The 55,155-nt window shown below is 63.4% G+C and carries 56 protein-coding genes (2 of these 56 running past the window's edge); 26 read left to right on the top strand and 30 right to left on the bottom strand.

Going from position 1 to position 55,155, the window contains the following annotated elements:
* From KMZ68_RS23895 to KMZ68_RS23865, 7 genes are all read right to left on the bottom strand, one after another.
* On the bottom strand, positions 1-138 hold the 5' end (the start) of the coding sequence (locus tag KMZ68_RS23895) for a universal stress protein (RefSeq protein ID WP_215613570.1). The gene continues 696 nt to the left of window position 1, outside the view; the window shows 138 of its 834 coding nt (coding positions 1-138); its start codon is at positions 136-138; the stop codon falls past the left edge of the window.
* A 54-nt stretch (positions 139-192) separates the two neighbouring features.
* Positions 193-417 (bottom strand): hypothetical protein, encoded by a 225-nt coding sequence (locus tag KMZ68_RS23890; RefSeq protein WP_215613569.1) that lies wholly within the window; start codon positions 415-417, stop codon positions 193-195.
* Positions 418-425: 8 nt separating this feature from the next.
* Positions 426-611: a hypothetical protein gene (locus KMZ68_RS23885; protein ID WP_215613568.1), complete on the bottom strand. Its 186-nt coding sequence runs from the start codon at positions 609-611 to the stop codon at positions 426-428.
* A 45-nt stretch (positions 612-656) separates the two neighbouring features.
* Entirely contained in the window at positions 657-1,340 is a 684-nt protein-coding gene (locus KMZ68_RS23880; protein ID WP_215613567.1) for an acyl-homoserine-lactone synthase, read from the bottom strand.
* A gap of 82 nt (positions 1,341-1,422) precedes the next feature.
* Entirely contained in the window at positions 1,423-2,157 is a 735-nt protein-coding gene (locus KMZ68_RS23875) for a LuxR family transcriptional regulator (protein WP_215613566.1), read from the bottom strand.
* A gap of 180 nt (positions 2,158-2,337) precedes the next feature.
* A complete protein-coding gene (locus tag KMZ68_RS23870; RefSeq protein ID WP_215613565.1) occupies positions 2,338-3,123 on the bottom strand; it encodes an enoyl-CoA hydratase/isomerase family protein in 786 nt (261 codons plus the stop codon).
* 29 nt (positions 3,124-3,152) lie between these two features.
* The gene (locus KMZ68_RS23865) at positions 3,153-4,271 is read right to left on the bottom strand and encodes a cyclic nucleotide-gated ion channel (RefSeq protein WP_215613564.1); all 1,119 of its coding nucleotides are present in this window, start codon (positions 4,269-4,271) and stop codon (positions 3,153-3,155) included.
* Positions 4,272-4,645: 374 nt separating this feature from the next.
* Between KMZ68_RS23865 and KMZ68_RS23860 the strand changes: the two genes are divergently transcribed.
* Both KMZ68_RS23860 and KMZ68_RS23855 read left to right on the top strand, forming a co-directional pair.
* A complete protein-coding gene (locus KMZ68_RS23860; RefSeq protein ID WP_215613563.1) occupies positions 4,646-5,311 on the top strand; it encodes a Crp/Fnr family transcriptional regulator in 666 nt (221 codons plus the stop codon).
* A gap of 9 nt (positions 5,312-5,320) precedes the next feature.
* Positions 5,321-6,202, top strand: coding sequence for a DUF6537 domain-containing protein (locus tag KMZ68_RS23855; RefSeq protein ID WP_215613562.1), 882 nt, complete (start codon positions 5,321-5,323; stop codon positions 6,200-6,202).
* Between the two features lie 62 nt (positions 6,203-6,264).
* Here the strand turns inward: KMZ68_RS23855 and KMZ68_RS23850 are convergent, their stop codons facing one another.
* Entirely contained in the window at positions 6,265-6,441 is a 177-nt protein-coding gene (locus KMZ68_RS23850; RefSeq protein ID WP_215613561.1) for a hypothetical protein, read from the bottom strand.
* A 47-nt stretch (positions 6,442-6,488) separates the two neighbouring features.
* On the opposite strand from KMZ68_RS23850, the gene KMZ68_RS23845 reads away from it, so the two are divergent.
* Positions 6,489-7,238, top strand: coding sequence for an outer membrane protein (locus KMZ68_RS23845; protein ID WP_215613560.1), 750 nt, complete (start codon positions 6,489-6,491; stop codon positions 7,236-7,238).
* Positions 7,239-7,429: 191 nt separating this feature from the next.
* Here the strand turns inward: KMZ68_RS23845 and KMZ68_RS23840 are convergent, their stop codons facing one another.
* The gene (locus tag KMZ68_RS23840; protein WP_215613559.1) at positions 7,430-8,827 is read right to left on the bottom strand and encodes a TAXI family TRAP transporter solute-binding subunit; all 1,398 of its coding nucleotides are present in this window, start codon (positions 8,825-8,827) and stop codon (positions 7,430-7,432) included.
* Between the two features lie 406 nt (positions 8,828-9,233).
* On the opposite strand from KMZ68_RS23840, the gene KMZ68_RS23835 reads away from it, so the two are divergent.
* Both KMZ68_RS23835 and KMZ68_RS23830 read left to right on the top strand, forming a co-directional pair.
* Positions 9,234-9,584 (top strand): DUF3307 domain-containing protein, encoded by a 351-nt coding sequence (locus KMZ68_RS23835; protein WP_215616452.1) that lies wholly within the window; start codon positions 9,234-9,236, stop codon positions 9,582-9,584.
* Between the two features lie 220 nt (positions 9,585-9,804).
* Positions 9,805-10,206, top strand: a complete 402-nt coding sequence (locus KMZ68_RS23830) for a hypothetical protein (protein ID WP_215613558.1) — start codon at positions 9,805-9,807, stop codon at positions 10,204-10,206.
* Between the two features lie 82 nt (positions 10,207-10,288).
* Here the strand turns inward: KMZ68_RS23830 and KMZ68_RS23825 are convergent, their stop codons facing one another.
* From KMZ68_RS23825 to KMZ68_RS23815, 3 genes are all read right to left on the bottom strand, one after another.
* The gene (locus KMZ68_RS23825) at positions 10,289-12,517 is read right to left on the bottom strand and encodes a sensor domain-containing diguanylate cyclase (RefSeq protein ID WP_215613557.1); all 2,229 of its coding nucleotides are present in this window, start codon (positions 12,515-12,517) and stop codon (positions 10,289-10,291) included.
* Between the two features lie 130 nt (positions 12,518-12,647).
* The gene (locus KMZ68_RS23820; RefSeq protein ID WP_215613556.1) at positions 12,648-12,989 is read right to left on the bottom strand and encodes a YkgJ family cysteine cluster protein; all 342 of its coding nucleotides are present in this window, start codon (positions 12,987-12,989) and stop codon (positions 12,648-12,650) included.
* Positions 12,990-13,047: 58 nt separating this feature from the next.
* Positions 13,048-13,746, bottom strand: a complete 699-nt coding sequence (locus KMZ68_RS23815) for a helix-turn-helix transcriptional regulator (RefSeq protein WP_215613555.1) — start codon at positions 13,744-13,746, stop codon at positions 13,048-13,050.
* Positions 13,747-13,789: 43 nt separating this feature from the next.
* On the opposite strand from KMZ68_RS23815, the gene KMZ68_RS23810 reads away from it, so the two are divergent.
* The gene (locus tag KMZ68_RS23810) at positions 13,790-14,095 is read left to right on the top strand and encodes a hypothetical protein (protein WP_215613554.1); all 306 of its coding nucleotides are present in this window, start codon (positions 13,790-13,792) and stop codon (positions 14,093-14,095) included.
* 36 nt (positions 14,096-14,131) lie between these two features.
* Entirely contained in the window at positions 14,132-14,860 is a 729-nt protein-coding gene (locus KMZ68_RS23805; protein WP_215613553.1) for a glutathione S-transferase family protein, read from the top strand.
* Positions 14,861-14,863: 3 nt separating this feature from the next.
* Here the strand turns inward: KMZ68_RS23805 and KMZ68_RS23800 are convergent, their stop codons facing one another.
* Entirely contained in the window at positions 14,864-15,493 is a 630-nt protein-coding gene (locus KMZ68_RS23800; protein WP_215613552.1) for a pyridoxamine 5'-phosphate oxidase family protein, read from the bottom strand.
* Between the two features lie 118 nt (positions 15,494-15,611).
* Here KMZ68_RS23800 and KMZ68_RS23795 point away from each other — a divergent pair, with 118 nt between their 5' ends.
* The gene (locus KMZ68_RS23795) at positions 15,612-16,508 is read left to right on the top strand and encodes a LysR family transcriptional regulator (RefSeq protein ID WP_215613551.1); all 897 of its coding nucleotides are present in this window, start codon (positions 15,612-15,614) and stop codon (positions 16,506-16,508) included.
* Between the two features lie 46 nt (positions 16,509-16,554).
* Here the strand turns inward: KMZ68_RS23795 and KMZ68_RS23790 are convergent, their stop codons facing one another.
* Both KMZ68_RS23790 and pobA read right to left on the bottom strand, forming a co-directional pair.
* The gene (locus tag KMZ68_RS23790) at positions 16,555-16,983 is read right to left on the bottom strand and encodes a PaaI family thioesterase (RefSeq protein WP_215613550.1); all 429 of its coding nucleotides are present in this window, start codon (positions 16,981-16,983) and stop codon (positions 16,555-16,557) included.
* Positions 16,984-17,333: 350 nt separating this feature from the next.
* On the bottom strand, positions 17,334-18,503 hold the full coding sequence (gene pobA / locus KMZ68_RS23785; RefSeq protein ID WP_215616451.1) for a 4-hydroxybenzoate 3-monooxygenase: 1,170 nt from the start codon (positions 18,501-18,503) through the stop codon (positions 17,334-17,336).
* A 135-nt stretch (positions 18,504-18,638) separates the two neighbouring features.
* On the opposite strand from pobA, the gene KMZ68_RS23780 reads away from it, so the two are divergent.
* The 9 genes from KMZ68_RS23780 (at position 18,639) to KMZ68_RS23740 (ending at position 27,398) form a co-directional block, all read left to right on the top strand.
* Entirely contained in the window at positions 18,639-19,655 is a 1,017-nt protein-coding gene (locus tag KMZ68_RS23780) for a TRAP transporter substrate-binding protein (protein ID WP_215613549.1), read from the top strand.
* A gap of 79 nt (positions 19,656-19,734) precedes the next feature.
* Positions 19,735-20,244: a TRAP transporter small permease gene (locus KMZ68_RS23775; protein WP_215613548.1), complete on the top strand. Its 510-nt coding sequence runs from the start codon at positions 19,735-19,737 to the stop codon at positions 20,242-20,244.
* A gap of 5 nt (positions 20,245-20,249) precedes the next feature.
* Positions 20,250-21,566 (top strand): TRAP transporter large permease, encoded by a 1,317-nt coding sequence (locus KMZ68_RS23770; RefSeq protein ID WP_215613547.1) that lies wholly within the window; start codon positions 20,250-20,252, stop codon positions 21,564-21,566.
* Positions 21,567-21,632: 66 nt separating this feature from the next.
* Entirely contained in the window at positions 21,633-22,094 is a 462-nt protein-coding gene (locus tag KMZ68_RS23765; RefSeq protein ID WP_215613546.1) for a DUF3237 domain-containing protein, read from the top strand.
* Positions 22,095-22,216: 122 nt separating this feature from the next.
* The gene (locus KMZ68_RS23760) at positions 22,217-23,020 is read left to right on the top strand and encodes a crotonase/enoyl-CoA hydratase family protein (protein WP_215613545.1); all 804 of its coding nucleotides are present in this window, start codon (positions 22,217-22,219) and stop codon (positions 23,018-23,020) included.
* Position 23,021: 1 nt separating this feature from the next.
* The gene (locus tag KMZ68_RS23755; protein WP_215613544.1) at positions 23,022-24,899 is read left to right on the top strand and encodes a feruloyl-CoA synthase; all 1,878 of its coding nucleotides are present in this window, start codon (positions 23,022-23,024) and stop codon (positions 24,897-24,899) included.
* A gap of 37 nt (positions 24,900-24,936) precedes the next feature.
* A complete protein-coding gene (locus KMZ68_RS23750; RefSeq protein ID WP_215613543.1) occupies positions 24,937-25,698 on the top strand; it encodes an SDR family NAD(P)-dependent oxidoreductase in 762 nt (253 codons plus the stop codon).
* Positions 25,699-25,709: 11 nt separating this feature from the next.
* Positions 25,710-26,129: an acyl-CoA thioesterase gene (locus KMZ68_RS23745; RefSeq protein WP_215603751.1), complete on the top strand. Its 420-nt coding sequence runs from the start codon at positions 25,710-25,712 to the stop codon at positions 26,127-26,129.
* Between the two features lie 117 nt (positions 26,130-26,246).
* Positions 26,247-27,398 carry an ABC transporter substrate-binding protein gene (locus KMZ68_RS23740; RefSeq protein WP_215613542.1) on the top strand — a complete coding sequence of 384 codons (1,152 nt, stop codon included), beginning with the start codon at positions 26,247-26,249 and terminating at the stop codon, positions 27,396-27,398.
* A gap of 115 nt (positions 27,399-27,513) precedes the next feature.
* Here KMZ68_RS23740 and KMZ68_RS23735 read toward each other — a convergent pair whose 3' ends face one another.
* Genes KMZ68_RS23735 through KMZ68_RS23725 form a run of 3 tightly spaced genes read right to left on the bottom strand, consistent with a single transcriptional unit; the run spans position 27,514 to position 31,057 of the window.
* A complete protein-coding gene (locus KMZ68_RS23735; RefSeq protein WP_215613541.1) occupies positions 27,514-28,245 on the bottom strand; it encodes an ABC transporter ATP-binding protein in 732 nt (243 codons plus the stop codon).
* Positions 28,242-30,014: a branched-chain amino acid ABC transporter ATP-binding protein/permease gene (locus KMZ68_RS23730; RefSeq protein WP_215613540.1), complete on the bottom strand. Its 1,773-nt coding sequence runs from the start codon at positions 30,012-30,014 to the stop codon at positions 28,242-28,244. Before KMZ68_RS23730 ends, KMZ68_RS23735 begins: the two co-directional genes overlap by 4 nt.
* 5 nt (positions 30,015-30,019) lie before the next feature.
* A complete protein-coding gene (locus KMZ68_RS23725) occupies positions 30,020-31,057 on the bottom strand; it encodes a branched-chain amino acid ABC transporter permease (protein ID WP_215613539.1) in 1,038 nt (345 codons plus the stop codon).
* 188 nt (positions 31,058-31,245) lie between these two features.
* Between KMZ68_RS23725 and KMZ68_RS23720 the strand changes: the two genes are divergently transcribed.
* Complete coding sequence (locus tag KMZ68_RS23720) at positions 31,246-31,767, top strand: MarR family winged helix-turn-helix transcriptional regulator (protein WP_215613538.1); 522 nt, start codon at positions 31,246-31,248, stop codon at positions 31,765-31,767.
* Positions 31,768-31,988: 221 nt separating this feature from the next.
* On the opposite strand, the gene KMZ68_RS23715 is transcribed toward KMZ68_RS23720, so the two are convergent.
* The 8 genes from KMZ68_RS23715 to KMZ68_RS23680 form a co-directional block, all read right to left on the bottom strand.
* Complete coding sequence (locus KMZ68_RS23715; RefSeq protein ID WP_215613537.1) at positions 31,989-33,269, bottom strand: glycerate kinase type-2 family protein; 1,281 nt, start codon at positions 33,267-33,269, stop codon at positions 31,989-31,991.
* Between the two features lie 122 nt (positions 33,270-33,391).
* Positions 33,392-34,621 (bottom strand): ABC transporter substrate-binding protein, encoded by a 1,230-nt coding sequence (locus tag KMZ68_RS23710; protein WP_215613536.1) that lies wholly within the window; start codon positions 34,619-34,621, stop codon positions 33,392-33,394.
* 153 nt (positions 34,622-34,774) lie between these two features.
* Positions 34,775-36,004, bottom strand: a complete 1,230-nt coding sequence (locus tag KMZ68_RS23705; RefSeq protein WP_215613535.1) for an ABC transporter substrate-binding protein — start codon at positions 36,002-36,004, stop codon at positions 34,775-34,777.
* A 186-nt stretch (positions 36,005-36,190) separates the two neighbouring features.
* Entirely contained in the window at positions 36,191-37,207 is a 1,017-nt protein-coding gene (locus KMZ68_RS23700) for a branched-chain amino acid ABC transporter permease (RefSeq protein WP_215613534.1), read from the bottom strand.
* 2 nt (positions 37,208-37,209) lie between these two features.
* Positions 37,210-38,088, bottom strand: coding sequence for a branched-chain amino acid ABC transporter permease (locus KMZ68_RS23695; protein WP_215613533.1), 879 nt, complete (start codon positions 38,086-38,088; stop codon positions 37,210-37,212).
* An 11-nt stretch (positions 38,089-38,099) separates the two neighbouring features.
* A complete protein-coding gene (locus tag KMZ68_RS23690) occupies positions 38,100-38,813 on the bottom strand; it encodes an ABC transporter ATP-binding protein (RefSeq protein WP_215613532.1) in 714 nt (237 codons plus the stop codon).
* On the bottom strand, positions 38,810-39,607 hold the full coding sequence (locus KMZ68_RS23685) for an ABC transporter ATP-binding protein (RefSeq protein WP_215613531.1): 798 nt from the start codon (positions 39,605-39,607) through the stop codon (positions 38,810-38,812). The genes KMZ68_RS23690 and KMZ68_RS23685 overlap by 4 nt, the downstream gene beginning before the upstream one ends.
* Positions 39,608-39,679: 72 nt before the next feature.
* Positions 39,680-40,540, bottom strand: a complete 861-nt coding sequence (locus KMZ68_RS23680) for an IclR family transcriptional regulator (RefSeq protein ID WP_215613530.1) — start codon at positions 40,538-40,540, stop codon at positions 39,680-39,682.
* A 212-nt stretch (positions 40,541-40,752) separates the two neighbouring features.
* On the opposite strand from KMZ68_RS23680, the gene KMZ68_RS23675 reads away from it, so the two are divergent.
* From KMZ68_RS23675 to glpK, 6 genes are all read left to right on the top strand, one after another.
* The gene (locus KMZ68_RS23675; protein WP_215613529.1) at positions 40,753-42,849 is read left to right on the top strand and encodes a 3-hydroxyacyl-CoA dehydrogenase NAD-binding domain-containing protein; all 2,097 of its coding nucleotides are present in this window, start codon (positions 40,753-40,755) and stop codon (positions 42,847-42,849) included.
* Positions 42,850-43,044: 195 nt separating this feature from the next.
* Positions 43,045-44,724, top strand: coding sequence for a dicarboxylate--CoA ligase PimA (pimA, locus tag KMZ68_RS23670; RefSeq protein ID WP_215613528.1), 1,680 nt, complete (start codon positions 43,045-43,047; stop codon positions 44,722-44,724).
* Positions 44,725-44,778: 54 nt separating this feature from the next.
* Positions 44,779-45,969 carry a pimeloyl-CoA dehydrogenase large subunit gene (gene pimC, locus KMZ68_RS23665; protein WP_215613527.1) on the top strand — a complete coding sequence of 397 codons (1,191 nt, stop codon included), beginning with the start codon at positions 44,779-44,781 and terminating at the stop codon, positions 45,967-45,969.
* A 129-nt stretch (positions 45,970-46,098) separates the two neighbouring features.
* Positions 46,099-47,241, top strand: coding sequence for a pimeloyl-CoA dehydrogenase small subunit (pimD, locus tag KMZ68_RS23660; protein ID WP_215613526.1), 1,143 nt, complete (start codon positions 46,099-46,101; stop codon positions 47,239-47,241).
* Between the two features lie 125 nt (positions 47,242-47,366).
* Positions 47,367-48,140 (top strand): SDR family NAD(P)-dependent oxidoreductase, encoded by a 774-nt coding sequence (locus KMZ68_RS23655; RefSeq protein ID WP_215613525.1) that lies wholly within the window; start codon positions 47,367-47,369, stop codon positions 48,138-48,140.
* 261 nt (positions 48,141-48,401) lie between these two features.
* Positions 48,402-49,913, top strand: coding sequence for a glycerol kinase GlpK (glpK, locus tag KMZ68_RS23650; RefSeq protein ID WP_215613524.1), 1,512 nt, complete (start codon positions 48,402-48,404; stop codon positions 49,911-49,913).
* 18 nt (positions 49,914-49,931) lie between these two features.
* On the opposite strand, the gene KMZ68_RS23645 is transcribed toward glpK, so the two are convergent.
* On the bottom strand, positions 49,932-50,792 hold the full coding sequence (locus tag KMZ68_RS23645; RefSeq protein ID WP_215613523.1) for an SIR2 family NAD-dependent protein deacylase: 861 nt from the start codon (positions 50,790-50,792) through the stop codon (positions 49,932-49,934).
* On the bottom strand, positions 50,789-51,787 hold the full coding sequence (locus KMZ68_RS23640) for a ParA family protein (RefSeq protein WP_215613522.1): 999 nt from the start codon (positions 51,785-51,787) through the stop codon (positions 50,789-50,791). Before KMZ68_RS23640 ends, KMZ68_RS23645 begins: the two co-directional genes overlap by 4 nt.
* A 223-nt stretch (positions 51,788-52,010) precedes the next feature.
* On the opposite strand from KMZ68_RS23640, the gene KMZ68_RS23635 reads away from it, so the two are divergent.
* Together KMZ68_RS23635 and KMZ68_RS23630 are read left to right on the top strand one after the other, a co-directional pair.
* On the top strand, positions 52,011-52,691 hold the full coding sequence (locus tag KMZ68_RS23635) for a transglutaminase-like domain-containing protein (RefSeq protein ID WP_215613521.1): 681 nt from the start codon (positions 52,011-52,013) through the stop codon (positions 52,689-52,691).
* Between the two features lie 181 nt (positions 52,692-52,872).
* Entirely contained in the window at positions 52,873-53,502 is a 630-nt protein-coding gene (locus KMZ68_RS23630; protein ID WP_215613520.1) for a glutathione S-transferase family protein, read from the top strand.
* A 239-nt stretch (positions 53,503-53,741) separates the two neighbouring features.
* On the opposite strand, the gene maiA is transcribed toward KMZ68_RS23630, so the two are convergent.
* A complete protein-coding gene (gene maiA, locus KMZ68_RS23625; RefSeq protein WP_215613519.1) occupies positions 53,742-54,404 on the bottom strand; it encodes a maleylacetoacetate isomerase in 663 nt (220 codons plus the stop codon).
* 172 nt (positions 54,405-54,576) lie between these two features.
* Positions 54,577-55,155 carry the 3' portion of a helix-turn-helix transcriptional regulator gene (locus tag KMZ68_RS23620; protein WP_215613518.1) on the bottom strand. 417 nt of this gene lie beyond the right edge of the window, so the window shows 579 of its 996 coding nt (coding positions 418-996); its start codon lies off the right edge, out of view — the gene reads right to left on this strand; the stop codon is at positions 54,577-54,579.

The raw sequence follows: 55,155 nt of genomic DNA, 5'->3' as shown, positions 1-55,155 counted from the left end.
CTGAACCCGGGTCTCGCAAGAAAGCGCCGCGAGATGCGCGCCGAGCGCCGCGGCGACCGAAACCGCATCCTCGACCGCCGAAACCGGCGTCGGGTCGGGGTAACTGTTGAGCGCGACAAGAATATCTTTGAACGCCATGCCTGTCTCCTATCGAGCCCGCAGTAGAGTGTTTCGGCGGGTGCGAGGGTTGATCTATCTCAATAGATCGATACCGCCTAAGCCCGTCTGTGCGACATAACGGCTCAAGAAAGAAAGATCACGCACTGATTTTTTGGGCGGATTAGGTTTGCGGGACGACACGATGCCCTGCTCGACTTCGTCGCCGCGGATGCGGTCGGTCGGCCGCGCGTCGCGGCTTCGGCATTCGTCCAGGGCGGGCGGCTCGCCGCTATCGGCCGAACGCCTCATCGCCTGCATTCACGTCTTCAACGGCGCGGGCTGATACGGCAGCAATAGCGGCCGTCGTCGTCATCAGATTCGTCTTTATCATCATGGGCTTGGAGCAGCGCTATTGACAAAATCCGCTCCAACATCTTGAGTTGCATATCTCTGGAGTCATCGATGCAGGATTGCAGGCGTTCTATGATCCTGTCGAGCGAAGGTTCAGTCACAGCGTTAAATCCAATATGTCAGCAATGAATAGCATCCCGATGCACTCATCGCGCTGGCGGAGCGGTTGACGGAACGGGAATCGAAATTTCCGGCAGCGCCAGGCGATTGATTCCGGCCAGTCCGCGCCATGTCAGCGTCGGTCGCGTCAAGCCGATCTGGCCGCAAAGCGATTTCCACGTCGCGTCATCGCAATCGACCAGCACGGCCAGCACCGACATGCCGTCGATCATCTGCGGCAGACCGAGCGGATGCGCCCTCCAGCCGCAGCGCTCGAACCGGGGAAGCCACCACGACTCCAGCACAATGGTGAAGCCGGTCAGCCCGACGCTGATGCCGTATTCCATGATCGCGGTCAGCAGCAGCATTTCCACACGTGGTCCGGCATGCTCTCCACGGCGTTCCGGAATGACGAAGATCCGCGATAATTCGTACACGTCGGATCGTCGGACCGGCCCGCGGATGTTGAGGTAGGGGAAGATGTCGCTCATCAGGGTCGGCGCCAGCGTCGGCAGCGCGCGCATGCCGCCGATCAACTGGCCGTTGTCGATGGCGAACAGATAGACCGCATCTTCGGTGTCGAACTGGTCGATCTCGCGGCCGTCCGGACGATCGAGCGCCATCCATTTGCGCTGCTTGACATAGATCTCGTGGCGCCACCGGAAATACGGGTCGAAGTATTCCTGATAGAGATGCCGGTTGTCTTTTCGGACGACGTGAATTTCGGGCATCGGGCTCACCGCTTGATCGGGATTCGATCAGGCGGTCAGCATGCCGATGAACTAAAATTGATCTACTGGAAGAACTCCCAGTTCAGAGCAGGATTTCCCGGTTGACAAGCGCCATCGCTACGGTGGCGGTTTTGTTCTTCGTCATCAATTTTCGCTGCGCTTCCTCGATGTGCCAGCGTACGTTGCGCTCCGAAATGTGAAGGATCTGGCTGGTCTCCCAGGCGGTCTTTCCCCGCGCTGCCCAGCGCAGCACCTCGGCTTCGATGTCGGAGAGCCGCCGGCCGGAGGTGGCCGGGCTCGGCCTGGAAAGCGCCCGAAGCCTGCCATGGGTGAACACGCTCATCAGGTGAAGCGCGCTCTTGGTTTCCGGATCGAGATAAGGACGTTCGCCCGCGATGCTGATGGCGCCGGTGGCGTCGTCGTAATGGATCGGGATGCAGAAGCCTTCGTGAAACCGGAAATCGCGGGCGCGTGTCATCACCCGGTGCGCGGGCCGATCGAACTCCGGATCGTAGGGCGCATCCTTCCACTCGAACGGGTTCAGGGTACTGAAGCAATGCCGCGGAACGGGATCGACCGCGCTCAGGTTTTCGCGGTTGTACAATTCGAACCATTCCGCCGGCCAGCCGTTCGCGATCGTCAATTGCTCGAGCGATTGCCCCGATGTCGGAATCCCCGCCATGATGTAGGCGTGGAAGCCGAGCTTGGCGATCATTCGCTCGAACTGCGAAATCACGCTCGCGGTCGTCTTCGACGCCTCGATCGCGTCGACGAAATCGAGCGCCTGCCGTCCCCAATATGGTTCCACAGCCTGCATTCAAGCCTCCCGCCCCACGGGTGAGGCTAAGCATCGAAAACCCCAAGTCAATCCCAAGTCAATCGCAAAACGTCGCGGCGGGGGATGTCATTCGGCTAACGGCGCCGCGCGGGTAAAATCGCACGGTCCGGTGCCTTGCATCCGCCGGCGCGAGGCTGCATCCCTCGCAAGGACCGTACGCTAGAATTTCGGCGGACGCTTTTCCGAAAACGCCCGGATGCCTTCCTTGATCTCGGCGCTGCGCATGCTCTCGCGGGCGCGTTGGTCGGCGGCGTCTTCATCCAGCCTGCCATGGGCGAACTCGTTGATGGCGCGCTTCATGCCGCGCATCGCGACCGGCGCGTTGCCGGCCAGCACCGTCGCCAGCCTGTCGACTTCCCGATCCAGCGCCTCGACCGGCGCCATCGCGGTGAGGTAGCCGATCCGCAGCATCTCGGCGGCGCCGATCTTCTCGGCGGTCAGGAACAGCTTCCTGGCGTTGTCGGCGCCGAGCCGCGACACGTAGCGCTTGATGCCGCTCTTGTAATAATGCAATCCGAGTCTTGCCGCCGGCATGAACATCTCGCAAGAGTCGACGCCGATGCGGAAATCGCAGGCCAGCGCCAGATCGGTGGCGCCGCCATAGACGCCGCCGTTGAGCCGGCAGATCGTCGGCACGGCAAGGTCCTCCAGCCGGTTGACGACGACCTCGAAGGCCGATCCGGCGCTCCTCTGTTCGACGGCGCTGGTGGCGCGCGCCGCGACCGAGTTGAGATCGTAGCCGGCGCTGAAGGCGCGGCCGGTGCCGGTGAGCACCAGCACCCTGACGGCGGGATCGGCCTCGATCCGGTCGAACAGCTCCATCAGCGCGTCGAGGTCGTCCGGCTGCAGCCGGTTCAGATGCTTCGGGCGGTTGAGGCGGATGGTGGCGCGCGCGCCGTTGATCTCGAACAGCGGCGTGCTCGCCGTTTCGGCGGATCCGGACATCGGCTTCTCCATTATTTTCGGCTTCTCCATTATTTGTATTTGTTTTCCAGCGCCCGCCGCTTCGCTTCGGCGTCGATGGTCTCGGCGAGGTCGGGATGCCGCGCCATCAGCATGCGGAAGTCGACGAGATCGAGCACCAAGAGCTTCGAGACCCGCGTGGTGGTGATATTGGCGGTACGCAGATTGTTGCCGAGCAGCGCCATCTCGCCGAAGAACGAGCCGGCTCCGAGCGTCACCTTCTTGCCCGGCAGATCGACCTCGACCTCGCCGTCGGCGATGAAATACATGCAGTCGCCGGTCTTGCCCTTGCGGATGATCATGGTGCGCGACGGCAGGTCCATGGTGCGCAGCATATGGGTCACGTCGGCGATCGCGGACGGGCCGAGCGCGGCGAAGAATGGCACCTTGCTCACCGTTTCCCAGGTTTTCAGGAAATTGTCGCGGCGGGTCTCCGCGGCAAATCCGGTGGCGAGGATGCCGGTCCAGAGCCCGAACACGCCGAGTCCGCAGATCATGACAAAAGCTGCGACCAGCCGTCCGAGCGGCGTGATCGGCACCACGTCGCCGTATCCCACGGTGGTCAGGGTGACGACCGCCCACCACAAGGTCGCGGGCACGCTGCCGAAGGCGACCGGCTGGGCGTCGCGTTCCAGGAAATGCACCGCCACCGAAGAAAGAAACAGCACCATCAGGAAAATCACCAGCACGCTCAGCAGCGAACCGGATTCCACCACCAGCACCCGGCGCAACTGCCGCAAACCGGGAATCCCGGGCACCAGCTTGAACATCCAGAACACGCCCAGCAGCCACCCCGATTGGGGATCCGCGCCAAGGGACAGGGCCAGCGGCACTGCCGCGGCGGAAACCGCGTCCACCAGCCCGCGGCCGGAGATCGCATAGGCCAGTCCGCGGTGCGCCAGAACGGCGTGGCGAAGCCGCACCACCCATTCGAACACGAAGAAGGACAGGCACGCCCACAGCACCGCGTCGACCCAGTGATGCGCCGCCTGGTAGGCCGGATCGACCGTCAGCAGAAGCATCATGCCGATGCCGGTCGCAACCGCGGCATAGGCCGCCCTGGTCATGTTGCGGCCGGCCGTTGCGGCGACGAATTCCGCCAGCACTGGGGAAACAAGCGGCTTGGACATCGGGAGGCGGCGCCTGTCGGTGCGAAAAGAGCCTGATATGGCCATGCGGGGCGTGGCCGGCCCACAAAGTGCCCGGGCGGGGGGAGGCCGTCAACGAGGCGCGGGAAACAGCGTTATCGGCCCGGTCCGTGGCGTTTCGCGCGGTGCCGGCCCCGGCGCGGCCCGGTCACCGAATGCAAGCCTCGGCCGGAGGAACCGGCATCGGTCCGGATATCCGCCAATGCGGGATTTTTTGCCGTGACGAGTCAGAATCCCGGACCAAACGTCGCCTTTTCTCCGTATATCAAAAGCTCCCTGCCGACATTACGATGACGGGCGCGCTCGAAGACGATCCCTACAAAACATTCACTCCTTAAAAAGCTGGTTGGCTTCCAATGGATACCTCACATATCGCAGAACACGCCGGCACCGCAGGCGCCTTGTTCGCATCGGTCTTCGTCGTCGCGACCACCACGATGCGGACGATGATCCCTCTGAGGGTGCTCGGCATTTGCACCAACCTCGTGCTGATCGGGACCGCGATCCCGAGCCATAATTACCTGATCATCGGAGTGCAGTCGGTGGTGCTGGTGCTCAACGGCTATCGGTTGCACCAGATGCTGCAGCTGGTGCGCGACGTCAAGAAATCGGTCAACAGCGACCTGTCGATGGAATGGCTGAAGCCGTTCATGACCGAGCGCAAATGCGCCGCCGGCGAAGTGCTGTTCTACAAGGACGAAAAGGCCGAGGACATGCTCTACATCGTCAGCGGCCGCTTCCATCTGGTCGAGTCCGGCATCGAATTTCCGGTCGGCGCCATCGTCGGCGAACTCGGCATGCTGTCGCCGTCGAACATGCGAACCCAGACGCTGGAATGCATCGAGGCCGGCACGATCCTGAGCGTCAGCTACACCAAGGTCGAGGAGCTCTACGTGCAGAATCCGGCGTTCGGCTTCTATTTTCTCCGCCTCGCCAGCGCCCGGCTGTTTCAGAACATCGACAAGCTGGAGCAGCGGCTGGCGGAGCAGACGGCGGCCGCCGCTGCCGCAAAGCCGGCTTGAAGGTCTGGAATGGCAAGCGTCCTTTCCTCGCTCCGTTACCTGCTCGCCGATTTCATCGGCGAGGACGACGACGAGCCGCCATTCCTGCCGGGCGGTTTGCCCGAGGGCGCGACAACGCTCGTCAGCGACGGCATTCACCGCCTGATCGACTATCAGGGCGCCGCCTACGCCAAGCTTTATGTCGACCGGTTGCGGCGCTTCATCGGCAAGCCGGGAGTGGACGATGCGATGTTCGCTGAAATCGCGCGGCTGATGACCATGCGCATGAGCTACGAGGATCCGATCCGGATCGCGCAGCTGAAGCTTGCCGAACTGGAGACCGGCGCCGGCGACCAGCGCATTCCGTCGGCCGATGACGTCAGGAAGTTCCGGCTCGATGAACTGGTCGAGGCGCTGCCCGCGGCGGTCGCCGAGCCTGTTCTCGATGTCCTTGAACGCCTGGGATGGTTGCGCAAGCGGATCTCGATCCGCTTCAGCACCAAGAACCGCTGGAGCGTTCGCCGTCTCAAGATCGAGGCGTCGCTGCGGCGATGGCGCCGGTTCTCGGTGCGCTATGCCAGGGAACGTATGTGGGTCGAGCGCTGGCTGCATATGATCGACCGCAGCCTGACCAAGCAGCCCGGCGCCGCCGCCGAGATCGTTCAGACCGCGACCATGATACAGGGGTACGGTGACGCCTACCGCCAGGGTCTCGCCGATTGGCATGCGATCATCGACGGCCTCGCCAAGCCAACCTTCGACGGCGTGCTGCCGCTGAGGGATCTGGCCGGCGCCGTGGCGGAAGCCCGCGCGGCAGCGATGCCCGATCCGCGGCAGGTGGCGCTCAAACGCACCATCGCGGAGATCAGGGCGCAGGCGCTTTCGGCCGGCGCCGACGCGGCTGCGGGCTGATTTTCATCTGCCGGAGGACGGGGCGATTCCAGCGTCGACACCAGGAATTCGACCCTCAGACCTCAATGTCCGCTGCCGGACAGTCCCGCGCAGAACGCGAAATTTGGCTGGATTTCGCGCTGAATCGAGCCGTCGCTATTGCAGAAATGTCGCAGCTTTCCCGCAATATGGAGCGTGTCGCCCGGAATCGTGGCTTTTGGCTTGCCTGGGCCGGCCGCACACGCTTTTTGTTTGATCATCGAATTTCGCTTGTCTGATAATCAAATTTCGTTGAGGGAGGATTCCCATGCATTCCAAGTTTATTGCGCTCCTCGGTGGCGCTGCCTTGAGCCTCGGTCTCGTGAGTGCTGCTTCGGCCGCTGACATGGCGGTGAAGGCCCGTCCGGTGGTCGCGCCGGTCATGATGTACAATTGGGGTGGCTTCTATGTGGGCGCCAACGGCGGTTGGGCAACGAGCCACAAGTGCTGGGACTACGCTGGTACCGTTGCCGCGCCCTTGGCTGTGTATGTCGCGGAAGGATGCCATGACGCGTCTGGCGGCACGGCGGGCGGCCAGATCGGCTATAATTGGCAGGCCGGCTCCTGGGTGTTCGGTGTCGAAGCGCAGGGCAACTGGGCTGACCTGACTGGCCGGAATGTCAGCTTGGCCTTCCCGACCTTCACCAACCGTTCGCACATTGACGGTTTCGGCCTCTTCACTGGCCGCGTCGGTTACGCCTGGAACAACGTTCTGCTCTACGTCAAGGGTGGTGGCGCGGTCGTGTCCGACAAGTACAACTACTACCTGAACAACGCGGCGGTTGACACCGGTACGGCGTCCGAGACCCGTTGGGGTGGCGTGGTTGGCGCTGGCTTCGAATACGGCTTCACCCCGAACTGGTCGTTCGCTCTCGAGTACGATCACATCTTCCTCGGTGACAGGAACATCGCGTTCGCTTCGCCGGCTCAGACGGTTGACCGTATCCAGCAGGATGTCGACATGGTCACCGCGCGCATCAACTACCGCTTCGGCGGCCCGGTCGTCGCCAGGTACTGATCGTCAAGCTTTAACAAGGCTCAAGCCCCGGACGTTGGTCCGGGGCTTTTGCTTGTGTCGATCGGCAGGCCGACGATTTGAAATGGCCACGTTTCGAACGAATCCCCTAGAGGCCGTTTCGCAGACCAAGGTTTAGCGGAGCTGCTGTCGGAGCACCAACGGAGCGGGCATTGGCGCTTGCCGAAACGCGCTTACGCGCTTTGCGCCGTCTTGACGATCACCACATTGTCGTCGTGGCCGGCATGCCGCCTCAGGCTCTCCCGCCGCATGCCGAGCTCATCGCGTACGAATTGATAGCCGAGCTTGAACGTCTCCAGGCCGTCGCTCGAGATGGTTCCGTCGCGCAGCCCGATCACCACGCCGCGCAGGATGGCTTCGAGCTCATCCTGCAGCGCGTCGAGGGCCTCCATCGAAGTGGCATGTTCCATCCGCTCGCCGATGTCGAGAATGGCGGTTGCCAGCTCACTGGCTTTCTCCGGCGCAATCCGGGTTACCTTGGTATAGAGCGCGATGAACAGCGAGCCGATGACGCTGAGCACTCCGGCGCCCAGATAGGCGAGGTCGCTGTAGCGGTCGATGAACGATTTGGTGTCGTCGTTGATGTAGTCCGCGGCGCCCTGATGGGCGACGACGAAGGCGTCCTTGTCGGTGTTCGCCGGCTCGATTCTCGAGGCGAAGCCATTCTCCGATGCAAGCTCGGCCTTGTTCTCGTAGATCGCGCGCGCAAGATTTCCCGTGGTCGCGGTCGACAGCCTGGATTGCGCCACCAGCAGCCACTGCAGCCCGACCGTTTCCAGATCCTGTTCGGGAACTGCGGGTGAGGAGGACAGGATGCCGGCCGCCAGCGTCTCCTCCGTCAAGCCGGAATTCCTCCTGACCAGCGCTTTCGTGTCGCTGATCGCGTTCAGGGTGAAGCCGCCACGCTTGGCATATTGCGCGAAGCTCTTGTCCCGCATCATTCTCGAGGCCGGCGCAATGGTGATCACCGCGCCATAGCCGCCCGGCGCCAGCAACTTGTCGTAGCTCGAATTCGGCGGCGCCAGTTGCAGCCGCGAAGCGGCGTCGGGATCGTCGGAAACCTCGAGCAGGCGGCGGATGAAGGCCGTGCCGCTGTCGGCGTCGGCGACAACGGCAATCTTCTTTTTCTTCAGCTCGGCCAGCGATTTGATCTTCTTGTTGCCGGGGCTGAACAGCAACAACACGTCGTGCTCCAGGATCGCGATGGCGCGGGCGCGCGGCGGTACCCGGGCGTCGGTGCGCAGCACTGCAAGATCTGCCTGTTTGCGGTCGAACTGCGCAAGCGCCTTGGCGTTGTCGGGATTGTGAACGATCTTGAGATGCAGCCGTGAGTTGGTGCTCTTGAGCATGGCGGCGAGTTTGGCGGCAAACCGGGCCTCGGGGCCGTTGGCATCGCCGGCCGCGAAGGTCAGCGTTTCGGAATTCAGCCAGATCCGGCTGCCCCACACGGTTGCGACCGTCAGGATCACCGTCAGCGCGGCGAAAAGCAGCATTTGCCTGCGGTTGCTTTTGACAACCCGGGAACGCGAGCGTGGCTTTGCCGCCGGTGGCGTTGGGACTTCAGCGCTCATGGCACATATCCGGGCCGGGTCGCTTCACCGCCTCAAGCTGGCTCCGCGGCTTCCGAGCGAAATCGTAAATATCTAAAAAGGAACGACAATTTTCCAGTTTAAGAATGATATCCCGCTCCGGGCAGATTGCAAACCGGCCCTATCCGGTAACCTTACCGGCGGGCCTTCCAGTCGGTGCGCCGATCTATCGCCGTTGGGCCACACCTGGCGTTTTTCGAACTACCCACAGGTGCATTCCGGCGCGGGAGATGTCATAAGTGAAAAATACCGGTCGAATTGTCCGGGTTTGAGAAGAAGTTGCGCTGAACGCCTCCTGTTTCCTTCCCGTCAGTCCGAGCAAAGGGCGTCAGCTTTGTTGTTTCCGTCAATGTCGTCGTCGGTTCCGGTTGGTGCGCTCGTCGGATGGATGCTGCTGCTCACCGTCAAGCATATCATTGCCGATTTCGCACTGCAGACCTCCTGGATGGCGATCGGCAAGGACCAGAAGACCGGCTGGGCGCTGCCCCTGCTGGCGCACTGTCTGGTCCATCTCGCGGTGGCGATGACGTTGATCCTGATCATCGCGCCGAAGTTCTGGTTCGTCGCCATCATCGACTTTCTGATTCACATCACGATCGACCGTGCCAAGGGACTTTGCACGTCGACATTCGGCGTGACGCACGAGCATCCATGGTTCTGGACGCTGATCGGCGTCGACCAGGCGCTGCATCATCTCACCGGCTTCGGCCTGTCGATTTTCATGTCGGCGAACGGCTGATCTCCCCGGGCACGCCGGGTCGCGAAGAAAACGTGTCAAAAAAAGATCATGGCTGCAGTTTCGATTGCAATCGGAATTGCGGTCATCGGCACGAATCGCAAGCGGCGCGGGCGGCTCCGATTCGCAGCGATCTGGCAAGCGCGCCGGGCGGCTACCGGGTGCCGTGGTTAACCTTTCGTTAGAGGATTGCACGGCATCTTCGCGGTCAGGGAGAACTGCGATGTTTTCAAGCCGCGACGCCTACGACAACGATTTCTGCCCGGTCCGGGATGAATTGCTCGGCGAAATGTACCGCGCCAACGAAAACGGCCTGCCCAGGCTGGTCGAGAGCGTTTCTTCCGACGTCCGGGCGATGCTGGCGCTGTTCTGCTATCGCAGGAGCCACCTCTACTCGCTGGCGCTGTCGATCGCCGCAAGCTGCAGCGAGCGCGACCTGATCCAGCTGGGCGGACGCGTCGGTTCCACCCTTTATGCGCTGTCCCGTGAAACGAAGGCGACGCGCGCCACGGCGTCATCGTCGAGCCGCAAGCCGATCACGCTCTCGACCAAACCGCTGAGCACGTTTTCGCCGATCGAGGATCATGTGGACGAAGAGGATTTCGCGGAAGCCGCGACCGTCTGAGCCGGGCCTGCCGCCGGCAGCCACGGCCTGAAACCCGCCGCATCCGAATTCTCCTGCTGCAAGCCGAAGCGATTGCCGGCGATCAGGCGACCGAGGCCATGCCGCCCCTGATCGAATCCGATCGTGACACCAGTTCAGTCCGATTGCGGCCGCGCATCTTTGCCCGGTAGAGCGCGTCGTCGGCGCGCGCCACCAGAGTTGCCGCGGAATCTCCTTCCGAGAATTCAGCGACGCCGAAGCTGCAGGTAATTTTCCCGGCGACGCTGAACGTGGCCTGTTCGATGGCCGCTCGCAGCTTCTCCGCCGCCTGATAGGCGGCCTCGCCGTCCAGGCCGGGGGCAAGGATGACGAATTCCTCTCCACCCCATCGCGCCAGCAGGTCGGTGGTGCGGATGCATTCGAATACGATTTCCGAAAGACGCACCAGCACGTCGTCACCGGTCTGGTGGCCATGCACGTCGTTGACCTGCTTGAAATGGTCGACGTCGTACATGATCAGGGCGAGGGGGGTCTTGTATCGTTCCGACCGCGCGGTTTCGCTGGCCAGCGATTCGTCGAACTTCGCGCGGTTGTAGAGGCCGGTGAGCGGATCGGTGGTCGCCCTCAGCCTGAGATTCTGGGCCAACTCCTGCAACTCGACCCGCTTGTTCATCTGGATCCGGTCACGGATGCCGTATTCCCTGCCGAAGAAATAGATCAGGACCATCAACGTCATCAGCAGCGTGGCGACGATTCCCAGCATCCGGCCGGCGTATATCCTTGCGCCCGGCATCGCCAGTATGACCGACCATTGGCTGTGTTCGATGCTGCTGCGGCGCACCAGATCGCGCTCACCGTTGAACAGAACCCAGCTACCGTCCTTGATCTCGCGTTCCACCACCGCCCGATCGTCCAGCGTTCCGAATTGCCGGATCAGTGTCGACCTGGCTTCGGCTGGGAGCGGCCACAACGCCCGCAGCATCATGTCCGGACGGTTGGTCAGCACGACGATGCCGTCGGGATTGACGAAGAAATTGGGACGCACGAACAGCCTCAGATCCGCATCGAGCCGGTCGAGGGACTTCTGAAGGAAAGCGACGCCGGCGATCGAGCCGTCGTCACGGCGAACCGGATAGCTCGCATAGTAATAGCGTCCGCGGTCGGCGGGATCGAACGCGAAGTGATAGCCTGCCTGCCCGGCGAGGGCCTTCTGAAACCAGGGTGCAGCGGACCATTTCGAAACGTCGGCGGCGTCGACCGGATCGGATGCGGCGACGAGGGTGCCGGAAATATCCAGGATGGCGCCGAACCTGGCGCCGGAGGCCTCGACACCGAGGTCCAGAACGGTCCGCGCGCGCCGCTCGTCCTGGCCACTTCCGCCGGTCAGCAACGGCAGCACGGAAGGCGACTCCGCCAGCGCCTTCACCGTTCCGTTCACGATGGCGGCTTCGCCGGCAAAGCGGCTGGCGATCAGGTTGATGTCGCCCTGCGCCTGTTTCTGGATGTCCCGCTTGTAGGCGGCACCGAGGAAGTCGGTCAGCACCCATCCGCACGCCAGAAACGTCATTATCGCCGCCAGCGTCCAGACGAACTGCCGGCGCAGATAGGCCGCGTAACGTTCCGAGGAAATCTCGGCGATCAGCAGCTGGCCCCAGATCATCCAGACCGACAGCGCCAGTACGCAGGCAAGCAATCCGCGCACCAGCTGGATTGGAATTCCCGTGACCTGAAAGAACCACGCCTGGTTGAATACACTTGCGGGCCAGAAAGGTGCGGCCGGGACCACAGCCCCGGCGGCGACGCCATAGAGCGCAAATCCCGCGGCCGTGACCAATGCCAGGCCTCTTGCCGTGCCGGAAAATCCCCTCGCATGCGCGACAAAGACGCTCGCGGCAGCCACCGCTGCGAAGAATCCGATTCCATATCGCGCATAGGCGCCCGCCATCGGCACGCCGCCGACGATGCCGCCAAGCATGACCATCAATATCAGGGCGGTATAAAGCGGCGGCCCCTCGAGAGGCTTCAGGCCGAACCGGATGGCCTTTTGCCGGGCAAACTCCAGCAGGAACAGGAACGACGCCGTCATGGCCATCGTGCGGATCAGCGCGAATGTTGCGGTGTCGGTGACGCCGAGCGCGCTCAGATCCAGCCACTCGCCGGCGCCGTGAAAGAAACCGAACAGCCCGAGCGGCTTCCAGGCGGACCCGGGTTCTCTCATCCTCCCGACGGCGAAGCACACCGTGCCGAGAAACAGGAAAGCAAGCCCGTAGAGGAAGAAGATGAAATCCAGCTGTGCTGCGAGGAAGGTCGCAATGGTTTCACGAAGCGCCATTTGGAAGGATTCCCGATGGACGGCGGTTTCGTCCCGTCGATCGGGCCGAATGTATCAATCGCACCGCGAGGATATTCGGCTGCCAGCCGTTAAAAATGCGGATAGGGCGCCGCTCCGTACAAATACGGCCTCAGTCCGGCGGAGCGCCGGGCCGCGGCAGCGCCGGCAGGCCGTGCCGCTTTCGCGCCATGTCGCATTCGACATCGCCGGGCATGCAGGTCCGGCAGACTTCGGGACGCACCTGATAGATTCCGCAGGCGGTCGCCACGCCGATCTTGCCCGACAGCGCGCAGCAGCGGTCGCCGTCGCAGCGCATTCCCGATAATTTATCGTTGACGAATTTTTCCGGAATGAGATCGAGCGCGGCATCGTCCTCGGTGGTGAAGCGCGGCCAGTTCGACGAATAGGCGCAGCACGCGCCGCAGGCCTGGCAGGGGTTTTCGCCATCCACGGCTGGATCGAGTGGTTCCATGGGCCTCGTTTAGCGCGGAATGGCGCGACCGGCCAGCCGGCCGCGCCTGCGATCCGCATCAGGCATCGCTGGGAGGTTCCCAGACCAGGCTCTGTCGCCATTTCGCCCGCAGCGAGGCGCGCCGCTCCGGATATTTCTCGTCGAGATAGACCGCGTCGACGACGCGGTCGGTTCGAAAACTGCGAAAATCCTTGCGCAGTTCGCACCAGGCCGCCAATAGCCGCACCGCCTCGAGATAGCCGATGGCAATCGGCCAGATCGTGCGTTTGCTGTCGCGGCCCTGTTCGTCGCGATAGCACAGCGCGATCTTCTTGCCTTCGTGGATATGGGCGCGCGTCCGCGCCATGTCGATGCGGTCGGGTTCCCTGCGCCAGCCCGGCCGGGCGCGGCTCGCCGGTTCGAGCACGAAGGGTCGCAGCCGCTCGGGGACGGTGTCGGCGATTTTTGCCATCAGGTCTTCGGCGGCTCTGGCGAGCACGGCATCGGCATGTCCTGCCACCCACGAGGCGCCAAGCACCGCCGCCTCGATCTCGTCGGGGGTGAGCATCAAGGGTGGCAGGTCGAATCCCTTCTCCAGGATATAGCCCATGCCGGCTTCGCCGCGGATCGGCACGCGCTGTCCGATCAGGGTGGCGATGTCGCGGTAGATGGTCCGTTTCGAGGTCTCCAGCTCGGCCGCGATGGCATCCGCCGTCAGCGGTTTGCGGGAGCGGCGAAGCACCTGAATGATCTGAAACAGCCGGTCGGCGCGTCTCATGGGCAATCTCTTTTCATGATGCAGCCTCGCCGATGCTGACAGCATGTTGGCAGCAGGCCGTGGCTATACCCGGGACAACACTTCAACTGAAGGGGATTTGTCCATGATGATTCTTTGTGACACCGGAAATTTCCAGCCGCTCTGGCGCGTTCAGAGCTGGGCGCTGGAGCGACTGATTTCCATCGATTGCGTTGCCGGCGACCTGCGTTGGGCGATGATCGCGCTGGCCTTGCGTTCCCTCCGCTCGGTCTGGGCCCTCGGGCGCGATCAGTTTGGCCACCTGGTTCGCAATGCCGCAAGCCGGGCAGCTCAGCATGCTGACAGCACGGTGGCAGCAGGACGCGGCTAGGCTGAAACTTCATTTCAAGAAATCGGGAACCCTCGCATGATTACGCTCTATGGCTTTGGCGCCGGCTTCGGCCTGCCGGAAATCAGCCCTTTCGTGACCAAGACCGAGGTCCAGCTCAAGATGGCGGGCCTCGCCTATCGCAAGGAAAAGGCGATGCCGCCGGCCTCTCCCAAGGGGCAGCTCCCCTATATCGAGGATGAGGCCGAGAGGATTGCCGATTCCACCTTCATTCGCGCGCATATCGAAGGCAAATACGGCTTCGACTTCGACGCCCCGCTCAGTCTGCAGGCGCGCGCGCAGGCCTGGGCGTTCGAGCGCATGATCGAGCATCACGTCTATTGGGCGCTGGTCGGCGCACGCTGGGTCGATTCGGAGAATTTCGCCAAGGGGCCGGCGCACTTCTTCGACGCGGTGCCGGAGCATCTGCGCGAAAAGCTGCGCGAGGACGCACAATTCCGCGTCGCCGAGAACTACTTGCTGAGCGGCCTCGGCCGCCACGCGCCGGACGAAGACATCGATTTGGCGGTCCGCTCGCTGTTCGCGCTGTCGGTCCAGCTCGGCGACAAGCCGTATCTGATGGGGGACACGCCTTGCGGCACCGATGCCACCGCCTTCGGCGCGCTGGCCGGGATCCTGACGCCGTACTTCGCCTCGCCATTGCGCGGGCGCGCCGAGCAGTTCGGAAATCTCACCGCCTATGTCGACCGCATGATGCTGCAATATTATCCGGACTTCGCCTGGGCGCCACAGCAGCAGGCGGCCTGAGGCTCAATCTGCCGAAGCGGGCTGGCCCTTCAATGCCGCCAGCTCCGCTTCCAGTTCGGCAATCCGCCGATCGCGCGAGGCCAGCGCCGCCGCCACGTCGGCGGCGTCGAATTTCTGCGGAATGTGCTGCGGGCAGTTGGTGTCCCATGCGGCAATCCTGAACAGGATCACCTGCTCCGGGCGTGCCTTGTAGCCTTGCGGCATCAGGGAAGTCAGCAACGCCGGATCGTCGTCGACCACGCGCGCCTCGCCCCAGATCTTGACCCGACGGCGATGCGCATAATCCATCAGGAAGATGTTGGCCTTCGGATTTTCCGAGAGGTTGCCCTGCGTGATGTATTGCCGGTTGCCGCTGTAGTCGGCGAACGCCAGCGTGTGCCTGTCGAGGATTTTGATGAAGCCCTTCGGCCCGCCGCGATGCTGGATGTAGGGCTGTCCGTCGGCGCTGGCGGTCGCGAAATACAGGCTGTTCACCTCGGCCAGAAACGCGGCGAGGTTGTCGTCGATTTCGGTGTGCCAGCCGCCGCGCTGCTCGACCTTGGCATAGGCCTCGCGCGAGCCCTTGCGGGCCTGAATCGCCTTTACCGCGGGCGTGAACGCCACGTCGCTCGAATAGGTGTGGGTCTCTGACATGGGAGCCTCCGGAGTCCGGGCGGCGAAGCGCCGTCTCGGCTCCCAAGATGGACGTTTCTGTAATTCCAACAATTATCAGGATTGACACTACATAATTGCAATATATGAAATAATGTCGATGGACCGCATCGACGCCATGCAGGCCTTTGTCGCCGTGGCCGACCTCCGGGGCTTTGCTCCGGCGGCCCGCAAACTCCGGTTGTCGCCGTCCGGCGTGACGCGGCTGATCGCGGCGTTGGAGGATCGCCTCGGCGCGCGGCTGCTGCAGCGAACCACGCGCTCGGTGACGCTGACCGACGTCGGCGCGCGCTATCTGGAGCGCGCCCGCCGCATCCTCGGCGATGTCGAGGAAGCCGAAAGCGCGGTCGAGGGCGAGCGGACGCGGCCGGGCGGCAGGCTGGTGGTCTCGGCGCCCGTCGGTTTCGGGCGCCTGCACGTCAGTCCGGTGATGTCGGCGTATCTGCTGCGGTATCCCGAGGTGTCAGGCGAATTGCGGCTGTCGGATCGGATCGTCAACCTGGTGGAGGACGGCATCGACCTCGCCGTCAGGATCGGTCACCTCGCCGATTCCAGCCTGGTCGCGCGCCATGTCGGCGAGATGCGGCGGATCGTGGTCGCTTCGCCGGGTTACCTGAGGGCGCGCGGCGAGCCGATGACGCCGGCGGCGATCGTATCGCATGACACCGTCCAGTTCGGCGGCACCGGTGCGTCGTCGGACTGGCGCTTTGTCGAACAGGGTGAGGAGATCCGCATCGACTGCACGCCGCGGTTCACCACCAACAGCGCCGATGCTGCGATCCAGTATGCCGAGCAGGGCGGCGGCCTGACCCGGGTGCTGGCCTATCAGGCGGCGGAGTCGCTCAGGGCCGGACGGCTCAAGATCGTGCTGGCCGAATTCGAGCAGCCGCTGCTGCCGATCCACATCGTCTATCCGACGTCGCGGCTGTTGTCGGCCAAGGTGCGCAGCTTCATCGATACCGTGACCGAGCTCAGCGACTGGCGTTTCGGGGCATGACCGTCATTCCGGGTTCGCTCGCTTTGCTCGCGCCCCGGAATGACGATCAGGCTGCCTTCTTCGGCACCACGCGGAACGTGGCGTTGCCGCGCGCGATCACGGCGCCGTCGGCCTTGATGAGACTCTGCGCGAAGCAGATCGTGCTGCCGGTCTTGATCACGTCGCTCTCGACCGCGAGCCACTGTCCGACCTGCGCGGAGCCCGTGAAATCGATCGCGATCCCGATCGTCACCAGCGAGGACCGGTCGCCCATGACATGGGCGCAGCTATAGCCCATGGCGTTGTCGGCGAGTGCGGCGATCAGTCCGCCGTGAATCAGCCCGCGGGCATTGGTATGCGGCCTGGCGAGCCGCAATCCGATGATGACGGCCTTGTCGGTCCGCTTCGAATACAAGGGTTCCCAGGGATCGGTCAGCGGGCTCTGCCGGAAGTGGCGCTCGAAGCCTTCGGGGATATCGGGATCGGTGGTCGTCATGTGCGGCGCTCGAAGGTTGGTGATCACATTGCGCCAGTAAACGCGATTGCGGCGGCACGCGCACCGCCTACAAAGTTTTAAACGGGATTTCGGCAGCTGTTTGAAACGGCGCGGTCGTCATCCCGCCGGCCCAAGCCGGCAAGAGGTGCTGTCCTCATCCTGAGGAGCTTGCGAAGCAAGCGTCTCGAAGGATGGGCCACGGGCCTCATGGTTCTCCCGGCGATGCGAAGCATCGTCCGGAGACGCGCCAACGGGTCGCGCGAACGCGCGCCCGATGATAAACTCCGACGCGCTCCTCACCATGAGGGGATTTCCCGTGTTGCGGGGCGCCCGTCCGAGTCACCGCTCCCCTAATACGGCAGCCCGACGTAATTTTCCGCCAGCGAGGCCGCCGCCGCCTTCGATCCCACCAGGTAATCCAGTTCGGCCAGTTGAATCCGCGCGCCGAATTCGCCCTGATCGGGAAATTTGTGCAGCATCGAGGTCATCCACCACGAAAACCGCACCGCCTTCCAGACCCGCGCCAGCGCCTGCCTGGAATAACCATCGATCCCGGCGGAAGACTTCTCGTCATAGAACTCGCGCAATGCGCCCGAGAGGTAATGCACGTCGCTGGCGGCGAGGTTGAGCCCCTTGGCGCCGGTCGGCGGCACGATATGGGCGGCGTCGCCGGCGAGGAACATCCGTCCGAACCGCATCGGCTCGGCGACGAAGCTGCGCAAGGGGGCGATGCTCTTTTCGATCGAGGGGCCGGTGATCAGCTGGTCGACCGCCTTCTGGTCCAGCCGCCGCTTCAATTCCTCCCAGAACCGGTCGTCCGGCCATTGGTCGATGTGATCGTCGAGCGAACATTGCAGGTAGTAGCGGCTGCGGTGCGTCGAGCGCATGGTGCAGAGCGAAAAGCCTCTTTCGTGGTTGGTATAGATCAGTTCGGGGCTGACCGGCGGCGTCTCCGACAGGATGCCGAGCCAGCCGAACGGATAGACCCGCTCGAAGGTCTTGATCGCCGAAGGTTTCACGCTGGCGCGGCTGACGCCGTGGAAACCGTCGCAGCCGGCGATGAAATCGCAGGCGATCTCGCAGGCAACGCCGTCCTTGACGTAGGAGACCCTCGGATGGTCGGTATCGAAATCAAGCGGCGTGACGTCGGCAGCTTCATAGACCGTGGTCAGGCCGGCCGCCTTGCGCGCATTCATCAGATCGAGCGTCACCTCGGTCTGGCCGTAGATCATCACGGTCCTGCCGGTAGCCGCCTTCATGTCGATGCGATGGCGGCGGCCGCCAAAGGCGAGTTCGATGCCGTCATGGATCAGGCCCTCGCGGTGCGCCCGCGCGCCGCAGCCCACCTCGTCGAGCAGCGCCACGGTGCCTTCCTCGAGCAGGCCGGCGCGGATCCGGCCCAGCACATAGTCCGGGCTCTGGCGCTCCAGGATGACGTTGTCGATGCCGCAGCGGTTGAGCAGTTGCCCGAGCAGCAGCCCCGCCGGCCCCGCGCCTATGATGGCTACTTTTGTCCGCAACACTTGCCCCCCTGACTATTATAGGCTTCAACCAAAGCCCCAAGATGTCGCTTCACGTCTTGCAATGATAATTATGTCATATAACAATGTCTGCAAAGGGCCGTTGAAGTCCTGAGCACGAGGGAGAGGATGCCGATGAGGAAAACGTTCTTGGCGTTGCTGTTGGCCGCCAGTGTGACGCCTGCGTTTGCGCAGGAAAAGACCTTCGAACTGAAGCTTTCGCATTGGGTGCCGGCGTCGCACCCGCTGCAGAAGGCGCTGGAAGACTGGGGCGCGGCGGTCGAAAAGGAATCCGGCGGCACCATCAAGTCCAAGGTGTTTCCCGCCCAGCAGCTCGGCAAGGCCTTCGACCATTACGACATGGCGCGTGACGGCATCGCCGACGTCACCTACGTCAATCCGGGCTACCAGCCCGGCCGTTTCCCGATCATCGGCGCCGGCGAACTGCCGTTCCTGATGTCGGACGCCAAGGGCGGCTCGATGGCGCTCGACGCCTGGTACCGGAAATATGCCGAGAAGGAGATGAAGGACGTCAAGTTCTGCCTCGCCTTCATCCACTCGCCGTCGTCGTTCCACTCGCGTGCGAAGAAGATCGTGGTGCCGGATGACGTCAAGGGCATGAAGATCCGCCCGGCCCACGCCACCATGGCGAATTTCGTGACCCAGCTCGGCGGCACCAACGTGCAGTCCTCGGCGCCGGAAGTCCGCGACATCATCGAACGCGGCGTCGCCGACGCCGTCACCTTCCCGTGGGGATCGCTGCTGCTGTTCGGCATCGACAAGGTGACGAAATACGACATGGACGCGCCGCTCTACGTCACGACCTTCGCGTTCGTGATGAACAAGGACAAGTACAACCAGATGTCCGACAAGCAGAAGAAGGCGATCGACAACAACTGCAACACCGAGGCCGCCGGCCGCGTCGGCGAACCCTGGGGCAAGTTCGAGGACGCCGGTGTCGAGAAGATTAAGGCGCTGCCCGGTCACGAAGTCTACAAGCTGACGCCGGAGCAGACGGCGCTGTGGAAGAAGGCATCCGAGCCGCTGATCAAGACCTGGGCCGAGAATGTCAAGAAGACCGGTACCGACCCGGACGCGGCAATGACCGAACTTCGCGCATCGCTGACCAAATACAAAGCTCTGGCGCAGTAAGAGCGCCCCCCACATCGATGCGGCGGCGGGGATGCTCCCGCCGCCGTTCTCTTGCAACCGCCAGCAGCGTGGAACGGAAATGAAGCGCGCTTCGATGGATCGTTTCATCGACACGATCGAATGGATCGCGGCCGGATTTGTCGGCATCGTCGCCGCCAATATTTTCCTCGCGGTGCTGTTGCGCAATATCTTCAGCTATTCGATCCCGGATTCCTTCGATATCGGGCGCATGCTGCTTGGCATCCTGATTTTCTGGGGCATCGCCGCGACCAGCTATCGCGGCGGCCACATCACCGTCGATCTGGTCTGGGCCAATGTCAGCCCGAGATATCAGCGCTGGATCGACGTGTTCGCGACGCTGGTGCTGCTGTTCGTGGTCACGGTGCAGACCTGGACGCTGTTCGACAAGGTGCGCGGCACCTACAATGACAACGTCGTTACCTTCGACATGCACATGCCGACCTGGCCGTTCTTCGCGGTGGCGTGGGCCGGCGACGTCTCGGCGGTGCTGCTGATCGCGATCCGCACCTACCGCCTGATCTTCCATCCGGATCAGATGCACGATCCCAAGATCAAGACCGTGGAGTAGACGGCATGAGCACCGATGCCGTCGCCGTCCTCGGATTCGTCGCGCTGTTCGCGCTGATGCTGCTGCGCGTGCCGGTGGGCATGGCGATGGGCCTCGTCGGTGTCACCGGCTTCGGTTACCTGGTCGGCTTCACGCCGGCGCTGAAGCTGGTCGGCCAGACCTCGATGCGCACGGTGACCGACTACACCTTCGGCGTGATCCCGATGTTCCTGCTGATGGGGACCTTCGTCAGCAATTCCGGCATGAGCCGCGAGTTGTTCCGCGCCGCCAACGGCTTTGTCGGCCATTTGCGCGGCGGGCTCGGCATCGCCACGGTCGCGGCCTGCGGCGGTTTCGCCGCGATCTGCGGCTCGTCGGTGGCGACGGCGGCGACGTTCTCGGCCGTGGCCTATCCGGAAATGCGCCGCTTCGGCTATCCGCAATCCTTCGCCACCGGCGTGATCGCGGCCGGCGGCACGCTGGGCGCCATGCTGCCGCCGTCGACGGTGCTCGCGGTCTACGGCATCATCACCGAGCAGGACATCGGCAAGCTGTTCATCGCCGGCATCATTCCCGGCCTGCTCGCCATGACCATGTACATGGTGACCATCGCGCTGATCGGCTATTTCCGGCCGGGCTTCCTGCCGACCGGTCCGCAGACCACCTGGCGCGAGCGCTTTGCGGGATTGAAGAATATCTGGGCGCCGGTGCTGCTGTTCGTGTTCGTCATCGGCGGGCTGTACGGCCTGCCGTTCCTGCCGCGCTTCACGCCGACGGAGGCCGGCGGCGTCGGCGCCACCGGCGCATTCCTGATCGGGGTGCTCACCGGGCGGCTGGACAAGGAGAAGATCCTCAATTCGCTGCTGCAGGCGACCCGCACCGCCGCCGCGGTCTTCACGGTGCTGATCGGCGCCCTGATCTTCGGCTATTTCCTGACGGTGACGCAGACCCCGCAGAAGGTCACCGAGCTTCTCACCGGTCTCGGCCTCGGCCGCTACGGCATCCTCGCCCTGATCATGGTGATGTACCTGGTGCTCGGCTGCCTGATGGACGCGATGGCCATGATCATCCTGACGGTGCCGATCATCTTTCCGGTGATCATGCATCTCGGCTTCGACCCGATCTGGTTCGGCGTCATCATCGTGATGACGGTGGAGCTCGGCCTGATCCATCCGCCGGTCGGCATGAACGTGTTCGTGATCAAAAGCGTGGTCAAGGACGTGTCGTTCTCCACCATCTTCAGGGGCGTGATCCCGTTCGTGGCGACTGACCTGATCCGGCTGGTGATCCTGATTCTGTTTCCGTTGCTGGCGACCTGGCTGCCGCAGCGCATGATGGGATAGAGCATGATCCGGAAAAGTGGGAACCGGTTTTCCGAATAAGATCATGCTCGAATCAAAAGGCTTTCCATGACGCCGCAGCTTGCGACCAGATACGCCTTCACCATCACCGTCCGGATCGGCGAGGTGACCTCCGCCGGCGATATCGGTACCGGCGTGCGCCGGATCATCCCGATTCTGGGCGGCGAGGTCCGCGGCGAGAAGGTCAACGGCAAGGTCTGCGCGTTCGGCGCCGACTTTCAGATCATCCGGCCCAACGAACTGATCGAACTGGAGGCGAAATACGCTTTCGAGACCGACGACGGCGCGGTGGTTTATATCGAAAACAAGGGCATCCGCTTCGGCCCTGTAGAGCTGCTGCTGAAGCTGAAACGCGGCGAGCCGGTCGACCCCGGGCTGATCTATTTCCGCACCGTGCCGAGGTTCGAAACCGGAAGCGAAAAATACCGCTGGCTGATGGAGAACCTGTTCATCGGCTCCGCCGCCCGCCACGCCGACCGCGTCGTCATCGACGTGCATCAGGTGCTGTGAGGTTTCTTACCCTCCAGGGGAGGGTAGTAAGAGCCGACACGCGCCCCCAAAAACCTGGCTTGTTGACTCCCCCCAAAATCGTTATAAAGCATAACTATTCTGGACAGGACGTAAAAACGCCCATGGGAAACGCCGCATCTGCCGCGACCGCCGAGCGGGCCGCGCTGCTCAAGATCGAGAAGCTGGGGGCGGTGCTGACCGTGGGTCTCAACCGGCCCGCCAAGCGCAATGCGCTGAATGACGGCATAATCCTCGCGATTCAGGACTGTTTCTCCAATCTCCCCGAAGGCATCGGCGCCGTGGTGATCCACGGCATCGGCGACCATTTCTCCTCCGGCCTCGATTTGTCGGAACTGACCGAGCACGACGCCACCGAGGGCCTGCGGCATTCGCAGATGTGGCACCGGGTGTTCGACCGGGTTCAGTACTGCCGGGTGCCTGTCATCGCCGCCCTGAAGGGCGCGGTGATCGGCGGCGGGCTGGAACTCGCCTGCGCCGCCCATATCCGCGTCGCCGAGCCTTCAGCCTATTTCGCGCTGCCCGAGGGCCAGCGCGGCATTTTCGTCGGCGGCGGCGGATCGGTGCGGCTGCCGCGGCTGATCGGCGTGGCGCGGATGACGGACATGATGCTCACGGGCCGCGTCTATTCGGCGACCGAGGGTTCGGCCTATGGCTTTTCGCAGTACCTCACCGAGGCCGGCGGCGCCCTGCCGAAGGCGATGGAATTGGCCGAGCGCGTCGCCGCCAATGCGCCGCTGACGAATTTTGCGGTATTGCAGGCGCTGCCGATGATTGCGGAAGCCAATCCGCAGACCGGCCTGTTGATGGAATCGCTGATGGCGACCGTGGCGCAGAGCGACAAGGAGGCAAAGCGCCGGATTCGCGACTTCCTCGACCGCAAGACCGCAAAGGTGAAACCCGTCTGACATGAGCGCCAAGCCCAACATGTCCGTCCCGGCCGGAACCAGCGATGCGCCGCTGCGGCCGATCTCGTTCGGCGATCCCGTTGTGTCGGTCGAGCGCCGTGACGACGGCACCATCTATCTCAGGCCGAAGCAGTCGCTCGGCGATTACCCGGTGCGGCTGACCGACCGCCTGCACCATTGGGCAAGCGCCGAACCCAACCGCGTGTTCATGGCGGAGCGCGACAAGGGCGGCGGCTGGCGGCAGGTCACCTACGCGCAATGGCTGGCGGCCGTGCGGCACATCGCCTCGGCGCTGCTCGCGCGCGGGCTTTCCGCCGAAAGGCCGATCGTCATTCTCTCAGGCAATTCGGTCGATCACGCACTGCTCGCGTTCGGCGCGCTCTATGCCGGCATTCCCTTTTGCCCGGTATCGCCGGCCTATTCGCTGGTGTCGAAGGATTACGGCAAGCTCGCCTACCTGATGAAGCTCTTGACGCCCGGCCTGGTGTTCGCCGACGACGCCGGCAAATTCGCCGATGCGCTCGCCGCCAACGCTCCCGGGGATGCCGAGATCGTAGCGTGCCGCGGCGCGGTGCCCGGCCGCAAGGTGACCATGCTTGCCGAGCTGCTGGCGACGCCGGAACATCCGCGCCTCGATGCGGCGCATGCCGCGATCGGGCCGGATACCATCGCCAAGTTCCTGCTGACCTCGGGCTCGACCGGCAATCCGAAGGCGGTGATCAATACCCAGCGGATGATCTGCGCCAACCAGGTGATGCTGCGCGAGACGCTGGCGTTCCTGAAGGACGAGTCGCCCGTGATCGTCGACTGGCTGCCCTGGAACCACACCTTCGGCGGCAATCACAATGTCGGGCTGACCGTGTTCAACGGCGGCTCGATGTATCTCGACGAGGGCAAGCCAATGCCCGGCGGCATCGAGGAGACCGTGCGCAATCTTCGCGAGATCTCGCCGACGGTCTATTTCAACGTGCCGAAAGGCTATGAATCGCTATTGCCCTATTTGCGTGACGACAAGGCGCTGCGCGCAAAATTCTTCCACCGGCTGCACGCGATGTTCTTCGCCGGGGCGGCGCTGTCGCCTTTCGTCTGGAACAGCCTCGATGAACTCGCCGTCGCCGAGACCGGCTATCGCGTGCCTGTCTTGACCGGCCTCGGCGCCACCGAGACCGCGCCGTTCTTCATGTCGGTCAAACCCGCCACCAGCCGCTCCGGGCATGTCGGTCTTCCCGTCACCGGCAATGATGCCAAGCTGATCCCGAACAACGGCAAGCTGGAAGTCCGAGCCAAGGGCCCGAACGTCACCCCGGGCTACTGGCGCCAGCCGGAACTGACCGCCGCCGCGTTCGACGAGGAAGGATTTTACAAGTTCGGCGACGCGCTGAAGCCGGTCGACCCGAACGATTTCGACAAGGGTTTCGATTTCGACGGCCGCATCGCCGAGGATTTCAAGCTTGCCAGCGGCACCTGGGTCAGCGTCGGTCCGCTGCGCGCGCGCTTCGTCGCGGCCTGCGCGCCGCTGGTGCGCGACGTCGTGATCGCCGGCATCAACCAGGATGAAATATCGGCGCTGGTGATTCTCGACATCGACGGCTGCCGCCTGATCAATCCGACGCTGCCGCCGGACGACCTCGCCGCGATCGCGTCCGATCCCCTGATCCGGGAAGCGTTCCGCGAGCGGTTTGCGGAATTTCTCGCGAGCGCGACGGGATCGTCAACCCGGATCACGCGCGCGGTGCTGCTCGACACGCCGCTGTCGATCGACAGCGGCGAGGTTACCGACAAGGGCTCAATCAACCAGCGCGCGGTGCTGGATCACCGCAGCGGCCTGATCGACCTGCTTTATTCGCCCACGCCGCCGGCCCACGTGATAACCCTTTAACCGAATTCGAACGACCAGTTTCGCCAGGGAGAGAACCATGCAGTTGAAGGATCAGGCCGCCATCGTCACCGGAGGCGCATCGGGACTGGGCGCCGCCACCGCGCGCAAGCTCGCAGCGCAGGGCGCCAAGGTTGCGGTATGCGACCTCAACACCAAGCTTGCTGAAAGCGTCGCCGCCGAAATCGGCGGTGTTGCCGTGGTCTGCGACGTCGCCGACGTCGCTTCGGCGGAAGCCGCTATCGCCACGGCGTCCAAGGCCCATGGCCCGGCGCGGGTGCTGGTCAACTGCGCCGGCATCGGCGTCGCCAAGCGGGTGGTCGGCCGCGATGGCCCGATGCCGCTCGCCGATTTCGACAGGGTGATCAAGGTCAATTTGATCGGCTCCTTCAACATGCTGCGGCTGGCGGCCGCCGAAATGGCCAAGCTGGAGCCGCTTTCGACCGGGGAGCGCGGCGTCGTGATCTCCACGGCGTCGGTCGCGGCCTATGACGGCCAGATCGGGCAGTCGGCCTATTCGGCATCGAAAGGCGGCATCGTCGCGATGACGCTGCCGATCGCGCGCGAACTGGCGCAGTTCGGCATTCGCGTGCTGACTATTGCGCCCGGCCTGTTCCTGACGCCGCTGCTCGGCGGTCTGCCGCAGGAGGCGCAGGACTCACTCGCGGCGGCGATCCCGTTCCCGCACCGGCTCGGCCAGCCCGAAGAGTTTGCCTCGCTGGCGCTGCACATGATCGACAATCCCTACCTCAACGGCGAGGTGGTGCGGCTCGACGCCGCGCTGCGCATGGCGCCGCGCTAAAGGACAAGCGGATGTTCGTCCACCGGCGCGATGTGCAGATCCAGTGGGGCGACTGCGACCCCGCCAACATCGTCTATTATCCGCGCTATTTCGCGATGTTCGACGATTCGACCTCGATCATGTTCGAAGCCGCCGGTTTCTCGAAGCAGGACATCATCCACAAATATGGCCTGGTCGGCATTCCCATGGTGGATACGCGGGCCAAATTCTACATCGCCTCGACTCACGGCGACTGGATCGCGATCGAGAGCCGGGTGGAGAGCTTCAAGCGGTCGAGCTTCGAGGTGACCCACAAGGTGTTCAAGGGCGAGGCGCTGGCGATCGAGGCGTTCGAGACCCGGGTACTGGTCGGCCGGCACCCGGACGATCCCGGCAAGCTGAAATCGGCCCCGATGCCGGAAGAGATTATTGCGAGGTTCACGCGGGGCTGACTTGAAAAGGCTGACTTGAAAAGGCTGACTTGGGCAGCGGCATGACCTAAAGAAGGGGCTGAATGAACGGCCTGATTTTGATCTAGGTTGGATAACAACACTCAAAGGGAGGAATGAATGAACAAGTTTTACCTGTCGGCCGCGGCCATCGCGGTGTCCCTGGCGCTGCCGGCGTTACCGGCAAGCGCGCAGAGCAATGAAATCGTGATCGGCATCACCGTCACGACCACGGGACCCGCGGCGGCGCTGGGCATTCCCGAGCGCAACTCGCTCGAATTCGTGCCGAAGGAAATCGGCGGCGTCCCGCTCAAGGTGATCGTGCTCGATGACGGCGGCGATCCGACCGCCGCCACCACCAATGCGCGGCGCTTCGTCACGGAATCCAAGGCCGACATCATCATGGGCTCGTCGACCACGCCGCCGACGGTTGCGGTCTCCACCGTCGCCAATGAAGCCGGCATTCCGCATTTCGGCCTGGCGCCGTTCCCGATCACGCCGGAGCGCGCCAAGTGGTCCGTTTCGATGCCGCAGCCGATCCCGATCATGGGCAAGGTGCTGTACGAGCACATGAAGGCGCATAACGTCAAAACCGTGGGTTACATCGGCTATTCCGATTCCTACGGCGATCTCTGGTTCAATGACTTCAAGGCTCAGGGCGTTCCCATGGGCATGACGGTGGTTGATGAAGAGCGCTTTGCGCGGCCGGATACTTCGGTCGCCGGTCAGGTGCTGAAGCTGGTTGCCGCCAATCCCGACGCGATCCTGATCGGCGCATCCGGCACCGCCGCGGCGCTGCCGCAGACGTCGCTGCGCGAGCGCGGCTACAAGGGGCTGATCTATCAGACCCACGGCGCCGCCAGCATGGATTTCATCCGTATCGCCGGAAAGGCGGCGGAGGGTGTGATCATGGCGTCGGGTCCGGTGATGTCGCCGGAAACGCAGCCCGACAGCGCATTGACCAAGAAGCCCGGCCTCGCGCTCAACACCGCCTATGAGGCCAAGTTCGGTCCCAACAGCCGCAGCCAGTTCGCCGGACACTCCTACGACGCCTTCGAGATTCTCAAGCGCGTCGTTCCGGTTGCGCTCAAGGCAGGCAAGCCGGGCACGCCGGAATTCCGCGAAGGCATCCGCAAGGCGTGGCTGAGCGAGAAGGACATGGCGGCAAGCCAGGGCGTCTACAACTTCACCGAAAAGGATCGCTACGGCCTCGACGACCGCTCGCGCATCATCCTGACGGTGAAGGACGGGAAATACGTTCCGGCGAAGTGAGCTGAAGTTCGTAGTCGGTAGGGTGGGCAAGGCGTAAGCGTGCCCACCAACCACTTGAACGCCATCCACCACGGTGGGCACGGCGCGGATGCGCCTTTGCCCACCTTTTTCTTTTCTAGATCGCGCTCTCGCCCTCGTGGGTGAAGCCGAGATAGCTCGCCGCCACCCGCTGGTTGGCGGCGATGTCCGCTGCCGGTCCGTTCAGGATGAACTCGCCGAGCTCCATCACATAGGCGCGGTCGGCGATCTTCAGCGCGGCCTGCGCGTTCTGCTCGACCAGCAGCACCGAGACGCCGGCTGTACGCAATTCGCCGATGGTGCGGAAGATATCGGCGACGATGATCGGGGCGAGGCCCAAGCTCGGCTCGTCCAGCATCAACAGCTTCGGCGCGCCCATCAGGGCGCGGCCCATCGCCAGCATCTGCTGCTCGCCGCCCGACAGCGTCCCGGCGAGCTGCTTGCGCCGCTCCTTCAGTCGCGGGAACAGCGTATAGACCCGCTCGAACGATTGCGCGGCGACCGCTTTCGCGATCCGGAAGGCGCCGAGCTGCAGATTGTCCTCGACGCTCATGGTGGCGAACAGCTCGCGATGCTCGGGCACCAGGCTGAGGCCCGCGGCGACGCGGTCCTCGATCTCGAACCGCAGCATGTCCGCGCCGGCAAAGCCGACGCGGCCCTGCAGCGGCAGGATCCCCATGACGGCGTTCAGCAGCGTGGTCTTGCCGGCGCCGTTGGCGCCGATGATGGTGACGATCTCGTTGTCGTTGACCTCGAGCGAGACCGAACGCACCGCCTCGACCTTGCCGTAGGCGACATGCGCGTCGGTGACCTGCAGCAGCGCGCTCATGAAACCGCTCCGAGATAGGCCTTGATCACGTCCGGATTGGTCTTGATTGCGTCGGGGGTGCCCTCGGCGATCTTGGTGCCGAAGTCGAGCACCACGATGCGGTCGGCGAGATCCATCACGAATCCCATGTCGTGCTCCACCAGCAGCACCGACATGCCGCCGTCGCGCAATTGCCGCAGCAGGCCGGCGAGCCGCTGCTTCTCCATATGCCGCAGTCCGGCCGCCGGTTCGTCGAGCAGCAGCAGCATCGGGTCGACACAGAGCGCCCGCGCGATTTCGACGATGCGCTGCTGGCCGAGCGAAAGACTGCCGGCCAGCTGATCGATCTGGTCACTGAGCCCGACGCGCTCGATCTGGCGCGCCGCTTCCGCCAGCAATTTCGCCTCATCTGCCCGGTCGAGCCGGAACATGCTGGAGAGCGCGCCGGAATGCCCGCGCAGATGCGCGCCGATCGCGACGTTTTCCAGCACCGTCATGTCGGGCACCAGTTTGACGTGCTGGAAGGTCCTGGCGATGCCGAGTTTCACCACTTCCTGCGGCGGCGCGTTGTTGATGTTGCGGCCGAGCACGGAGATCGAGCCGCCGGTAGAGGTGAGCACGCCGGTGATCAGGTTGAAGGTGGTGCTCTTGCCGGCGCCGTTGGGGCCGATCAGCGCCACGATCTCGCGGGCCTGGACGTCGAAGGAGACGTCGTTGACCGCGATCACGCCGCCGAACTGCTTGCGGGCATGGTCGATCTGCAGCAATACGCCGGGCGAGGTCGCCGGCCGGCTGCGCGCCGGCAGGACCAGCGAGGTATCGGGCCGCTTGCGGCCGGGCGTGAACGGCAGCCGCGCCATCAGCCAGGGCCAGACGCCGGTCGGCGCCAGTTGCAGCAGCAGCACCAGCAGGATGCCGAACACGATGGTCTCGAGCTGGCCTTCGCCGTGGAACAGATAGGGCAGGTAGCTCTGCAGGATCTCTTTCAGGATGACGACGATGCCGGCCCCCAGCACCGCGCCCCAGACATAACCGGCGCCGCCGACCACCGCGATGAAGAGATATTCGATACCGGCCTGGGCGCCGAACGGGGTCGGATTGGCGGCGCGCTGGAAATGCGCATAGAGCCAGCCGGACAGCCCGGCCAGCACCGCGGCATAGATGAACACCAGGAGCTTGGCGCGCGGGGTCTGCACGCCGAAGGCTTCGGCGGCGATGTGGCCGCGGCGCAGCGCCCGGATCGCGCGGCCGGTGCGTGAGTCCAGCAGGTTCATGGTGAGCAGGGCGGAGATCAGCACCGCGACCCAGATTGCGAAGTAGATCGTCCCGGCATCGAGCATCTTGAGCGAGCCGATCGACAGCGGCGGGATCCCGGTGATGCCGTCATTGCGGCCGAGGAATTCCAGCTTGCTGAAGAGGTAGAACAGGCCGATGCCCCAGGCGATGGTGCCGAGCGGCAGGTAGTGGCCGGACAGCCGCACCGTGACGAGGCCGAGCAGGACGGCCGCGATGCCGCTCACCAGCAAGGACAGCGGCAGCGTCAGCCACGGCGATACGCCATACGCGGTGGTGAGCACCGCCGTGGTGTAGGCGCCGAAACCGCAGAATGCCGCCTGGCCGAACGAGGTCAGGCCGCCGACGCCGGTCAATAGCACCAGCCCCATCGCCACCAGGGCGGCCAGCCCGATATTGTTGAGCAGCACGATCCAGAACGGCGGCATGCCCGGGATGAACGGAATCGCCGCCATCACCAGCGCGAAGACGAGGACAGGTACGAGGCGTTGCGTCATCGCGATCAATCCTTCTCTTCCTCGACCTCGGGTGCGGCGAGCGACCGCAGCACGAGGACCGGAAGGATCAGCGTGAAGACGATGACCTCCTTGAAATTGCTGGCATAGAACGAGGAGAACGCCTCGACGGTGCCGACTATCAGCGCCGCGGCCGCGGTCAGGGGATAGCTGACGAGGCCGCCGATGATCGCGGCGATGAAGCCCTTCAGGCCGATCAGGAACCCGGTGTCGTAATACAGCGTCGTGATCGGCACGATCAGGATGCCCGAAATCGCCCCGATCACCGAGGCCAGCAGGAATGCGATCTGTCCCGACAGCGTAGTCCGGATGCCGACCAGGCGCGCGCCGAGCCGGTTGACGGCGGTGGCGCGCAACGCCTTGCCCATCAGCGTGAAGCCGAAGAACAGCCACAGGCCGACGATGAAGGCGATGGTGATGGTGTAGACCGCGATGCTCTGGCCGGTGAAGCGCAGCGGGCCTATCGTGAAGGCCGCATCCAGGATCGCCGGACCGCGCTGGCCTTCGGCGCCGAAGAACACCAGGCCGAGGCCCTGCAGCGCGAGATGGCAGCCGACGGAAACGATCAGCAGCACCAGCACCGAGGTGTGCGCGATCGGCTGAAACGCGATGCGGTAGAGAAACAGGCCGATCGCCGCGACGATCAGCAGCGACAGTGCGATATTGATGGCGATCGAGTTCCGGCCGGCGAGCCAGGAGGTCAAAGCGAGGATCGCCACCGGCAGCAGGATATTGACCGCGAAGGCGCGCGCCACCAGGCGCAGATGCAGCAATTTGCGGCCGGCGAACAGGTCGAGGCCGAACGCCACCATGCCCATCGCCACCGCCAGCCGCGCGGTGCCGGGCACGTGGCCCGCCGACAGCGTGGCATAGGTCAGCGCGCCATAGGTGACGAACTCGCCTTGCGGAATCAGGATCACGCGGGTGACGGCGAACACCAGCACCAGCGCAAGTCCGAGCAGCGCATAGATTGCGCCGTTGGTAATGCCGTCCTGCACCAGGAACAGCATGATGGTTGTATTCAAGGCCGGGCGCTCCCCCTCAAGCGTCGGACCGGTCGCAGCCTTGAGCGGACGCTGACCGTCGAATAACAGCAGTTGAAAAGCCCTACCGATATTCGATATAGTGCATAACAATTATCAAATATAACTTCAAGGCCCGGTAGGCCTCAGCCGGGTACCTTTCAGCCTAGCGGGATTGCGAGCCTCGAGCGATGACTGTTTCCAAGACCGCCGCAGCCGATGCCGTCAAGTCGTCCCGCGCCGCCCGCAAGGAACCGGCGGAGGCCTCGGCGCCGGACATCGCGCTGCAGCTCGGCGAATTGTCGGAACTCCTGGGCTATTCGCTCAAGCGCGCGCAGTTGAGGGTCTTCGAGGATTTCCTGCGCTGCGTGGCGCCGCTGCAGCTGACGCCGGCGCAGTTCTCGGTGCTGTTGCTGCTCGACAGGAATCCCGGCCGCAACCAGACCGAGATCGCCAATACGCTCGGCATCCTGCGGCCGAATTTCGTGGCGATGCTCGACAGCCTCGAGAGCCGCGACCTGTGCACGCGGGTCCGCTCGACCAACGACCGCCGCTCCCACATCCTGATGCTGACCGACAAGGGCCGGGCGGTGCTGGCGCGCGCCAAGAAGCTGGTCGCGACCAAGCACGAAGCGCGTCTCAACGAGGTGCTGGGCTCCGCCAACCGCGCCGCGCTGCTGGATATGCTGAGCAAGCTCGCAAGAGAGTTTTGAGGCGGTGCATGCAGCCATCCTTCGAGACGCCGCGCGAAGATGCGCGGCTCCTCAGGATGAGGGCGGTGGGGTGCGGATGGAGTGACTCGCGGCTCGTGAGGTCCTCATCCCCGCGCGAGCGCAATTGCGCTCGTCGCTGGAGGAGCGGCCTCTTGGCCGCGTCTCGAGGGAGCGTCATGGTTTGAGACGCGCGCAGGCGTGCTCCTCACCACCGGGGTCTGCTAGTCCACCAGGATCACCCGCATATCGTTGACATTGGTCAGCGTCGGGCCAGTCAGCAGGAGATCGCCGGTTGCGCTGAAGAACGCTGACGCGTCGTTGTTGTCGAGGTACGCCTTGGGATCGAGCCCGAGCGACTTCATCTTCGCGAACGTGGCGGAATCGATCATTGCGCCCGCGGGATCGGCGGCGCTGCCGGCGCCGCCGTCGGCGCCGTCGGTATCCGCCGCCAGCGCCGAAATGCCGGGCGTGTCCTTGAGCAGGCCGGCCAGCGCCAGCGCATATTCCTGGTTGGGGCCGCCGCGGCCATTGCCGCGCACGGTCACGGTGAGTTCGCCGCCCGACAGGATCGCCACGCGCCTGTTCGCCGCGCGGGCCTGCAGCGCCAGCCTGGCGTGATCGACGGCGACGTTGCGGGCCTCGCCTTCGAGGTCGGCGCCGAGTCCGATGATCTCGTAGCCAGCGTCCCTGGCCAGCCGGATCGCGGCGTCCAGCGACGCCTTCGGCTGCGCGATCAACTCAAAACGTGCGCGCGCAAACGCGGCATCGCCCGGCTTGCAGCTCTCGTTCCGGGGGTCGTCGAGCGCGATCCGGATCGCGTCGTCGACCTGAAGGCCGTATTTCGCGACCAGCGCGCGCGCATCCGCAAGCGTGGTCGGATCCGGCACCGTCGGTCCGGACGCGATGGCGCTCGGATCGTCGTGCGGAACGTCCGATATCGCCAGCGTCACGATTTCGGCCAGCTTCCCGGCGCGTGCCAGCCGCCCGCCCTTGATCCGCGACAGGTGTTTGCGAACGGTGTTGACCTCACCGATCGGCGCGCCCGAGCGCAGCAGCGCCCGGTTCAGCTGCTGTTTCTGCATGAACGATACGCCCTCGGCCGGCGCGATCCAGTTGGCGGAACCGCCACCCGACAACAACACCAGCAAGAGATCGTCGACACCCGCGCTCGCGGCCAGCCGGAGGCTGTCCTCGGCGCCCTTGAGGCCGGCCTCGTCGGGGACGGGATGGCCGGCTTCGACCACCCGAATCCGCCGCGTCGGCACGGCATGGCCGTGGCGGGTGGTGGCGATGCCGGTGAGGCGCGACGGCTCGAGCCCCAGTTCGTCGAGATAGTGCCGCTCCGCCGCCGCAGCCATCGCAGCCGCGCCCTTGCCGGCGGCCAGACAGATCACGCGGCCCTTCGGCGCCGGGCGCAGATGCCGAGCCAGCACCACGTCGGGATGCGCGGCGGCGACGGCGGCATCATAGATCGCGCGCAGGAGAGGGCGTCTGTCGGTCATCGTGTCACGGGGATGCGAGCTGAAACCTGTGGTCCGGTTATCCATCCGTTTTGCACAAAAGAAAACCCCCGCAGCGCGCTGCGGGGGTTTGAGAGCCCTGAAGGGCGGCGCAGGTTAGTGCGTCAGTTGGTGGCGTCGGCGCCCAGGATTTCGCCGAACCTCTCCCAGGTCTCGCCCTTGAACTTGATCAGCTGCACCTGCGAGATCGGAGCAAAGTCGGTGGCGCTGGTGTTGACCTTGATGCCGGGCAACAGGCCGCCGAGCTCCAGATCCTTGATGCTGGCCGCCTGCTTCATGACGTTCTCGCGGGTGAGATTGTCGCCGGAAGCTTTCAGCACGTGCGCGAGGCCTTGCGCGACCGTGTAGCCGTACATCACCGAGCCATCGATCCGGTTGCCTTCGGGGAAGTACTTGGTGAGGAACTCGTCGAAGGCCTTCATGCCGGCATCGTTCTTCCACTGCGGATCGGACGTATCCTTCAGGTAGGCCGACGAGATGATGCCCTGGCCCGCTTCAAAGCCGGCCGGCTTCATCACGCTGCCGATCGAGGCGGAGACGTTGTTGAGGAAATGAAGCGGCTTCCAGCCGATTTCCGCGTTCTTCTTGATCGCCTGCGCGGCGAATTTCGGCGTGGTGATGTTCACGAAGACGTCGGCGCCGGTGGATTTGAGCTTGACGATATGGGAGTCGATGGTCGGCTCCGAGACCTCGTAGCTTTCTTCCATGACGATCATCGAAGTCGCCTTGGCGCCGAGTCCGTCCTTCAATCCCTTCAGGTAGTCCTTGCCGTAATCGTCGTTCTGATAGAGCACGGCGATCTTGGCGTTCGGCAGTTCCTTGAGGATGTACTTGGCGTAAATCTGGGTTTCGTTCTGGTAGTTGGGCTGCCAGCCCATGGTCCAGGGGAAGCCCTTCGGATCGTTCCACTTGGTGGCGCCGGTAGCGACGAACAGCTGCGGCACCTTCTTCGAGTTCAGGTATTTCTGGATCGCCGTATTCGACGGCGTGCCCAGCGGATTGAAGACCAACAGCACCTCATCGCTCTCGACCAGCTTGCGCGCCTGCTCGACGGTCTTCGGCGGGCTGTAGGCGTCGTCATAGCTGATGAAATTGATCTTGCGGCCGTTGATGCCACCCTCGGCATTGATCTTCTTGAAGTAGGCCTCTGCAGTCTTGCCGATCACCCCGTAGGCGGAGGCCGGTCCGCTGTAGGGCATGATGTTGCCGATCTTGATCTCGGTGTCGGTGGCGCCGGTGTCGTATTTCTTCTGGGCGAGCGCGGCGCTGCTGGTTGCGGCAAGCGCAACGAACGCGGCCGAGGCGATCGCAAGTTTTTTGGGGGTAGTAAGCATTCAGGGTCTCCCTTTTCTTGATGTTGGGTGCGTTATGTTCTTCTTGGCACGGCCGGATTGAATACCATTTGGCGGCGGCCATCAAGGAAAAGCCCCTGCGCCGGGGGGGCGCAGGGGCTCTTTCCTTGGCAGTCGGTTAATCCCGCCGGAGCGTCAGCCGCCGACGTCGCCGCTGATGACCTCTCCGAACAGATCCCATTTGTCGCCCTTGAACCGCATCAGCTGAAGCTGGGAGATCGGGGCGAAGTCGGTGGGACTGGTATTGACCTTGATGCCCGGCAGCATGCTGCCCAACTCAAGCCCCTTGATGTTGGCCGCCTGCTTCATGATGTTCTCGCGGGTGAGATTGTCGCCGGAGGCCTTCAGCACGTGCACGAGGCCTTGTGCGACCGTGTAGCCGTACATCACCGCGCCATCGATCCTGTTGCCTTCAGGGAAGTACTTGGCGAGGAACTCGTCGAAGGCCTTCATGCCGGCATCGTCCTTCCACTGCGGATCGGACGTATCCTTCAGATAGGCGGACGAGATGATGCCCTGGCTGGCTTCAAAGCCGGCCGGCTTCATCACGGCGCCGATCGAGGCGGACACGTTGTTGAGAAAGTGCAGCGGCTTCCATTCGATTTCGTGCATCTTCTTGATCGCCTGCGCCGCGAATTTCGGCGTGGTGACGTTGAAGAAGATGTCGGCGTTGGTCGACTTCAGCTTGACGATGTTGGAATCAATGGTCGGCTGCGAGGTTTCATAGCTTTCCTCGGCAACGATCATGGTGGCTGCCTTGGCGCCGAGACCATCCTTGAGGCCTTTGACGTAGTCTTTGCCGTAATCGTCGTTCTGATAGAGGATGGCGATCTTGGCGTTCGGTTTTTCCTTGAGAATGTATTTGGCGTAGATTCGGGACTCGCTCTGGTAGTTGGGCTGCCAGCCCATGGTCCAGGGGAAGTCTTTCGGGTCGTTCCACTTGGTGGCGCCGGTGGCGACGAACAGCTGCGGCACCTTCTTCGAGTTCAGGTATTTCTGGATCGCCGAGTTCGGCGGCGTGCCCAGCGGATTGAAAACGAGCAGTACTTCGTCGCTCTCGACCAGCTTGCGCGCCTGTTCGACCGTTTTCGGCGGGCTGTAGGCGTCGTCATAGCTGACAAAGTTGATCTTGCGACCGTTGATGCCACCCTCGGCGTTGATCTTCTTGAAATAGGCCTCTTCGGTCTTGCCGATCACGCCATAGGCGGAAGCAGGACCGCTGTAGGGCATGATGTTGCCGATCTTGATCTCGGTATCGGTGGCGCCGGTGTCGTATTTCTTCTGTGCGAGTGCGCCGCTGCTGGTTACGGCAAGCATCGCGAGGGCAGCCGAAAAGGCCCCCAATCGCAGTTGGATAGCAGGCATTTTGATCTCCCTGGGTCCTGATGTGACTGTGTCATTGTTTTTATTGGACGCACTTTTCGGCGCCTGCCTGCATTCAATACCTTCTGTGGGTGCCCATCAAGAAAAAGCCCCCTGCAACGGGGGTCGCAGGGGGCTTTTTTATTGGGAACAGATTCGACGCGTATTCCGCTAGGTGGAATACGTTCGTTAACCCTTCTTGAGTTTGCCGATCAGTTGCTGGGCGACGATGGCGACCTGCCGCGCGCCGTGCGGCACCAGGAAGATCACGAGGAACAGCAGCACGCCGAACACCGCGCCGGACAGGCCCTTCGAAATTCCCTCCGCGATGTTCGGCACGAAGATGATGAAGGCCGAACCGACGATCGAGCCGGGCAGCCATCCCACGCCGCCGACGACCATGCCGAGAAACAGCGAGATCGCCAACGTGATGGTATAGCCGTCGGGCGCGACGAACTGCACGGCGATGGCTCCAAGGCCGCCGGCAACGCCGGTGATGCCGGCGCTGACGCCGAATGCCAGCGTCTTGTACAGCGCGACATCGATGCCCATCGCGGAAGCCGCGATCTCGTTGTCGCGGATAGCCATGAAGGCGCGGCCGGAACGCGACTTCAGGAGGTTGATCGAGAAGATGTAGATCGCGATCGAGACCACGAGCGTGAAATAATACAGCCACTTGTCCTGCGAGATCGGCAGGCCGAACGGCGCATCCGGCTTGGTCACCACCAGGCCCTGGACGCCGCCGGTCCAGTGTTCGAAGACACCGAGCTTCAACAATTGCGGCATTGCCACTGCCAGCGCGAAGGTCGCCAGCGCCAGATAGACGCCGCTCAAGCGCAGCGCCGGCTGACCGAACAGGAACCCGAAGCCAAAGCAGATAATGCCGGCAATGGGCAGCGTCAGGGCATAATTCATGCCCACATGTTCCATCAGAATGGCCGAAGTGTAGGCGCCGACCGCGTAGAAGGCGCTCTGGCCCAGCGAAAACTGGCCACTGCCGCCGGTCAGGATGTTCAGCGCCAGCACCGCCAGCGCGTAGATCAGCACCATCGTCAGCTGGAAGACGATGAAATTCTTCATGAACACCGGCGCGATGACCAGCAATCCCAGCACCACGAGCGAGGTGCCGTAGCCCAGCGTCATGGCTCTCTTTGGAACGGCCTCGACCGCCGGTGCTTCGTTTGCGACTTCCTCAATTGCGCTCATGATCAAACTCGCTTCACGATGGGACGGCCAAACAGGCCCGCCGGTTTGAGAACCAACACGGTGATGATAAGCGCCAGTGCGATCGGCAATTTCAGTTCATTGCCGACGCCGGGGATATAGGTCCCGGCGAGATTCTCGAACACGCCGACCAGGAAGCCGCCAACCACCGCACCGAGAGGACTGGTCAGGCCGCCGAGGACGGCGGCGGCAAACCCGTAGATCAACACACCGCCCATCATGTTCGGTTCCAGGAACACCACCGGCGCGATCAGCATGCCGGCGATCGCGCCGATCGCGGTCGCCATGCCCCAGCCAAGCGCGATCATCCAGCTGGTGTTGATGCCGACCAGCCGTGCCGATTCCGGCAACGACGCGGCCGCGCGCATGGCAAGGCCGATCCGCGTGAACTGAAAGAAAATATAGAGCAGGATCAACAGTCCTATCGTGACGCCGATCATGCCGGCCTGATGGGTCGAGATGAGCTGACTGCCGAGAAAAGGCGACGATCCGAACGGCGTCGGATACTGCTTGATCGTGAAGTCCCAGGTCAGCCCGGCGACGCTGTTGACGATCGCGAACAATGCGATGAAACCGGCGACATTGGTCAGGAGAGGCGCCTTGGCAAGCGGCTTGAACAGCAACCGCTCGATCAGGATGCCGCCGGCGAACGAAAATGCCAGCGTGAGCAGGAAGGCCCACCAGTAGGGCACGCCCCATTGCATCAGTTGCCAGGAGATGAACGTCGAGAACATCGCCATTTCGCCCTGGGCGAAATTGAGATGATCGATCGCCTGGTAGATCATGACGACGGCGAGCGCCATGCAGGCATAGATCGCACCTGTGGCGATGCCAGCCAGGACTTGGTTGATAAAAAGTTCCATGGCTGCGCTCCTCAATAACCGAGATAGGATTTACGGACGTCTTCGTTGCTCGCGATTTCGGCGGCGCTTCCCGACATCACGATGCGTCCGGTTTCGATGACGTAGGCCTTGTCGGCGAGCTCGAGTGCAAGCTGTGCATTCTGCTCCACCACCAGAATGGTGACCTTGTCCTCGCGGTTGATCTTGCCGAGGATCTTGAACAGATCGCGCACGATCAGCGGCGCGAGGCCGAACGACGGTTCGTCCAGCAGCATCAGCCGCGGGCGCAGCATCAGCGCGCGGGCGACCGCCAGCATCTGCTGTTCGCCGCCCGAAAGCGTGCCGGCCTGCTGGGTGTGCCGCTCCTTCAGGACCGGAAAGTGATCGTACATGCGCTCGATGTCGGAGACGACGCCGGCCCTGTCCTTGCGCGTGATCGCGCCGAGTTGCAGGTTTTCCTCCACCGTCATGGTGGTGAAGGTGCCGCGGCCCTGCGGCACATGGGCGATGCCGAGGCGGACGATGTTTTCGGTGGAGCGGCCGGTGAGCGGCGCACCGTCGAACTCGATCCCGCCGGTCGAACGCACCATGCTGCAGATCGCCCGCAAGGTGGTGGTCTTGCCGGCGCCGTTGGCGCCGAGCAGCGTGGTCAGGCTGCCTTCGTTGAGCGAGAAGGAGAGGCCGTGAAGCGCCTGGACCTGGCCGTAATAGGCCCTGAGATCCTTGACGTTAAGCATCGCGGTCATTGGTCCTTGCTCCCCAGATAGGCTTTGATGACATCCGGGTCGGATTGCACCTGGGCCGGCGTGCCTTCGGCGAGCTTGCGGCCGAAGTTCAGCGCGACCACGTGGTCGGCGATCGACATCACCAGACCCATGTGATGTTCCACCAGCAGCACGGTCATGTGGCGATCGTCGCGAATCCGGCGGATCAGGTCGCCGAGTACGTGGACTTCCTCGTGGTTGAGGCCGCCGGCGGGCTCGTCGAGCAGCAGGATCTTCGGTTCCGCAGCCAGTGCGCGCGCCAGTTCGACGCGCTTCTGGGTGCCGAACGGCAGCCCGGACACCACGGTGTGCGCGACGGCGTCGAGCTCGAGATAGCTGACGATTTCGTGGACGCGCCGGTTGATCTCGGCCTCGCCGCGGCGGACCCAGCCCAGTTGGAGCGAGTCCGAGATGATGTCGCTGTTGGTGCGTGAATGGGTGCCGACCCTGACATTGTCGAGCACCGAAAGATTGGGGAACAGCGCCACGTTCTGGAAGGTGCGGCCGATGCCGATTTCGGCGATCCGGTGCGGCGGGCGCGTCAGGATGCTCTCGCCTTCCATCAGGATGTCACCGGAGCTCGGCTGGTAAAGCCTGGAGAGGCAGTTGAAGAGCGTCGTCTTGCCGGCGCCGTTCGGCCCGATCAGGCCGAGTATCTGGCCCTTGCGCATGTCGAACGACACGCCATTCAACGCGACGATGCCGCCGAACACGACGCTGACGTCGCGAACCGCAAGCAGGGGACTCTGTCCCTGCGCGAGCTGTGCCTGCATCATCTTGCTCCGCCCGCGTCGATCGTTGGGCGGAAGCGGCCATGCGAATTGTTTCGCCGGTCGCAACGATGAAGGCTACCTGATCCCCTCAGCCACACGTGCAACTTTCCCTCCTGCTTTCAATTTCTTGTCATCTTTTTTTGATTGCGGCGCCGCGCCACCCAAGGCCGCTTCGATGTTCCTTACCATCGCCACGAGGCGAGGTCCAATATCGTTGCGCAGCCGATCTTCCGTGAAACGGAATGCGGGCGCGCCGCAATTGAAGGCGTACGGACCGGTTCCGTCGTTGAGCTTCAGCCCTACGCCGACCGCGTGGATGTCGTCATGCCACTCACCGGCCGAGATCGCGAAACCGAATTTTTCCACCGTTTCGCCGGCGCGTTCGATGCCGTCGCGCATCCGCGGCCAGCGGCTGCCGTAGTGCTCGCGCAGTTCGCGCAGCAGCGCGCCGCGCTCATCGTCCGGCAGCGCCCAGATATAGGCGCGTCCCATCGCGGTGGTGGCAATCGGGACTCGCGAGCCGACGTCCAGTTGCACGCCCAGCGTTTGACCGCGGCTCTGGCCGAAGTAGATCATGCTGGTGCGGTCGCGGCCGCCGACGGCGACCGCGCCACCGGTCTCGCGCATGAGTTCCTCGCGGAAGGGTTCGGACAAATGCCGGACCCCGAGGTTTGCAAGGGCGGCATACCCCAGCGCCATGGCTGAAGGCGCCAGCTGATACTTCTCGAACCGCGGAACCGGTGTAAGGTAGCCGAGCTTGGTCAAAGTATAGGTCAGCCGCGAAACGGTTGGCTTCGGCAAGTTCGTACGGGCCGCGATCTCTTGATTGCCAAGAAGCCCGTCGTTGGGATGGAATGCGCGCAAAACATCAAGGCCGCGGGAAAGCGCGACGACGAAACTGCGATCGGTCGCCACTTTCTTGGCTGGACGTTTCATTGCCTGCTGCTGAACGGACCTCGTTGACAACGGACGTGCTTCAAAATAACCCTCCGTGTCAAGGTGTGGAATTGAATTTCGCAGTGCGAAATAAGCAAAAATGTAGCCACTCAACGCAAGTGCCGTAGCTACTGAACGCAAGTTAACAAGTGCCGTAGCTTCTCGACGCAAGTTAAGAAGCCATCCAAGAACAGGTATCCAGGGAGAGTCTCGTGAACGAAGTGGTCAAGCTCGAGCGTCATGATGTTATTGCCATCGTCACGGTTAACAGTCCTCCCGTCAACGCGCTGAGCGCCGCCGTGCGCGGCGGTATTTTCGATTGCATGAAAGCGGCGATCGCCGATCCCGAAGTAAAGGCGATCGTGCTGACCTGCGGCGGCCGCACCTTCATCGCCGGCGCCGACATCACCGAATTCGGCAAGCCGCCGAAGCCGCCCGGCCTCGCCGAAGTGCTGGTCGCGATGGAGAACTCGCCGAAGCCGATCATCGCCGCGATTCACGGCACCGCGCTCGGCGGCGGCCTCGAAGTAGCATTGGCCTGTCATTTCCGGGTCGCGACCAAGGACGCACGGCTCGGCCTGCCCGAAGTCAAGCTCGGCCTGCTGCCGGGCGCCGGCGGCACCCAGCGCCTGCCGCGTGCGGTCGGCCCCGAACTCGCGGTCAAGATGATCGTCGGCGGCGATCCGATCGGCGCGGCCGACGCGCTGAAGAACGGCCTGATCGAGGAAATCGTCGAAGGCCCGGCGTCGGGCGGCGAGGCCTTTGCCCGCAAGGTGCTGGCCGAGAAGCGCCCGCTGCGCAAGCTGCGCGACGACGACTCCAAGCTCGCCGCCGCCAAGGCCGACCGCTCGATCTTCACCAACGCGGTCGCCGCCCTGACCAAGAAGGCGCGCGGGCTGGAAGCCCCGTTCGCCGCCGCGGATGCGGTCGGCGCCGCGATCGACCTGCCGTTCGACGAAGGGCTGAAGAAGGAGCGCGAGGGCTTCCTGAAGCTCTTGACCAGCGATCAGTCGAAGGCGCAGCGCTACGCCTTCTTCTCCGAGCGTGAAGCCGCCAAGATCGCCGGCGTGCCCGAGGGCACCAAGCCGCGCAATGTCGAGCGCGTCGCCATCATCGGCGCCGGCACCATGGGCGGCGGCATCGCGATGTCGTTTGCCAATGCCGGTATACCGGTGACTCTGATCGAGACCGGCGAAGAGCAGCTCAAGCGCGGCATGGGCGTGATGCAGAAGAACTACGAGGCCACCGCGGCCCGCGGCGGCATCCCTGCCGACGCGCCGGCCAAGCGCATGGGTCTGATCGACGGCAAGGTCGGACTCGAGAACGTCAAGGACGCTGACCTGATCATCGAGGCGGTATTCGAGACCATGGCGATCAAGAAGGAAGTGTTCGCCGCGCTCGATAAATACGCCAAGCCCGGCGCGGTGCTGGCTTCCAACACCTCCTATCTCAACATCGACGAGATCGCGAAGGAAACCAAGCGTCCGCAGGACGTTTTGGGCATGCACTTCTTCTCGCCGGCCAATGTGATGAAGCTGTGCGAGATCGTGCGCGCAGCCAAGACCGCGCCGGACGCGCTGACCACCGCAGTCGCCGTCGCGCGCAGAATTGCAAAAGTGCCGGCAGTGGTCGGCGTCTGCGACGGCTTCGTCGGCAACCGGATGCTGGCGCAGCGCGGCAAGCAGGCGGAGAAGCTGTTGTTCGAAGGCGCGCTGCCGCAGCAGGTCGACGCCGTGGTGACCAAGTTCGGCATGCCGATGGGACCGTTCGCGATGGGCGATCTCGCCGGCCTCGATATCGGCTGGCGCTCGCGCAAGGACCGCGGCATCAAGTCGGAAATCGCCGACGCGCTGTGCGAAGCCGGCCGCTTCGGCCAGAAGACCGGCAAGGGCTATTACAGGTATGAAGGCGGCTCGCGCGCGCCGCTGCCCGATCCTGAAGTCGAGAAGCTGATCGACGAGACGCTGCAGCGGCTGGGGCGCAAGAAGCGGGTGGTCTCGGACGAGGAGATCCTCGAGCGCATGATGTATCCGATGATCAACGAGGGCGCGCGGATCCTGGAAGAGAAGGTCGCGGCGCGTCCGAGCGATATCGACGTGATCTGGCTCTATGGTTATGGCTGGCCGATCTACCGCGGCGGCCCGATGTTCTATGCCGACCAGGTCGGCCTCAAGCACATCGCCGAGCGCCTCGCCTATTACGCCAGGGAGACCAACGATCCCTCGCTGGAGCCGTCACCGCTGCTCAAGCGCCTCGCCGCCGAAGGCCAGACCTTCGCGTCGCTGACGCAGACGGCGAAAGCGGCGTGATGGGATGAACCGGATGTGCTCTGCTCCGCGCCTCAACCCGTCGTCCCTGCGAAGGCAGGGACCCCAGCGTGAGCGCCAAGGGCGCTCATCGCGGCGCTGGGAACTCGCGTTTTGGCGCGGGGGTAGAGACCTTTCTTCAATGTCGAGATTCGGGGTTATGGGTCCCTGCGTTCGCAGGGACGACGCGGAAAACTCATGACCCACCCCGGCGAACAGTTCTATCCGCAAGGCGTCCACTGGGACGATCCGATCGCGCGCGGGACGCTGCCTGACCTGCTGTCGCACGCGGCGGCGGAATACGGCGCGCGGCCGGCAATCGAATTCCGCGACCGTCCGATCAGCTACACCGAGCTCGAAGCCAAGGTCGAGGTCGCGGCCGCGGCGTTCCTGCGCGCCGGCTACGGCCGGGACAATTCGGTCGCGCTGTTCCTCGGCAACACGCCCGATCACCCCGTCAACTTCTTCGGCGCGCTGAAGGCCGGCGCCCGCATCGTGCATCTCAGCCCCCTCGACGGCGAGATCGCGCTGTCGCACAAGCTCAGCGATTCCGGCGCGCGGGTGCTGGTCACCAGCAATCTTCAGGCGCTGTTGCCGACCGCGCTGAAATTCCTCGACAAGGGTCTGCTCGACCGCCTGATCGTCTGCGAGGACGACGACTGGGGCAAGGCCGGCACGCCGCAGACGCCGCTGCCCGCCAATCCCGCCATCGTCACCTACCGTCAGTTCGTCGACGGCGCGACCAGGCCGGCGCAGTGGCCGCAGATCGCGGTCGATGACGTTGCACTGCTGCAATATACCGGCGGCACCACCGGGCTGCCCAAGGGCGCCATGCTCAGCCACGGCAACCTGACCTCGGCGGTTTCGGTCTACGACGTCTGGGGCAAGACGGCGCGCGCCGAGCGCAACGCCATCGAGCGCGTGATCTGCGTGCTGCCGCTGTTTCATATCTTTGCGCTGACGGTGGTGCTGCTGTCCTCGCTCCGGCGCGGCAATCTGATCTCGCTGCATCAGCGCTTCGACGTCGAGGCCGTGATGCGCGACATCGAGGTCAAGCGCGCCACTGCCTTCCCCGGCGTGCCGACGATGTGGATCGCGATCGCCGCGCTTCCGGATCTCGACAAGCGCGATCTGTCGTCGCTGGTGAGCTGCGGCTCGGGCGGCGCGCCGCTGCCGGTCGAAGTCGCCAGGATATTCGAGCGCAAGGTCGGCATGAAGCTGAAGAGCGGCTGGGGCATGACCGAGACCTGCTCGCCCGGCACCGGCCATCCCAAGGAAGGCCCGGACAAGCCGGGCTCGATCGGGCTGATGCTGCCCGGCATCGAAATGGACGTGGTCGCGCTCGACGATCCCAAGAAAATTCTGCAGCCGGGCGAAGTCGGCGAAATCCGCATCCGCGGGCCGAACGTGACCAAGGGTTACTGGAACAAGCCAAAGGAAACCGCCGAGGCCTTCGTCGGCGACCGCTTCCTCACCGGCGACATCGGCTACATGGATCCGGATGGCTATTTCTATCTGGTCGACCGCAAGAAGGACATGATCATCTCCGGCGGCTTCAACGTCTATCCGCAGATGATCGAGCAGGCGATCTACACTCACCCCGCGGTGCATGAAGTGATCGTGATCGGCATTCCCGACGATTATCGCGGCGAGGCGGCCAAGGCCTTCATCAAGCTGCGCGACGGTGCTGCGCCGTTCACGCTGGACGAACTCAAGGCGCTGCTCGCCGGCAAGCTCGGCAAGCACGAAATTCCCGCCGCGCTGGAATTCGTCGACGAACTGCCGCGCACCCCGGTCGGCAAGCTGTCGCGCCATGAATTGCGCAACCGGCAGCCGGCGCCGGGAAAGCAACCGCAACTCGTATCCGGAAGTCGTTAAACACAACGCGTAACTAACTAACGAATGTAGTTCATTCGCACACAGGAGGATCCGATGGATCTCGCTTTCAGCAAGGAAGAAGCAGCGTTTCGTGAGGAAGTGCGGGCGTTCTTCAGGGACAACGTGCCGACGGAGACGCGGCGGAAACTGGTCGAGGGCCGTCATCTCTCCAAGGACGAGATGGTCGCCTGGTGGCGCATCCTGAACAAGAAGGGCTGGGGCGTCTCGCACTGGCCGAAGGAATATGGCGGCACCGGCTGGAGCTCGGTGCAGCACTACATCTTCAACGAGGAACTGCAGATGCACCCGGCGCCGGCGCCGCTCGCCTTCGGCGTCAGCATGGTCGGCCCGGTGATCTACACCTTCGGCAACGAGAAGCAGAAGAAGCAGTACCTGCCGCGCATCGCCAATGTCGACGACTGGTGGTGCCAGGGCTTCTCGGAGCCCGGCTCGGGATCGGACCTCGCCTCGCTCAAGACCAAGGCCGAGCGCAAGGGCGACAAGTACATCATCAACGGCCAGAAGACCTGGACCACGCTGGCGCAGCACGCCGACATGATCTTCTGCCTGTGCCGCACCGACACCAATGCGAAGAAGCAGATGGGCATCTCCTTCATCGTGTTCAGCATGAAGTCGAAGGGCGTCACGGTGCGCCCGATCGAGACCATCGACGGCGGCCACGAGGTCAACGAGGTGTTCTTCGACGACGTCGAGGTGCCGGTCGAGAACCTGATCGGCGAGGAGAACAAGGGCTGGGATTACGCCAAGTTCCTGCTCGGCAACGAGCGCACCGGCATCGCCCGGGTCGGCGTCTCCAAGGAGCGGCTGCGCCGCATCAAGGAACTCGCCTCCAAGGTTGAATCCGGCGGCAAGCCGATCATCCAGGACCAGGGCTTCCGCGAGAAGCTTGCCGCCTGCGAGATCGAACTCAAGGCGCTCGAGCTCACCCAGCTGCGCGTGGTCGCCGACGAAGGCAAGCACGGCAAGGGCAAGCCCAATCCGGCGTCCTCGGTGCTGAAGATCAAGGGTTCGGAAATCCAGCAGACCACCACCGAACTCCTGATGGAAGTGATCGGCCCGTTCGCCGCACCCTACGACGAGCACGGCGAGGACGGCAGCAACGAGGCGATGGACTGGACCGCGCAGATCGCCCCGAGCTACTTCAACAACCGCAAGGTCTCGATCTACGGCGGCTCCAACGAGATCCAGCGCAACATCATCACCAAGGCCGTGCTGGGGTTGTGACCGTCATTCCGGGGCGCGCGTGAGCGCGAACCCGGAATCTCGAGATTGTGGCACCCGGAGATTCCGGGTTCACGCGAAGACGCGTGCCCCGGAATGACTCGCTTCTAAGTATCAAGGAAAGTAGAGAACATGGATTTTGATCTGTCCGAGGAGCAGCGGCTTCTCAAGGAAAGCGTCGACGGGCTGTTGAACGACTCCTACGACTTCGACGCGCGCAAGAAATACCGGGCGGAGAAGGGCGGCTGGAGCAAGGCCGTCTGGAGCAAGCTCGCCGAACAGGGCCTGCTCGGCCTGCCGTTCCCGGAAGCCGACGGCGGCTTCGGCGCCGGCGCGGTCGAGACCATGATCGTGATGGAGGCGCTCGGCAAGGCGATGGTGCTGGAGCCCTATCTGCCGACCGTGGTGATCGCAGGCGGCTTCCTGCGCCATGGCGGCTCGGCGGCGCAGAAGGCCGCGCATATCCCCGGCATCATCGACGGCAGCAAGACTTTTGCCTTTGCGCAGCTCGAGAAGAATTCGCGCTATGACCTTTCCGACGTCGCCGCCACGGCGAAGAAGAAGGGCGACGGCTGGGTGATCGACGGCGAGAAGTTCGTCGTGATCAACGGCGAGAACGCCGACAGCTTCGTGGTGACCGCGCGCACCAAAGGCGGCCAGCGCGACAAGACCGGAATCGGCGTGTTCCTGGTGCCGGCCAACGCCAAGGGCATCGCCAAAAAGGGCTATCCGACCCAGGACGGCCTGCACGCGGCCGACATCGCCTTCACCGGCGTCGAGGTCGGCGCCGATGCGGCGATCGGCGATCCCGAGAACGGGCTCGCCTTGATCGAGCGCGTGGTCGACGAGGCCCGCACCGCGCTGTGCGCGGAAGCGGTCGGCGCGATGGATGAATCGCTGAAGACCACCGTCGAATATCTCAAGACCCGAAAACAGTTCGGCGTGGCGATCGGCAGCTTCCAGACCCTGCAGCATCGCGCCGCCGACATGTTCGTCGCCGTCGAGCAGGCCCGCAGCATGTCGATGTTCGCGACCATGGCGGCCGATTTCGACAACGCCAGGGAGCGCGCCACCGCCATTGCGGCGGCCAAGGTACAGATCGGCAAGTCGGCGAAATTCGTCGGCCAGCAGTCGATCCAGCTCCATGGCGGCATCGGCATGACGCAGGAGGCGAAGATCGGCCACTACTTCAAGCGGCTGACCATGATCGAGAACACCTTCGGCGACACCGAATACCATTTGCGTCGCGTCAGCGACGGCGGCGGGTTGGTGTAGGATTGGAGCTGTCATTCCGGGGCGCCGCATAGCGGCGAACCCGGAATCTCGCGCCACGACTTCTGGATTCCGGGTCCACGCGCGTTCGCGCGTGTCCCGGAATGACGAGCTAGGAGCGACAAGCAATGAAAAGCACCCCGTTCGATCTCACCGGCAAGGTCGCCGTCGTCACCGGCTCCAGCCGTGGCATCGGCCGCTCATCGGCCGAATTGCTGGCGAAGCTCGGCGCCAAGGTGGTGATTTCGAGCCGCAAGGCCGACGCCTGCGAGGAAGTGGCCGCGGGCATTCGCAAGGCGGGCGGCGACGCCCACGTCATTCCCTGCAACATCTCGCGCCGCGAGGAAGTCGAGGCGCTGATCGCGGGCACCACCAGGCATTACGGCAAGATCGACATCCTGGTCTGCAACGCCGCGGTCAATCCCTATTACGGCCCGCTGCTCGACATCAAGGACGAGGCTTTCGACAAGATCATGAACTCCAACGTCAAGAGCAACATCTGGCTCTGCGCGTTGGCAATCCCGCAGATGGCGGCACGGGGCAACGGCTCGGTGGTGATCGTCTCCTCGATCGGCGGATTGCGCGGCTCGACCGTGATCGGCGCCTACGGGATTTCCAAGGCGGCGGATTTTGCATTATGCCGCAGCCTCGCCGGCGAATGGGGCCCGAAGGGCGTGCGCGTCAATTGCGTCGCGCCGGGCCTGATCAAAACCGATTTCGCCAAGGCGTTGTGGGAAGACGAAGAACGCCTGAAGCGCCGCTGCGCCACCACACCCTTGCGCCGGATCGGCGAGCCCGACGAAATCGCCGGCGCCGTCGCCTATCTCGGCTCCGACGCCTCGAGCTTCATGACCGGCCAGACCATCGTGGTGGATGGTGGCGTGACGACGGCATCGGTGTAGCTCTCTTTCTTCCCCCTGCTCTTGTGGGAGAAGGAAGAAGGGGCGCACACGGATTCTCAACGCGTCGTCCCTGCGAACGCAGGGACCCATACCGCGTTGAGCCCTCGATTGAGATGAGGCGGCGGACATTGTTGGCAAAATTCGCGGTTGTGGTTATGGGTCCCTGCGTTCGCAGGGACGACACTGGATATTGACGAACCATCCCCAATCCGCTTGCCTTGCCTCAAGCACCACCCAACAAGCATCCCGGGAAGCAACGTCATGTCCTTTGTGCTGGCCATCGATCAGGGCACCACATCCTCGCGCGCCATCGTGTTTCGCAGCGACATCTCGATTGCCGCCACGGCGCAAGCTGAATTCCCGCAGCATTTTCCGGCCTCGGGCTGGGTCGAGCACGAGCCGGAGGACATCTGGACCTCGACCATTGCGACCTGCCGCGAGGCGCTGAAGAAAGCCGGCGTCACCGCGAAGGATATCGCCGCCATAGGGATCACCAACCAGCGCGAAACGACCGTGGTGTGGGACCGCGCCACCGGACAGGCGATCCACCGCGCCATCGTCTGGCAGGACCGCCGCACCGCCGACATCTGCGCCAAATTGAAGGCCGAAGGCCATGAGCCGGCGATAGCAGGCAAAACCGGCCTGATCGTCGATCCCTATTTCTCCGGCACCAAGGTCGCCTGGATCCTCGACCACGTCCCCGGCGCCCGCGAACGCGCGATGCGCGGCGAGCTCCTGTTCGGCACCGTCGATTGTTACCTCTTGTGGCGGCTGACCGGCGGCAAGGCGCACGCGACCGACGCCACCAACGCCTCGCGCACGCTGCTGTTCAACATCCACACCGGGCAGTGGGACGATGATCTCCTGAAGCTCTTGCGGGTGCCGCGCTCGATGCTCCCGGAGGTGAAGGATTCCTCGCACCATTTCGGTGACAGCGTGCCCGAATTGTTCGGCGGCGCGATCGCGATCTCCGGCATCGCCGGCGACCAGCAGGCCGCCACCATCGGCCAGGCCTGCTTTGCGCCGGGCATGATGAAGTCGACCTACGGCACCGGCTGCTTCGCGCTGCTCAACACCGGCGCCACGCCGGTCGCCTCGAAGAACAAGCTGCTCACCACCATCGCCTATCAATTGAACGGCCAGCGCACCTACGCGCTCGAAGGCTCGATCTTCGTCGCCGGCTCCGCGGTGCAGTGGCTGCGCGACGGGCTCGGCATCATCAAGCAGGCCAGCGAGACCGGCCCGCTCGCCGACAAGTCCGATTCGATGCAGTCGGTCTACCTGGTGCCGGCCTTCGTCGGCCTCGGCGCCCCCTACTGGAATCCGCGGGTGCGCGGCGCGCTGTTCGGTCTCACCCGCAACACCGGCCCCGCCGAACTCGCCCATGCCGCGCTCGAAAGCGTCTGCTACCAGACCTTCGACCTGTGGGCCGCGATGCGCGCCGACTGGCCGGATGCCAAGGCCGCCCATGTCGTGCTCCGCGTCGACGGCGGCATGACCGCCTCGGACTGGACCATGCAGCGCCTCGCCGATCTCTTGGACGCGCCGGTCGACCGCCCGATGATCCAGGAAACCACCGCGTTAGGCGCCGCCTATCTCGCCGGCCTCGCCGCCGGCGTCTATCCCGAACCGGCAAAATTCGCCGACAACTGGCGGCTGGAACATCGCTTCAAGCCGGCGATGTCTGCTGCGACGCGCGAGCGCAAGCTGGCGGGCTGGGCGCGGGCGGTGAAGGGGCTGCTGGCGAGCGATGAGGGGGAGGTTTATCTCTGAGCTGCGGCAAGCAATATATCACCAGTCCATCGTTCGCGTTAGTAACACACGCTTGTCGCCGACAAGTTTAACCAATTCCGTCAAAGAGGCGACCAACTCTGCATGATTCTTCTTGGGTGAGTATGCGAGAGTTTTTATATTCCGCGTCTGTCTTATCGTGGCGATCATATCGGCATGAAAATTGTCTCCTGAAGTCATATAATGCGGTAGTCCAGATGAAAATTCTGCCGCGCTATCTTCGAAAAGTAATTGGAAATCCGGATCGTCCAATCCAGCGCCGACAATCAGCACAGTATTGGTATTAACTAGCGCATCTAAGAGAGAATAGAAGCCGGCATATTTTGTTCGCGCCAGCGCATAGTCGCTCCGCGTAAAAATCATTTTAGCTGGTTCATGGATTGAGCCGTGCGCTTTCAATACGAGCCGATCGTTTCGGCGGATTCCGTCGATGATATCTGCATCGTCGTAGTTCTTTACCAAGATAGTTTGTTGAGACTCTGAGACGGCGTACCCGTCATAAATGAGGTCGAAATTCGGAGTTAAGACTATTCGACAGTCAAGTTGGTAAAGCAGTTTATGAATTTCAGCAGTCTGAAATTTTGGCTCAACGAAAGATTGACGAAGAAAAGGCACCCATCCGTCGTCAATATGCTTTTTCAACCATTCGCAGGCGTCAAGGTATTGTCCCCGTTGAATGGCCTTCTTTATGTGTGGGGGCTTGGGCTCGCATTGATCCAGAGCTGCTTCCAAAAATCCGTGCCAAGTTGGTGGGCGAGAACCATTTTGTCCGACGGAATGTCTCGATATTCCTGAACCGATCATCAGCACGGCTCTACGTCGTGCGATGTCAGTAACTAACTGATCGGGCCACTGGATCATCCTAAGCTCTGCAAATTCGTCTCAAAGCGTTCGGCAATGCCTTCGAAGAGATCGTAGGACTCTTTTACTTTAGAAAAGTGTGCGCCCCTCACGCCGTCGCTTGAGCGAAGAGCAAAGATTGGCCGCCGAGCAAACTGCGCCATTGGAATTAGGCTGAACAGATTCGGAATCGTGCCGAGTTGATATTTTAGTTTGTTGTAGTCTGGCTGAAGCTTGTCGACGAAGTTCGTCTTTATGACTGGCCCCACCTTCTTCATGATTCGCTCATAAGCTTTGACCGCAACGAGCCCTCCTTGCCCATCAGTCCTAGCCTTGTATTGCTGAGTAACATAGCCCGCGAATCTAATTCGCATCTCTTGAGCGATCCCATCAGGCAGGGCATCTTTATCTTGAAGATTGTCTAAGGCCGTTGCGAGTTGCTTTTTCCACGTCTCAATCGAAATTCGAATATTTTCGACCGCCTTGAGACTGAATATGTCTATGGTCATCGGGCTTACAAAATAGTCGCAAGCAAGAAGAACGGATCTATTGATTGATCCTAACGAGGGGCCGACATCAAAGAAGACGTAATCATATTGAGTGCATCGTGTTAGTAGTTCTGAAAACAGATAACCGGTCCTAATTCCTCGACCTTCGCCTCCTAATCCGCTGCTCCAGTCTCTCGCTAACAAGTCCTCCTTTAGCGAAAGCCGGGGATCGCCAATCAAAATGTCGAAGCCGAAATCGGCGCGCTCTTTTGTGCTTACCTGTCGATTGTAGCCCTTCCCGAGAGAGAGAGGGTGAATGATGCTGTAGATCGTGAAGGCGTCGTTCTTCTCGTAAAGTTCCTCAGTTTCATCATCAGTGAAGGTTAGTTGTGTGGCGTTACATTGGGGATCGGCGTCGATGACAAGGACCTTCTTGCCTTTTTCGAGAGCCAGAAAGGCTGCAAGATTGCAAAGAAGGGTGGTTTTCCCTACGCCACCCTTGTTGTTGAAAACCGCTATCGATTTCATCTTGCCTCTCAATTGCTCCCAGCGAAATATCAAATCATAGTTTATTGGGTTGTAGGTAGATAGCCACAGGTCTTACAGCCTTAGCAAGTGTAAGGGCAGAGAACCCGGCTGGCCGAGTCAAGCCCGGCCATGACGAGCGAGTCATGCCCCTAACCGACGCCGCTTCGGCAACGGCACCAGCCAGACCATTTGCCAACCCAATGCCCTTTGCTACACTTGCGGCATGACCGACATTCTTCCCGACACGATCCGCCGCCTCTACACCGATCCCGGCGAATATATCGACAGCGACCATCCGGCCGTCAGCCACTTCGCCGGCGCCGCCGCTCCGCCTGACGCAAGCGAGCGCGAGAAGGCCAGCCTGCTCTACAGAGCGGTGCGCGACGGCATCCGCTATAACCCTTACGTCGACATGCGCGCGCCAGAGACGTTCCGGGCCTCGAGCGTGCTTGCGGCCGGGGTCGGCTATTGCGTGGGCAAGGCGGCGCTTTATGCGGCCGCCTGCCGCGTCCACGGCATTCCCGCCCGTGTCGGATTCGCCGACGTGCGCAACCACCTCACGACCGAGAAGCTGCGCCAGAGCATGGGCACCGACATCTTCACCTGGCACGGCTACACCGAAGTCCATGTCGACGGCGCCTGGCGCAAGGCCACCCCGACCTTCAACGCCACGCTGTGCGCCAAGGTCGGCGTGCATCCGCTCGATTTCGACGGCCACAGCGACGCGCTGCTGCATCCCTTCGACGGCGAGGGCCGGACCTACATGCAATATGTCTGCGACCACGGCTCGTTCCACGACGTTCCCGCCAAATTCCTGATGCGCGAGATGGCGCGCGACTACGCCCACATGCAGGGCGAGGACCTCTCGGGCCGCGACATGGAACGGGAAGCGGTGCAAGGTTGAGCGGCTGGTTTCTTCCTTCTCCCCTTGTGGGAGAAGGTGGCGCGAAGCGCCGGATGAGGGGTCTCTATCCGCGGAGACAGACCCCTCACCCGTCTCGAATGCGCTGAGCGCATTCGAGCCACCCTCTCCCACAAGGGGAGAGGGGAAGAAGTGATGACGATGAGAGAGGTGCCAAAACCCCATGATCCTGATCGGCCAATACGACTCCCCCTTCGTCCGCCGCGTGGCGATTGCGCTGCGGCTTTATGGCCTGCCCTATGAGCACCGGCCGTGGTCGACCTTCGGCGACGCCGACAAGATCGCAGCCTTCAATCCGCTGCGGCGGGTGCCGACCTTGGTGCTCGATGACGGCGAGGTGCTGATCGAGAGCAGCGCGATACTGGATTATCTCGACGAACTGGTCGGGCCGGAAAAGGCGATGATCGCGGGAAAGGGTCCGGCGCGCCGCCATGCTTTGAAAATCTGCGCGCTCGGCAGCGGGCTTGCCGACAAGGCGGTCAGCCTGATCTACGAGCGGGTGCTGCGCAAGGATCAGCTGGAGCTGTGGGTCGAGCGCTGCCAGGCCCAGATCGGCGGCGTGCTCGACCTGCTGGAAAAGGAGCGCGCCGCGGTGGCGACGCCGTACTGGTTCGGGGAGCGGATCGGTCACGCCGACATCATGGTGGCCTGCGCGCTGCGCTTTACGAGCGAGGCGCATCCGGCGCTGTTCCCGGCCGCGCGTTATCCGGCGCTGACGGCGCACGCCGAAGCTTGCGAGGCGCTGGAGCCGTTCCGGAAAGTCGTGCAGAAGCTCGATCCGCCGAAGGGGTGAAGGTGGCGGGCTTCTTCCCTTCTCCCCTTGTGGGAGAAGGTGGCGGCCGAAGGCTGCCGGATGAGTGCACGGTGCAACAACAAACACCGCCGTCGTCCCGGCCTTGAGCCGGGACCCATACTCCGCGGCCTCTCTGGCTTGGCTCCGGCGTCAAACACCTTCTGCAGGCAACACAGGCTGCGGAGTATGGGTCCCGGCGTTCGCCGGGACGACGTGTGGTGGGCGTGCCAATGCCTCCCTCACTTCCTCACCCGCATCGCCTCCGGCGTATCCGGCTGGGCCAGCGGATGCGCGGCCGCAAAGGCCGGCAGCGCCATCGCGGTCTCGAAGATGCGCTTCACGATGGGCCAGGGTTTGAGATCGATCTGCTGGGTCAGCGCCACGCTGACGTGGCCGACCATGCAGATGTCGGCGAGCGTCGGCGTGTCGCCATGGCAGAAGCGGCCGGTGGCCTTGTCGTTGGCGAGAATGGCTTCCAGCGCGGCCAGCGTCTCCGTCGTCCAGTGCCGCCGCCACGCCGCTTGCTGGGTCTCCCGCAGATTCAGTTCGTGATCGAGATAGCGCCGCACCCGCGGCACCAGGAGCGGATGGCCTTCGCAGGCGACCATCAGCGCCAGCGCGCGCACCCTGGCGCGGCCGCGCGGATCGGCCGGCAATAGCGGCGGGGCGGGATGGGTCTCGTCGAGATATTCGATGATCGCGAGCGACTGGAACAGGGTGGTGCCGTCGTCCTCGACCAGCGCCGGCAGCGCCATCTGCGGATTGACCTTGCGGTAGTCATCGGCGCGGTGCGCGTCGGCGTCGATATCGACGAATACGATTTCGGCCGGCAGGCCCTTGAGATTGAGCGCGATGCGAACGCGAAAACTCGCCAGCGATCGCCAGAAGGAAAAGAATTTCATGGGGGGCTCCGTCCTTCTTCCCTCTCCCCCTGTGGGAGAGGGTGGATCGAATGCGCTCGCGCATTCGAGACGGGTGAGGGGTCTGTTTCCGCGGATAGAGACCCCTCATCCGGCAGCCTTCGGCTGCCACCTTCTCCCACAAGGGGAGAAGGGAAGAAAGTGGCACCCGCCCTCACTCCAATCCCTCGCGCCAGCTCCGCCGCGCGGCCTCGCGGAAATCGGAGGGCTTGGCGCCGAAATGGCGGCGGAAGGCGCGGTTGAAATAGGAGATGTCGCCGAAGCCGCTGGCGTAGACGATCTGCGCGATGCTCATGCCGTTGCAGCGGCGGTCGATCAGCATGCGATGGGCCTTGACCAGCCGCTCGTGCAGCACGAAGGCGGAAAACGACGAGCCGTCCTGCTCGAACAGCTTTCGCACATAGCGCGGCGAGATGCCGTGACGGGCCGCGATCAGGTCGGCCGACAGCTCGCCGCGGCCGAGCTCGCGCAGGATATCCGATTTCATGGCGCCGAGCCGCGCCGCCCTGGCGCCGCGCGCCTGCGCCATCTCGGCGTAATCGCCGCGCGCGCCCAGCGCCAGAGCTGCCAGGTCGATGATGTGATCGGACACGCTCTGCCCGATGCGGGGATGGGTCAGCTCGTCGCCGGCCTGCACCACCTCGAGATAGCGGGTCAGGAGCCGCAGCGCCGTGCTGCTGCCCGGGACCGGCCGCCCGAAGGCCTGCGACAGGTCCGGAACCAGTGCGGCGAG

The sequence above is a fragment of the Bradyrhizobium sediminis genome, from assembly GCF_018736105.1.
Classification (GTDB): Bacteria; Pseudomonadota; Alphaproteobacteria; order Rhizobiales; family Xanthobacteraceae; genus Bradyrhizobium.
Note: the sequence above shows the minus strand (reverse complement) of the source record. Positions and strands in the feature narration are given on the sequence as shown.

Coding starts and splice junctions, on each gene's coding strand:
- KMZ68_RS23780 (WP_215613549.1), top strand. CDS start 18,639: ATGAGGAAAACGTTCTTGGCGTTGCTGTTGGCCGCCAGTGTGACGCCT.
- KMZ68_RS23640 (WP_215613522.1), bottom strand. CDS start 51,787: ATGAAATCGATAGCGGTTTTCAACAACAAGGGTGGCGTAGGGAAAACC.
- KMZ68_RS23805 (WP_215613553.1), top strand. CDS start 14,132: ATGATTACGCTCTATGGCTTTGGCGCCGGCTTCGGCCTGCCGGAAATC.
- KMZ68_RS23875 (WP_215613566.1), bottom strand. CDS start 2,157: ATGCAGGCTGTGGAACCATATTGGGGACGGCAGGCGCTCGATTTCGTC.
- KMZ68_RS23735 (WP_215613541.1), bottom strand. CDS start 28,245: ATGAGCGCGCTGCTGCAGGTCACCGACGCGCATGTCGCCTACGGCAAG.
- maiA (WP_215613519.1), bottom strand. CDS start 54,404: ATGAAATTCTTTTCCTTCTGGCGATCGCTGGCGAGTTTTCGCGTTCGC.
- KMZ68_RS23645 (WP_215613523.1), bottom strand. CDS start 50,792: ATGATCCAGTGGCCCGATCAGTTAGTTACTGACATCGCACGACGTAGA.
- KMZ68_RS23855 (WP_215613562.1), top strand. CDS start 5,321: ATGGCAAGCGTCCTTTCCTCGCTCCGTTACCTGCTCGCCGATTTCATC.
- KMZ68_RS23800 (WP_215613552.1), bottom strand. CDS start 15,493: ATGTCAGAGACCCACACCTATTCGAGCGACGTGGCGTTCACGCCCGCG.
- KMZ68_RS23745 (WP_215603751.1), top strand. CDS start 25,710: ATGTTCGTCCACCGGCGCGATGTGCAGATCCAGTGGGGCGACTGCGAC.
- KMZ68_RS23830 (WP_215613558.1), top strand. CDS start 9,805: ATGTTTTCAAGCCGCGACGCCTACGACAACGATTTCTGCCCGGTCCGG.
- KMZ68_RS23740 (WP_215613542.1), top strand. CDS start 26,247: ATGAACAAGTTTTACCTGTCGGCCGCGGCCATCGCGGTGTCCCTGGCG.
- KMZ68_RS23775 (WP_215613548.1), top strand. CDS start 19,735: ATGAAGCGCGCTTCGATGGATCGTTTCATCGACACGATCGAATGGATC.
- KMZ68_RS23700 (WP_215613534.1), bottom strand. CDS start 37,207: ATGAGCGCAATTGAGGAAGTCGCAAACGAAGCACCGGCGGTCGAGGCC.
- KMZ68_RS23630 (WP_215613520.1), top strand. CDS start 52,873: ATGATCCTGATCGGCCAATACGACTCCCCCTTCGTCCGCCGCGTGGCG.
- KMZ68_RS23770 (WP_215613547.1), top strand. CDS start 20,250: ATGAGCACCGATGCCGTCGCCGTCCTCGGATTCGTCGCGCTGTTCGCG.
- KMZ68_RS23680 (WP_215613530.1), bottom strand. CDS start 40,540: ATGAAACGTCCAGCCAAGAAAGTGGCGACCGATCGCAGTTTCGTCGTC.
- KMZ68_RS23690 (WP_215613532.1), bottom strand. CDS start 38,813: ATGACCGCGATGCTTAACGTCAAGGATCTCAGGGCCTATTACGGCCAG.
- KMZ68_RS23695 (WP_215613533.1), bottom strand. CDS start 38,088: ATGGAACTTTTTATCAACCAAGTCCTGGCTGGCATCGCCACAGGTGCG.
- KMZ68_RS23825 (WP_215613557.1), bottom strand. CDS start 12,517: ATGGCGCTTCGTGAAACCATTGCGACCTTCCTCGCAGCACAGCTGGAT.
- pimD (WP_215613526.1), top strand. CDS start 46,099: ATGGATTTTGATCTGTCCGAGGAGCAGCGGCTTCTCAAGGAAAGCGTC.
- KMZ68_RS23705 (WP_215613535.1), bottom strand. CDS start 36,004: ATGCCTGCTATCCAACTGCGATTGGGGGCCTTTTCGGCTGCCCTCGCG.
- KMZ68_RS23760 (WP_215613545.1), top strand. CDS start 22,217: ATGGGAAACGCCGCATCTGCCGCGACCGCCGAGCGGGCCGCGCTGCTC.
- KMZ68_RS23730 (WP_215613540.1), bottom strand. CDS start 30,014: ATGACGCAACGCCTCGTACCTGTCCTCGTCTTCGCGCTGGTGATGGCG.
- pimC (WP_215613527.1), top strand. CDS start 44,779: ATGGATCTCGCTTTCAGCAAGGAAGAAGCAGCGTTTCGTGAGGAAGTG.
- KMZ68_RS23755 (WP_215613544.1), top strand. CDS start 23,022: ATGAGCGCCAAGCCCAACATGTCCGTCCCGGCCGGAACCAGCGATGCG.
- KMZ68_RS23635 (WP_215613521.1), top strand. CDS start 52,011: ATGACCGACATTCTTCCCGACACGATCCGCCGCCTCTACACCGATCCC.
- KMZ68_RS23845 (WP_215613560.1), top strand. CDS start 6,489: ATGCATTCCAAGTTTATTGCGCTCCTCGGTGGCGCTGCCTTGAGCCTC.
- KMZ68_RS23880 (WP_215613567.1), bottom strand. CDS start 1,340: ATGCCCGAAATTCACGTCGTCCGAAAAGACAACCGGCATCTCTATCAG.
- KMZ68_RS23685 (WP_215613531.1), bottom strand. CDS start 39,607: ATGATGCAGGCACAGCTCGCGCAGGGACAGAGTCCCCTGCTTGCGGTT.
- KMZ68_RS23815 (WP_215613555.1), bottom strand. CDS start 13,746: ATGAGACGCGCCGACCGGCTGTTTCAGATCATTCAGGTGCTTCGCCGC.
- KMZ68_RS23790 (WP_215613550.1), bottom strand. CDS start 16,983: ATGACGACCACCGATCCCGATATCCCCGAAGGCTTCGAGCGCCACTTC.
- KMZ68_RS23720 (WP_215613538.1), top strand. CDS start 31,246: ATGACTGTTTCCAAGACCGCCGCAGCCGATGCCGTCAAGTCGTCCCGC.
- KMZ68_RS23840 (WP_215613559.1), bottom strand. CDS start 8,827: ATGAGCGCTGAAGTCCCAACGCCACCGGCGGCAAAGCCACGCTCGCGT.
- KMZ68_RS23710 (WP_215613536.1), bottom strand. CDS start 34,621: ATGCTTACTACCCCCAAAAAACTTGCGATCGCCTCGGCCGCGTTCGTT.
- KMZ68_RS23870 (WP_215613565.1), bottom strand. CDS start 3,123: ATGTCCGGATCCGCCGAAACGGCGAGCACGCCGCTGTTCGAGATCAAC.
- KMZ68_RS23820 (WP_215613556.1), bottom strand. CDS start 12,989: ATGGAACCACTCGATCCAGCCGTGGATGGCGAAAACCCCTGCCAGGCC.
- KMZ68_RS23865 (WP_215613564.1), bottom strand. CDS start 4,271: ATGTCCAAGCCGCTTGTTTCCCCAGTGCTGGCGGAATTCGTCGCCGCA.
- KMZ68_RS23835 (WP_215616452.1), top strand. CDS start 9,234: ATGCTGCTGCTCACCGTCAAGCATATCATTGCCGATTTCGCACTGCAG.
- KMZ68_RS23860 (WP_215613563.1), top strand. CDS start 4,646: ATGGATACCTCACATATCGCAGAACACGCCGGCACCGCAGGCGCCTTG.
- pimA (WP_215613528.1), top strand. CDS start 43,045: ATGACCCACCCCGGCGAACAGTTCTATCCGCAAGGCGTCCACTGGGAC.
- KMZ68_RS23750 (WP_215613543.1), top strand. CDS start 24,937: ATGCAGTTGAAGGATCAGGCCGCCATCGTCACCGGAGGCGCATCGGGA.
- KMZ68_RS23810 (WP_215613554.1), top strand. CDS start 13,790: ATGTTGGCAGCAGGCCGTGGCTATACCCGGGACAACACTTCAACTGAA.
- KMZ68_RS23765 (WP_215613546.1), top strand. CDS start 21,633: ATGACGCCGCAGCTTGCGACCAGATACGCCTTCACCATCACCGTCCGG.
- KMZ68_RS23715 (WP_215613537.1), bottom strand. CDS start 33,269: ATGACCGACAGACGCCCTCTCCTGCGCGCGATCTATGATGCCGCCGTC.
- glpK (WP_215613524.1), top strand. CDS start 48,402: ATGTCCTTTGTGCTGGCCATCGATCAGGGCACCACATCCTCGCGCGCC.
- KMZ68_RS23850 (WP_215613561.1), bottom strand. CDS start 6,441: ATGATCAAACAAAAAGCGTGTGCGGCCGGCCCAGGCAAGCCAAAAGCC.
- KMZ68_RS23795 (WP_215613551.1), top strand. CDS start 15,612: ATGGACCGCATCGACGCCATGCAGGCCTTTGTCGCCGTGGCCGACCTC.
- KMZ68_RS23890 (WP_215613569.1), bottom strand. CDS start 417: ATGCAGGCGATGAGGCGTTCGGCCGATAGCGGCGAGCCGCCCGCCCTG.
- KMZ68_RS23655 (WP_215613525.1), top strand. CDS start 47,367: ATGAAAAGCACCCCGTTCGATCTCACCGGCAAGGTCGCCGTCGTCACC.